The sequence below is a fragment of the Bradyrhizobium sp. 132 genome, from assembly GCF_023074185.1.
GTDB lineage: Bacteria > Pseudomonadota > Alphaproteobacteria > Rhizobiales > Xanthobacteraceae > Bradyrhizobium.
Map to the genome: position 1 here is coordinate 1 of NZ_JADPKY010000041.1, position 55,888 is coordinate 55,888.

General features: G+C 63.1%; 58 protein-coding genes, 1 tRNA gene and 1 pseudogene (1 of these 60 cut by a window edge). 41 read left to right on the plus strand and 19 right to left on the minus strand.

Going from position 1 to position 55,888, the window contains the following annotated elements; translation table 11 throughout:
- Positions 1–165: 165 nt before the first annotated feature.
- Positions 166–951: an SDR family oxidoreductase gene (locus IVA74_RS07110; RefSeq protein WP_247341094.1), complete on the minus strand. Its 786-nt coding sequence runs from the start codon at positions 949–951 to the stop codon at positions 166–168.
- A gap of 134 nt (positions 952–1,085) precedes the next feature.
- On the opposite strand from IVA74_RS07110, the gene IVA74_RS07115 reads away from it, so the two are divergent.
- Both IVA74_RS07115 and IVA74_RS07120 read left to right on the plus strand, forming a co-directional pair.
- Complete coding sequence (locus tag IVA74_RS07115) at positions 1,086–1,784, plus strand: histidine phosphatase family protein (RefSeq protein WP_247341096.1); 699 nt, start codon at positions 1,086–1,088, stop codon at positions 1,782–1,784.
- Positions 1,785–1,854: 70 nt separating this feature from the next.
- Positions 1,855–2,622, plus strand: coding sequence for an SDR family oxidoreductase (locus IVA74_RS07120; protein ID WP_247341098.1), 768 nt, complete (start codon positions 1,855–1,857; stop codon positions 2,620–2,622).
- 165 nt (positions 2,623–2,787) lie between these two features.
- Here IVA74_RS07120 and IVA74_RS07125 read toward each other — a convergent pair whose 3' ends face one another.
- The gene (locus IVA74_RS07125; protein WP_247341100.1) at positions 2,788–4,023 is read right to left on the minus strand and encodes a serine hydrolase domain-containing protein; all 1,236 of its coding nucleotides are present in this window, start codon (positions 4,021–4,023) and stop codon (positions 2,788–2,790) included.
- Positions 4,024–4,186: 163 nt separating this feature from the next.
- Between IVA74_RS07125 and IVA74_RS07130 the strand changes: the two genes are divergently transcribed.
- A tRNA-Trp gene (locus tag IVA74_RS07130) sits at positions 4,187–4,262 on the plus strand.
- A 6-nt stretch (positions 4,263–4,268) separates the two neighbouring features.
- Here the strand turns inward: IVA74_RS07130 and IVA74_RS07135 are convergent.
- The 16 genes from IVA74_RS07135 to IVA74_RS07210 form a co-directional block, all read right to left on the minus strand.
- On the minus strand, positions 4,269–5,327 hold the full coding sequence (locus IVA74_RS07135; protein WP_247341102.1) for a Gfo/Idh/MocA family oxidoreductase: 1,059 nt from the start codon (positions 5,325–5,327) through the stop codon (positions 4,269–4,271).
- A 3-nt stretch (positions 5,328–5,330) separates the two neighbouring features.
- Positions 5,331–6,536, minus strand: a complete 1,206-nt coding sequence (locus IVA74_RS07140; RefSeq protein WP_247341104.1) for a class I SAM-dependent methyltransferase — start codon at positions 6,534–6,536, stop codon at positions 5,331–5,333.
- A complete protein-coding gene (locus tag IVA74_RS07145; RefSeq protein WP_247341106.1) occupies positions 6,529–7,746 on the minus strand; it encodes a class I SAM-dependent methyltransferase in 1,218 nt (405 codons plus the stop codon). Before IVA74_RS07145 ends, IVA74_RS07140 begins: the two co-directional genes overlap by 8 nt.
- Positions 7,747–7,815: 69 nt before the next feature.
- On the minus strand, positions 7,816–8,346 hold the full coding sequence (locus IVA74_RS07150; protein WP_247341108.1) for a WbuC family cupin fold metalloprotein: 531 nt from the start codon (positions 8,344–8,346) through the stop codon (positions 7,816–7,818).
- Between the two features lie 49 nt (positions 8,347–8,395).
- Complete coding sequence (locus IVA74_RS07155; protein WP_247341111.1) at positions 8,396–9,061, minus strand: class I SAM-dependent methyltransferase; 666 nt, start codon at positions 9,059–9,061, stop codon at positions 8,396–8,398.
- A 25-nt stretch (positions 9,062–9,086) separates the two neighbouring features.
- Positions 9,087–9,479, minus strand: coding sequence for an LIC12192 family sporadic carbohydrate cluster protein (locus IVA74_RS07160; RefSeq protein WP_247341113.1), 393 nt, complete (start codon positions 9,477–9,479; stop codon positions 9,087–9,089).
- Positions 9,472–10,278: a sporadic carbohydrate cluster 2OG-Fe(II) oxygenase gene (locus IVA74_RS07165; RefSeq protein WP_247341115.1), complete on the minus strand. Its 807-nt coding sequence runs from the start codon at positions 10,276–10,278 to the stop codon at positions 9,472–9,474. Before IVA74_RS07165 ends, IVA74_RS07160 begins: the two co-directional genes overlap by 8 nt.
- Positions 10,275–11,393: a DegT/DnrJ/EryC1/StrS family aminotransferase gene (locus tag IVA74_RS07170; protein WP_247341118.1), complete on the minus strand. Its 1,119-nt coding sequence runs from the start codon at positions 11,391–11,393 to the stop codon at positions 10,275–10,277. Before IVA74_RS07170 ends, IVA74_RS07165 begins: the two co-directional genes overlap by 4 nt.
- Complete coding sequence (locus IVA74_RS07175; RefSeq protein WP_247341120.1) at positions 11,383–12,489, minus strand: DegT/DnrJ/EryC1/StrS family aminotransferase; 1,107 nt, start codon at positions 12,487–12,489, stop codon at positions 11,383–11,385. Before IVA74_RS07175 ends, IVA74_RS07170 begins: the two co-directional genes overlap by 11 nt.
- An 8-nt stretch (positions 12,490–12,497) precedes the next feature.
- The gene (locus tag IVA74_RS07180; RefSeq protein WP_247341122.1) at positions 12,498–13,457 is read right to left on the minus strand and encodes a transketolase C-terminal domain-containing protein; all 960 of its coding nucleotides are present in this window, start codon (positions 13,455–13,457) and stop codon (positions 12,498–12,500) included.
- A gap of 10 nt (positions 13,458–13,467) precedes the next feature.
- Entirely contained in the window at positions 13,468–14,316 is an 849-nt protein-coding gene (locus IVA74_RS07185; protein ID WP_247341125.1) for a transketolase, read from the minus strand.
- On the minus strand, positions 14,313–15,374 hold the full coding sequence (locus IVA74_RS07190) for an aminoglycoside phosphotransferase family protein (protein WP_249817199.1): 1,062 nt from the start codon (positions 15,372–15,374) through the stop codon (positions 14,313–14,315). Before IVA74_RS07190 ends, IVA74_RS07185 begins: the two co-directional genes overlap by 4 nt.
- Complete coding sequence (locus IVA74_RS07195) at positions 15,338–15,949, minus strand: HAD family hydrolase (RefSeq protein ID WP_247341129.1); 612 nt, start codon at positions 15,947–15,949, stop codon at positions 15,338–15,340. The genes IVA74_RS07190 and IVA74_RS07195 overlap by 37 nt, the downstream gene beginning before the upstream one ends.
- Positions 15,950–15,954: 5 nt before the next feature.
- Complete coding sequence (locus tag IVA74_RS07200; protein ID WP_247341131.1) at positions 15,955–16,956, minus strand: SDR family oxidoreductase; 1,002 nt, start codon at positions 16,954–16,956, stop codon at positions 15,955–15,957.
- A gap of 28 nt (positions 16,957–16,984) precedes the next feature.
- Positions 16,985–18,556 carry a PfkB family carbohydrate kinase gene (locus IVA74_RS07205; protein WP_247341133.1) on the minus strand — a complete coding sequence of 524 codons (1,572 nt, stop codon included), beginning with the start codon at positions 18,554–18,556 and terminating at the stop codon, positions 16,985–16,987.
- A gap of 82 nt (positions 18,557–18,638) precedes the next feature.
- The gene (locus tag IVA74_RS07210; RefSeq protein ID WP_247341135.1) at positions 18,639–19,667 is read right to left on the minus strand and encodes an SDR family oxidoreductase; all 1,029 of its coding nucleotides are present in this window, start codon (positions 19,665–19,667) and stop codon (positions 18,639–18,641) included.
- Positions 19,668–19,828: 161 nt separating this feature from the next.
- Between IVA74_RS07210 and IVA74_RS07215 the strand changes: the two genes are divergently transcribed.
- The 13 genes from IVA74_RS07215 to IVA74_RS07275 all read left to right on the plus strand — a co-directional run bounded on the left by IVA74_RS07215 (position 19,829) and on the right by IVA74_RS07275 (position 40,163).
- Complete coding sequence (locus IVA74_RS07215; RefSeq protein WP_247341137.1) at positions 19,829–20,416, plus strand: SIS domain-containing protein; 588 nt, start codon at positions 19,829–19,831, stop codon at positions 20,414–20,416.
- 187 nt (positions 20,417–20,603) lie between these two features.
- Entirely contained in the window at positions 20,604–21,872 is a 1,269-nt protein-coding gene (locus IVA74_RS07220) for a class I SAM-dependent methyltransferase (RefSeq protein ID WP_256467553.1), read from the plus strand.
- 377 nt (positions 21,873–22,249) lie between these two features.
- The gene (secE, locus tag IVA74_RS07225; protein ID WP_045008229.1) at positions 22,250–22,441 is read left to right on the plus strand and encodes a preprotein translocase subunit SecE; all 192 of its coding nucleotides are present in this window, start codon (positions 22,250–22,252) and stop codon (positions 22,439–22,441) included.
- Positions 22,441–22,995: a transcription termination/antitermination protein NusG gene (gene nusG / locus IVA74_RS07230; RefSeq protein WP_247341142.1), complete on the plus strand. Its 555-nt coding sequence runs from the start codon at positions 22,441–22,443 to the stop codon at positions 22,993–22,995. The genes secE and nusG overlap by 1 nt, the downstream gene beginning before the upstream one ends.
- Positions 22,996–23,125: 130 nt before the next feature.
- Positions 23,126–23,554: a 50S ribosomal protein L11 gene (gene rplK, locus IVA74_RS07235; protein WP_045008228.1), complete on the plus strand. Its 429-nt coding sequence runs from the start codon at positions 23,126–23,128 to the stop codon at positions 23,552–23,554.
- Between the two features lie 6 nt (positions 23,555–23,560).
- Entirely contained in the window at positions 23,561–24,253 is a 693-nt protein-coding gene (rplA, locus tag IVA74_RS07240; RefSeq protein WP_247341144.1) for a 50S ribosomal protein L1, read from the plus strand.
- An 89-nt stretch (positions 24,254–24,342) separates the two neighbouring features.
- Positions 24,343–25,290: a 2-hydroxyacid dehydrogenase gene (locus IVA74_RS07245; protein WP_247341147.1), complete on the plus strand. Its 948-nt coding sequence runs from the start codon at positions 24,343–24,345 to the stop codon at positions 25,288–25,290.
- A 589-nt stretch (positions 25,291–25,879) separates the two neighbouring features.
- Positions 25,880–26,398, plus strand: coding sequence for a 50S ribosomal protein L10 (rplJ, locus tag IVA74_RS07250; RefSeq protein ID WP_247341276.1), 519 nt, complete (start codon positions 25,880–25,882; stop codon positions 26,396–26,398).
- 53 nt (positions 26,399–26,451) lie between these two features.
- Positions 26,452–26,829, plus strand: a complete 378-nt coding sequence (gene rplL, locus IVA74_RS07255; protein WP_007602994.1) for a 50S ribosomal protein L7/L12 — start codon at positions 26,452–26,454, stop codon at positions 26,827–26,829.
- Between the two features lie 484 nt (positions 26,830–27,313).
- Entirely contained in the window at positions 27,314–31,429 is a 4,116-nt protein-coding gene (rpoB, locus tag IVA74_RS07260; RefSeq protein WP_247341149.1) for a DNA-directed RNA polymerase subunit beta, read from the plus strand.
- Positions 31,430–31,557: 128 nt separating this feature from the next.
- A complete protein-coding gene (gene rpoC / locus IVA74_RS07265; RefSeq protein ID WP_247341151.1) occupies positions 31,558–35,754 on the plus strand; it encodes a DNA-directed RNA polymerase subunit beta' in 4,197 nt (1,398 codons plus the stop codon).
- A 194-nt stretch (positions 35,755–35,948) separates the two neighbouring features.
- Positions 35,949–38,009 (plus strand): FAD-dependent oxidoreductase, encoded by a 2,061-nt coding sequence (locus tag IVA74_RS07270; RefSeq protein ID WP_247341153.1) that lies wholly within the window; start codon positions 35,949–35,951, stop codon positions 38,007–38,009.
- A gap of 132 nt (positions 38,010–38,141) precedes the next feature.
- Positions 38,142–40,163, plus strand: a complete 2,022-nt coding sequence (locus IVA74_RS07275; protein ID WP_247341155.1) for an ABC transporter ATP-binding protein — start codon at positions 38,142–38,144, stop codon at positions 40,161–40,163.
- On the opposite strand, the pseudogene IVA74_RS07280 reads toward IVA74_RS07275, so the two are convergent.
- Positions 40,091–41,328 (minus strand): annotated as a pseudogene (locus IVA74_RS07280) (NAD(P)/FAD-dependent oxidoreductase). The gene IVA74_RS07275 and the pseudogene IVA74_RS07280 overlap by 73 nt on opposite strands.
- 664 nt (positions 41,329–41,992) lie before the next feature.
- Here IVA74_RS07280 and rpsL point away from each other — a divergent pair.
- The 25 genes from rpsL to rplO all read left to right on the plus strand — a co-directional run.
- Positions 41,993–42,364, plus strand: coding sequence for a 30S ribosomal protein S12 (gene rpsL / locus IVA74_RS07285; protein ID WP_007603006.1), 372 nt, complete (start codon positions 41,993–41,995; stop codon positions 42,362–42,364).
- 15 nt (positions 42,365–42,379) lie between these two features.
- On the plus strand, positions 42,380–42,850 hold the full coding sequence (gene rpsG, locus IVA74_RS07290; protein WP_247341158.1) for a 30S ribosomal protein S7: 471 nt from the start codon (positions 42,380–42,382) through the stop codon (positions 42,848–42,850).
- A 30-nt stretch (positions 42,851–42,880) separates the two neighbouring features.
- On the plus strand, positions 42,881–44,953 hold the full coding sequence (gene fusA, locus IVA74_RS07295) for an elongation factor G (RefSeq protein WP_247341160.1): 2,073 nt from the start codon (positions 42,881–42,883) through the stop codon (positions 44,951–44,953).
- A gap of 40 nt (positions 44,954–44,993) precedes the next feature.
- Positions 44,994–46,184, plus strand: coding sequence for an elongation factor Tu (gene tuf / locus IVA74_RS07300; RefSeq protein WP_247341162.1), 1,191 nt, complete (start codon positions 44,994–44,996; stop codon positions 46,182–46,184).
- An 82-nt stretch (positions 46,185–46,266) separates the two neighbouring features.
- Complete coding sequence (gene rpsJ, locus IVA74_RS07305) at positions 46,267–46,575, plus strand: 30S ribosomal protein S10 (RefSeq protein ID WP_002712302.1); 309 nt, start codon at positions 46,267–46,269, stop codon at positions 46,573–46,575.
- A 53-nt stretch (positions 46,576–46,628) separates the two neighbouring features.
- Positions 46,629–47,342, plus strand: coding sequence for a 50S ribosomal protein L3 (rplC, locus tag IVA74_RS07310; protein ID WP_247341164.1), 714 nt, complete (start codon positions 46,629–46,631; stop codon positions 47,340–47,342).
- A gap of 1 nt (position 47,343) precedes the next feature.
- Positions 47,344–47,964 (plus strand): 50S ribosomal protein L4, encoded by a 621-nt coding sequence (rplD, locus tag IVA74_RS07315; RefSeq protein WP_247341166.1) that lies wholly within the window; start codon positions 47,344–47,346, stop codon positions 47,962–47,964.
- Entirely contained in the window at positions 47,961–48,263 is a 303-nt protein-coding gene (locus IVA74_RS07320; protein ID WP_007603019.1) for a 50S ribosomal protein L23, read from the plus strand. Before rplD ends, IVA74_RS07320 begins: the two co-directional genes overlap by 4 nt.
- A 12-nt stretch (positions 48,264–48,275) precedes the next feature.
- Positions 48,276–49,109, plus strand: coding sequence for a 50S ribosomal protein L2 (rplB, locus tag IVA74_RS07325; RefSeq protein ID WP_247341168.1), 834 nt, complete (start codon positions 48,276–48,278; stop codon positions 49,107–49,109).
- Positions 49,110–49,121: 12 nt separating this feature from the next.
- A complete protein-coding gene (rpsS, locus tag IVA74_RS07330) occupies positions 49,122–49,400 on the plus strand; it encodes a 30S ribosomal protein S19 (RefSeq protein WP_074116739.1) in 279 nt (92 codons plus the stop codon).
- A 10-nt stretch (positions 49,401–49,410) separates the two neighbouring features.
- Positions 49,411–49,797: a 50S ribosomal protein L22 gene (gene rplV / locus IVA74_RS07335; protein ID WP_092034894.1), complete on the plus strand. Its 387-nt coding sequence runs from the start codon at positions 49,411–49,413 to the stop codon at positions 49,795–49,797.
- An 18-nt stretch (positions 49,798–49,815) separates the two neighbouring features.
- On the plus strand, positions 49,816–50,538 hold the full coding sequence (gene rpsC, locus IVA74_RS07340) for a 30S ribosomal protein S3 (RefSeq protein ID WP_247341170.1): 723 nt from the start codon (positions 49,816–49,818) through the stop codon (positions 50,536–50,538).
- Positions 50,539–50,570: 32 nt separating this feature from the next.
- Entirely contained in the window at positions 50,571–50,984 is a 414-nt protein-coding gene (gene rplP, locus IVA74_RS07345; RefSeq protein WP_063982581.1) for a 50S ribosomal protein L16, read from the plus strand.
- A 5-nt stretch (positions 50,985–50,989) separates the two neighbouring features.
- Positions 50,990–51,196: a 50S ribosomal protein L29 gene (gene rpmC / locus IVA74_RS07350; RefSeq protein ID WP_007603026.1), complete on the plus strand. Its 207-nt coding sequence runs from the start codon at positions 50,990–50,992 to the stop codon at positions 51,194–51,196.
- Between the two features lie 13 nt (positions 51,197–51,209).
- Positions 51,210–51,458, plus strand: coding sequence for a 30S ribosomal protein S17 (gene rpsQ, locus IVA74_RS07355; protein ID WP_247341172.1), 249 nt, complete (start codon positions 51,210–51,212; stop codon positions 51,456–51,458).
- A gap of 83 nt (positions 51,459–51,541) precedes the next feature.
- Positions 51,542–51,910, plus strand: coding sequence for a 50S ribosomal protein L14 (gene rplN, locus IVA74_RS07360; RefSeq protein WP_007603030.1), 369 nt, complete (start codon positions 51,542–51,544; stop codon positions 51,908–51,910).
- On the plus strand, positions 51,910–52,224 hold the full coding sequence (rplX, locus tag IVA74_RS07365) for a 50S ribosomal protein L24 (RefSeq protein ID WP_247341174.1): 315 nt from the start codon (positions 51,910–51,912) through the stop codon (positions 52,222–52,224). The genes rplN and rplX overlap by 1 nt, the downstream gene beginning before the upstream one ends.
- Positions 52,217–52,774 carry a 50S ribosomal protein L5 gene (rplE, locus tag IVA74_RS07370; RefSeq protein ID WP_247341176.1) on the plus strand — a complete coding sequence of 186 codons (558 nt, stop codon included), beginning with the start codon at positions 52,217–52,219 and terminating at the stop codon, positions 52,772–52,774. Before rplX ends, rplE begins: the two co-directional genes overlap by 8 nt.
- 46 nt (positions 52,775–52,820) lie before the next feature.
- Positions 52,821–53,126: a 30S ribosomal protein S14 gene (rpsN, locus tag IVA74_RS07375; protein WP_247341178.1), complete on the plus strand. Its 306-nt coding sequence runs from the start codon at positions 52,821–52,823 to the stop codon at positions 53,124–53,126.
- Positions 53,127–53,140: 14 nt separating this feature from the next.
- A complete protein-coding gene (rpsH, locus tag IVA74_RS07380; protein ID WP_008136338.1) occupies positions 53,141–53,539 on the plus strand; it encodes a 30S ribosomal protein S8 in 399 nt (132 codons plus the stop codon).
- Between the two features lie 16 nt (positions 53,540–53,555).
- On the plus strand, positions 53,556–54,089 hold the full coding sequence (rplF, locus tag IVA74_RS07385; protein WP_247341181.1) for a 50S ribosomal protein L6: 534 nt from the start codon (positions 53,556–53,558) through the stop codon (positions 54,087–54,089).
- 11 nt (positions 54,090–54,100) lie between these two features.
- Positions 54,101–54,463, plus strand: coding sequence for a 50S ribosomal protein L18 (gene rplR / locus IVA74_RS07390; protein ID WP_007603036.1), 363 nt, complete (start codon positions 54,101–54,103; stop codon positions 54,461–54,463).
- A 47-nt stretch (positions 54,464–54,510) separates the two neighbouring features.
- Complete coding sequence (gene rpsE / locus IVA74_RS07395; protein ID WP_007603037.1) at positions 54,511–55,098, plus strand: 30S ribosomal protein S5; 588 nt, start codon at positions 54,511–54,513, stop codon at positions 55,096–55,098.
- 25 nt (positions 55,099–55,123) lie between these two features.
- Entirely contained in the window at positions 55,124–55,330 is a 207-nt protein-coding gene (rpmD, locus tag IVA74_RS07400; protein WP_211399432.1) for a 50S ribosomal protein L30, read from the plus strand.
- 75 nt (positions 55,331–55,405) lie between these two features.
- A protein-coding gene (rplO, locus tag IVA74_RS07405; RefSeq protein ID WP_247341183.1) for a 50S ribosomal protein L15 crosses the window boundary here: on the plus strand, positions 55,406–55,888 show its 5' portion. Its footprint extends 3 nt past the window's final position; 483 of the gene's 486 nt are visible here — the first part of the coding sequence; the start codon lies at positions 55,406–55,408; its stop codon lies off the right edge, out of view.

Consider the following 55,888-nt stretch of genomic DNA (forward strand, 5'->3'; position numbering starts at 1 on the left):
CATTCAACAACGATCTCGTGCCCCGGACGCAGCGCAGCGCCTCTTGGCGGTGCGCTGCAGAGCCGGGGCCCATGCAGCAGCGAGTGCGCGGCCTTCTGGGTCCGGCTCTGCGCAGTAACGCGAAGAGGCGTTGCAGCGCGTCCGGGACACGAGAGTGCGTGCGAGCTAAACCGGCTTCCCCGCATACGGCATCGACGCCGTCAGCCCGCCGTCCACCGGGAACGCCTGGCCGTTGACATACGAGGCCTCGTCGCTGGCCAAAAACAATCCCATCGCGGCGAGCTCGTGCGGCTGGCCGGGGCGCTTGAGCGGATTGAGCTGGCCGATCTTATCGGCGGTGCCGCGCTCCTTGGCGCGGTCGAAGATCGGCTTGGTCATGCCGGTCTCGATCAGGCCCGGGCACACTGCGTTGATGCGCACGCCGGTGCCGGTGAGCGAATAGGCGGTGGTCTGCACCAGGGAGATCACGCCGGCCTTGCTCGCCGCATAGGGATGACCGCTGGCGCCGGCCTTGAGACCGGCGACGGACGCGGTCAGCACGATCGCGCCGGACTGCTGCTTCACCATGTGCGGCATCGCATGCTTCACCGCGAGGAAAGGCCCGATCAGATTGATCCGCAAAACCTCCTGCCATTGCTCGACGGTCTGCTCGCCGAGCGGGACGAGTCCGCCGGAGACGCCGGCATTGGCCCAGATCACGTCGAGCCGGCCGTGCGTCTTCACCGCCTTGTCGATCACGGCCATGACGTCCTTCTCGGAGCCCGCATCCGCCATCATGGCTTCCGCGATGCCGCCGGCCTTCTTCACCTCGTCGACCGTCTCTTTCACCGCTTCGGTGCGATCGACCGCGATCAGCTTGGCGCCTTCCCTGGTGAACAGCAGCGCGGCCGCGCGGCCGATGCCGCTGCCGGCACCGGTGATAATGACGGACTTGCCTTGCAGACGGCCCATGCGGTTTCTCCCTCTGGTTCGCACGCGACGCTTGCCGCGCGACGGAATTTCAAACAAGATTTCAAACGGTAAAGTGTCTTGAGACACGTTCGCTACTGACGTACAGCGACATCAAACGGGATGGAAGGGTTTCGATGGCAGGTGCAGACAAGCCCAATGTGATCACGACACGCTGGTGGTGGGTCCGTCACGCGCCGGTGCGCAATGACGGCGGCAATATCTACGGTCAGTCCGATCTCGCCTGCGACACCAGCGATACCTACGTCTTCAATGCTGTTGCCAAGGTGCTGCCACGCAATGCGGTCTGGTATTCGAGCAATCTGATGCGCACGCATCAAACGGCCGAAGCGATCTGGGCGGCCGGTTTTCCGAGGCCTGCGTCGATGACACGGGAAGCGGACCTCGCCGAGCAAAACCTCGGGCGATGGCAGGGCATGAACCGCGCCCAGTTCATCGCCAGCCGCCCTGTCGGCTCGAGCTGGTTTGCCGATATCAACGAGCCCGCACCCGGCGGCGAGAGTTTTATGGACCTCTACAATCGCGCCCGCCGCACCATCGATCGGATCAATGCCGAGGCTGCGGGGCGTGATGTGATCGCAGTGGCACATGGTGGCACCATCAAAGCGGCACTTGGGCTGGCGCTCGATGGCCAGCTGGAGAAGGCGCTGTCGTTCGACATCGACAATTGCTCGATCACGCGGCTCGACCATTTTGCGAACCCCGAGCGCACGGTGTGGCGGCTGCCGATGGTGAACCAGCAGCCGTGGATCGCGGACGACGCGCATGCGGAGATGCATCAGCCGGCAGGACCGGAAGTCAAGAAACTCGCCTGAGCAATTGTCCGGCCGCGGGACCACGGCGTAAGCTTCAGGCCAATTCAAATCATAACTCTGGGAGAGAAACATGACCTTGTTCGACATGAAGGGAAAAGTCGCCGTCATCACCGGCTCGACGCGCGGTATCGGGCTTGCGATCGCCGAGCGCATGGCTGAGCACGGCGCCAAGGTGGTGATCTCCTCGCGCAAGGCCGACGTTTGCGACCAGGTCGCGAAGTCCATCAACGACAGATTCGGCAAGGGCACAGCAGTCGCGATCGCCGCCAACATCTCCTCGAAGGAAAACCTGCAAAATCTCATCGACGAGAGCAACCGTGCCTTCGGCAAGATCGACGTGCTGGTCTGCAACGCCGCATCGAATCCGTATTACGGTCCGCTCGCCGGCATCTCCGACGATCAGTTCAGGAAGATTCTGGACAACAACATCGTCGCCAACAACTGGCTGATCTCGATGGTGGTGCCGCAGATGATCGAGCGCAAGGACGGCTCGATCATCGTCGTCTCCTCGATCGGCGGGTTGAAAGGCTCGACCATCCTCGGCGCCTACGCGATCTCCAAGGCCGCCGACATGCAGCTCGCGCGCAACCTGGCCTGCGAATACGGCCCGCACAACATCCGCGTGAACTGCATCGCGCCCGGCCTGATCAAGACCGATTTCGCCAAGGCATTGTGGGACAATCCAGAAAATTTGAAGGCTTCGACCGCGCGTTCGCCGCTGCTCCGTATCGGCATCCCCGACGAGATCGCGGGCGCCGCAGTGTTCCTGGGATCGCAGGCCGGCGACTTCATGACCGGCCAGACCATGGTGATCGACGGCGGCGCGACGATCAGTTGAGGGGCTGCTGATTGGCATTGCTCTCGTGTCCCGGACGCGGTGCAGCACGAAGTGCTGCTCCGCAGAGCCGGGACCCAGAATGTCGCGAAGATCGAGATCGCTGAGGCTTGGGCCCCGGCTCTGCGACGCACCGCTACGCGCTGCGTCGCGTCCGGGGCACGAAGTCTAATCCACCGCCGCGTACACCAGATCCCGCACCAGCGTCCGCGTAAAATCGCGCTGTCCCGGGCCCTGGCTCATGAACACGACGAACAGATCCTCCTTCGGATCGATCCAGAAGAACGTCCCCGCAATGCCGCTCCAGAAATACTGGCCGACGCTGCCGGGGAAGGGCGCGATGCCGGCCTCGCGGCGCACGGCGAAGCCGAGGCCGAAGCCGTGGCCGGGCGACAGGAGAGTGCCGTTGGTCACGACGTGAGGTCCGAGATGATCGGACGCCATCAGCTCCAGCGTTTTGCGGCCGATGATCCTGTTGCCGTCGAGGGTGCCGCCGTTGCGCAGCATCAGCGCGAAGCGGGCATAATCCATGGTGGTGGAGACGAGGCCGCCGCCGCCGGACTCCATGATCGGCTGCTCGATCATGTTGAACAGCGCGACCTTGTCGCCGGTCCAGGGATCGGCCGCGAACGGCTCGGCCAGCCGGCCGGCATTGGCTTCGCTGGTTGCAAAGCCGGTCTCGGCCATTTGCAAGGGCGCGAGAATGCGCTCGGCGAGGTATGTGCCGAGCGACTTGCCGCTGACGATTTCGATGATGCGGCCGAGGATGTCGGTGGAGCGGCTGTAGTTGAACTCGTCGCCGGGATGGCAGACCAGCGGCAAGCTCGCCACCAAGGCGGCGTGCTCGGCATTGGTGATCTTGCGGCTGCGCACCCGCGAGTCCTGGTAGAGCTTGTGCACGGGGCCGTCGCCCTGGTGCTCGTAGGTCAGGCCGGAGGTGTGGCGGAGCAGGTCCTGCACCGTCATCGGCCGTTTCGGCGGAACCAGTTCCAGCTTGCCGCCGCTGACCACGCCGACCTTTTGGTCGGCGAACTCAGGGATGAATTTCGCGGCGGGATCGGCAAGCAGCAGATGGCCGTCCTCGACCAGCGCCATAATGCCGACCGACACGATCGGCTTGGTCATCGAGAAGATTCGGAAGATCGAATCATGCGCCATCGGCGCCGCGCCCGTCGGGCTCTGCTTGCCGAGCGCCTCGAACCAGCCGACCTGGCCGTGCCGTGCCACCAGCACGGTGACGCCGGGAATGGTTCCCTTGTCGATCTCGCGCTTGAAAGCGTCCGACATGGCCTGAAGGCGGGGACGTGACAGCCCGAGCGTCTCGGGGCGGGCCTCCGGCAGAGGCGGGGTGTTCGGCGCGGTCGAGGGGCGAGGGGCGGCTGTCGCAGAGGCTGTCGCAGTCATGGGCACTCCCGGTTGCTTATTATTATTCGGGGCCGACTGTGGCCCAGAAGGCGCGGCACAAACAAGCGAAGCCAGCGCGCTTCACCCTTGCAATCCGGCCTTGCAATCCGGCCGCCCCCTGTGCTTCAAAGCGGCCTGATCCGGGCGGCAACGCAGGGTCAGTAGGAGTGTAGCTCAATTGGTAGAGCACCGGTCTCCAAAACCGGGGGTCGCAGGTTCGAGCCCTGCCACTCCTGCCAGCAAAATCAAACACTTAGATCAGATGCTGGCGGGACGGGAACCTGCCGTTTCCAGATGGCCTCCGCGAGGGCGATGTCGACCACGGAATCTTCGCCGGAAGCCAGCGGCGTCCTCTGCTCGACGATATCGGTGACGAATGCATCGGCCTGACGCCGAAACGCCCAACTCTTTTCGCGCGACAATTGCGTGCGTTGTTCTTGCTGATCGAGGATGATCTCCGCCTCCTGCTCGGCAAAGGGCGGGGGCAACTCAATGGTCACTGCGCCCCGCTCGAACGCGATGCTCAGACCCTCACGCCAGCCGCCCTCAGATCCATTTACGAGTTGCAGCGCGCAGGCGACGCCGTCGAAGTCGAGCGTCACGGTCGCCGCGCCCGAGGTCTCGACGGTGCTTTGCGCGACTGCCGGCGACGATCCGAGCACGTAGCGCACGAGATTGATGATATGGCTGAACACGTTCAGAAAATGGTCGTAGCCGGGTCGCATCGCGCCGGGCATCCAGTCCGGGCCATCCTGCCAGAGCTCGAGCCCGTCCGGCCGCGCTTCGCCGGTCATGACGAAGTTGTCCTGCGACCGGCCAGTGTTGCCGCCGAAGCACCAGCCTTTTGCCCCGATAACGCGTCCAAGCGACTGGTCCGCTCGAATGCGCGTCAACTCGGCCAGCGCGCGTGCCACGCCGGCGTCGTGACGCTTCATGTAGCCGATGCTGTAGACGAGGTTTTGCCGCCGCGCCGTCTCGGCCAGTGCAACGGCCTGAGCCGTGGTGTAGGCCATCGGCTTTTCCGACAGCACATGGCGGCCGCTGTTCAACGCATCCAGCACGATCGGACCGGTGGCGCGGCGCTTCGTCACGACGACGACGGCGGACACCTCGCTGTCCGCCAGCAGCTCCCGGTGCGTGCCGTAGACCCGGGCGATGTCGAATTTTTGCGCCGCTGCGGCAGCGAGATCAGGCCGGAGATCGGCGATCGCGACAACGCGGCAGGCGGGATTGGCAGCGAAATTGGCCAGGTGGCACATCTGGCCGACCATGCCCGTTCCGATGATGCCAATGCCCGGCCTCACTTGCTAGGATCCCTCGAAGCGCTTCCGGATGACGAGGAAATGCGCCGGCTGTCCCCAGGTGTTGATGAAGGCCGGGTCTGACTGGGTGAGCGCGGTGACCGCGGACACGTCCCGTCGCCCGATCGCGCCAAAGATACGATGGAAACTGTCGAGCGTCGCGACGACGGCGTCGATGTCGGACGCATCTTCGGCGAGAATTTCTGTCGTCCTTATCGTCTCGCGCAGCGACGCGAGGCTCGCGATCACACGGGGCAGGCTGGCGCCGAAGGGATCCTCGATCATCCCATCGACATCGAGAACCAGTGTCTCGATCGAAGCCGAGATCGCGTCGACCGCTTCGGTCTTGCCGGCCAGATAGAGCTTCCGTCCGCCGAGAAAGCTCAGACGGCTGCGGCCGAGATGGCGCGCCGCGCGCCGCAGCTTCTCGTCATCGGACAGGACCTTCTTGTGCCAGTAGACGTCCAGGCTGTCGCGATAGGCGGGCCACGCCGAATGGATATCGAATCCCTGCTCATGCGCCGCCCTACACAAGACTCCCGCGTCGAGGAAATACCGGCGCCTGACGAAAGGATTTTCGAGCACGTCCATCAGCCAGGATTCGAAGCTGCGTGTGTGCGGAATGCTGTTCCATTTCGCGTCGAACAGCATCTTCGCCGTTTCGAGCACGGGACGGCCCGTCAATACCTTGCCGGCCGCATGAATCGCCTTGAGCGCGAGCTCGAAGAATCCGCCGTAGCGCTCGTAGTAGGAAACGACTGCGTAACCGTCTGGATTGAGCAGCCGGTGAAAGATGCCGAGCCAATTCTCAGTCGGCTGCACCGTGTAGATGAATCCTTCGGCATCGATGATGTCGAAGCGACGATCGCTGCGAAATCCTTCGACATCGGACGATACGAGTTCACGCAGACGTTCCGCTTGGCTGAAATGCGCGAAGTAAGCCTGGATTTTCGCGTGCGCATGCCGGTTCGGCTCGGCGAGCGTCATGTTTGCGCCCCAGCCTGCAAACACCAGCGCGTTCTCGCCGGAATCGGGGCCGAATTCGAGCACGTCGGCGTCTCGGAACAACCGCGGCGGCAGCACCAGCTTGTCCGAAAACAACTCGCGCCGCAGGCCGGCATAGGCTCCGAGTTCGGCGGCGGATTTGAAATTCCCGAACGTCGGCAGGACCTTCTGACGTTCGTAGTAGTTGAAGAGCTTGTCCTCAGCCATGCCGCGACCCTGCGGCCGCCTCGAGGCGATCGAGCTCGTTCCAGATGTCAGAGGGTGCGAAGATCGAAACGATGTGGAGCGGGCGCTTCACGGTTTCGCGCAGCCGGCTGCTGACCCTGTCTTCGTTCTCCTGGTTCACGGCCAGAAGGCAGACGAGCGGATTCGACTTGCCTGCGAGGCCCTCCGGCGACCGGATCGGAATGCCGGTGCCGGGCAGGAACAAGCCCTGGCGTTCCTTCTGGTCGTCGACCGAGAGATCGACGAGATCCGCGAGTTCGTGGGCATTGGTGAATGTACAGGCGCGGCAACCGGCGCCGTAGATGGCGATCTCGGCGCCGTTGGCGCGGGCCTTGGCGAGGATCGGGCGGAACCGCGCGCCATACTCCCTTGCGCGCTGGCCGAACCTCTCGCCGACGCCGGCAGGGGCCGGCGGTGGCGTCACGTCGTGCGCGGCGCGGCGCGCTGCGATCGCGAGGCTGCCGCCGCTGAAATTGTATTTCTTCACCGACACCGCCTCGAAGCCGTGGCGCGCCAGCAGCGCGAGCAGTGTCGGTTCGGTGAAGTAACTGACGTGCTCCTCCCACAGGACCGAGAGGTCGCCCGCCGTCGAGCCGGGTGCGAAATCAGGCACGTCGATGAACAGCAGCCCATCGTCGCTGAGCGCGATCTTCACGCAGTCGAAAAAGTTCTCGAAATCGACGATGTGCTCCAGCACCTGGCGCGAGACGACGAGGTCGAACTTGCCGGCCTCTGTGATCGCGTCGTGACACAACGCCGGGCTGATCATGTCAGCATAGACCTTGATGCCGCGCTCGCGGGCGATCTTGCCTGACACCAGGTTCGGCTCCACGCCCACCAAAACCTTCGCGCCGCGTTCACGCAGCCTGTCCATGAACAGGCCGTCGTTACATCCGATCTCGAACACGGATCGATGGCTCGAGAATTTCGCGATGGTATCGAGCTCGTCGACCTGGTGCGGCTCCGGCTTCCAGCTGCTGAAATTGTAGTTGAACTGCCGGTACAGAATGTCGGGATCAATCGGCTTGACGATCTGGGGCAGGCCGCACTCGCCACACGCCAGCACCTCGAATGGATACCGTTCGTCCTGTTCGTCGCGGCTGTGCCGAAGCCGATGCGCAATCGGCATCTGTCCGAGGTCGATGACCGGGCGCAAATTGGTCGAATGGCAGAGGCGGCAATTATCGGTCACGGGTTTGGCTCTGTGCAGGAAAAGCAAGGAAACATCGGCGCTCCAGGCGATAAGCGACGCAGTTGAAGCCTATATCGCGCTAGAGGTCGTGTCACGATTCTTAAGTTGCCGTGCCGCAGCGAGCGCACCAATCTTCGTGACGTAGTTCTGGACTTCAGCGGCATCGCTGCCATCGGGAGCCCAGTCAGGAAATGCCGTGCGGGAGGGATCGAACGGACCGGCGGTGGTTTCGTGAAACACCAGCCACTCCGAGGTGATCAGGATCGAGTGAAACACCTGCTCGGGCATCCGGTAGTAGCAGCGCTTGCCCTGGCCGTAAGGCGCCATCTTGAGCACGTCGCGAATCCGCCCGTCATCCTCGAAGATCACGACCTGCGCGGTGCCTTCGATGACGTGGAACGACTCCGGTTTGCCAAAATGCTTGTGAGGCCGCACATAGGCCTCGCGATGATGCACGATGAGCATCTCGTGCAGGCCGGACAAGGGATCGGGATGCGTGCACAGTCGGCTGCGCAGACGCGGATTGCCGGCGGCGATGCGCTTCAGCTCGGCGATCGTGGCGTCGTCCGCCGTGACGATGGCGTCGTCCGAATAATACACTTCGGAATTTTGCGCACGCAACGAGGTCGGTGGGCGGAGGCCCGTTGTTTCATTCGAAGAAGATGAACCCATGGTCGCCCCGGTATCCGCATTTGTCGTAGATCCAGGCCCACGTTTCCGGACCGTGGAAACTCAGGCAGGTGAGCTGCCAGTAGAGCAGGTTCGCCTTCTCGCGCTCGTCGCGGAACGATTCCACCATCAGATATTTCGAGGTGCCGCGCCCAACGCGCTCGATCTCGGACACAGCGCGGAAGACGTCCTCGAGCGGAAGATTGTGAAGCACGCCGAGCGACACCACGAGATCGAAGCTGTGGTCGGGATAGGGGAGCGCGACGGCGCTGCCGATCTTCAATTGCGACCGCACCTCCTCCTTGGCGTTGGCGATGCCATAGTCGGAGATGTCGATGCCGGCGATCGTGAGGCCGGGCACGAGCTGGCTGAACTCATGGAGCAAATAGCCCTTGCCGCAGCCGATATCGAGCACGCTCATCCCGGGCTTGATGCCGTAGCGGTCGATCAGGATCTGGGCGAGCGGGCGCCACCGTCCGTCGTAGCGATAACCGCCATAGCCATAGCGGCGGTCGCCGTCCCAATAGTCGTGGCCCCATTGCCGGGCCACGGTGGCGGATTCCGCCTTGTCGTGCTCGACGACCCGCTGAACGTAGTTCCGCTTGGTCGATGCGTGCATCGGCTGGAGTAAGTTGATCTCGGTCATTGTCCCCAACCGGTCCGCGGCATCGTCACAGGATGGTCGCGAATTTGTTGACGAGCAGAATGTCCTCGACGGCCTGGATGGCGTCGCGCGAGGACAGCGTGATCTCCTCGACGGCGGCGTGCAAGTCGCAGCCTTCGCTCAGCACGCGGTCGTAGATCTCCCGCCGCCGCGCCTCGTCGGGCGGCAGCATGAAGATGCTGTAAAGAATCAGGCCACGCAGCCGCGGCAGCTCGTCCAGGATGTCCTCGAGCACCATGTAGCTGCCTTGCATGGTGTGCTCGGCGGCGCTGAGCAGATAATGCAGGTTCTTCCGCCGCGCGTAGTCGCGGATCACGATGTTCTGGACGTGCTGCGGAGTGCGGCTGCCGTTCAGCGGCCGGGCGCCGATATAGCCGCGATGGCCGGCTCGCTCAGCCATGGAAGCCTCCCGGCAGCTTGTACTGCATGCCGACGCGTGTTGCCGGGCGCAGCAGGATCGGTTCGAAGAACTCGCCGAAGCGCTTGTCCGCGTAGGGCGACATGATGCTCTTGAAGCGGCAGTTCATGCTCCAGCGCGTGCCGGGCTCCTCGTTGATGCGATTGCCGTGCATCAGGGTCTGGTTGAACAGCATCACGTGGCCGTAGGGGATCTCGATGAAGGTCGCGTGCGGCTTGATGGTCTTGTACAGCTCCTCGGCGCTGCGCAGGCTGGCCATTCGGTCCTGCATGTCGCCGTTCAGGGACGGCGGCAGCAGATACATCGATTTGGAGCGGTGGACGTCGACCAGCGGCACCCACACCACAACTTCGAACGGCGAGTCGCCCGACCAGACGTCGGAATGGGTGGCGAGCAGCGAGGAATCGTCACCTGGCAGCTGGATGCTGAGATTGACGCGGCGCTGCATGCAGAGCTCGTTGCCGACGATGGTCTCGATCGTCGAGCGCGCCAGGCGGAAATAGGTCGGCCGGAACCAGGGCTCGGCGTTGAGGCCGTTGAAGACGTGCAGCCGCAGGCCGTTGAGATCCTCCACGCTCACCCGGGTGTGGATGGTGTCGAGCATCGCGTAGGGGTCGTTGCCGTGCGGCAGCTTCAGATAGTCCGCCGCAAGCTCGGCGGCGCGCCGCTGGATCCGGTCGAGCCCGGCGCGATCGTCGGCCGGCGTGGTGACGAAGCCATCGTCGATGAAGCGTTGCGCCAGCGCCTGCTCATCGGCCTCGAGGAAAGCCGTGTCCGTCATGCAAAATACTCCCGGGCGGTCGCGCAAACATAGCTGATGTCCGAGGCCGAGAGGAACTGGTTGATGGGAAGCGTGAGGATCTGATCCGCCTGCCGCTCAGTCACCGGGAACGCGCCGCGACCGTGACCCAGATGCGCCGCCGCCTCCTGGAGGTGGATCGGTACCGGATAGTGGATCGCGGTCTCGATACCCTTGTCGGCAAGATATTTCTGGAAATCGTCGCGATGGTCCGTCTGCACGACGAAGGTATGGAAGGTGTTGAACTCGATGTTGCGGCAAACCGGGATGAACAGGGAAAGGCCGGCGAGCTCAGTGCGGTATTGCGCGGCGTTGCGGCGCCGGCGTTCGATCACGGAGGGCAGGTGACGCAGGCGAATGCGAAGCACCTCGGCCTGGACCGTGTCGAGGCGTGACACCATGCCCCACTCCTGGACGTCACTGCGATTGATCAGGCCGTGATTGCGCAGGCGTCGAATTCTCGCGGCCAACTCGGCGTCGGCGGTGACGACGAAGCCGGCGTCGCCCGCGGCATTGAGATTCTTCAGCGGGTGGGCAGAGAAACAGCCGAACGTTCCGATGGTCCCGCTCATCCGCCCGTCATAGGTCGAGCCGATGGCCTGCGCGCTGTCCTCGATCACGGCGAGAGCGTGCTTGGCCGCGATCGTCATCAGCGGGCTCATGTCGGCCATGCGTCCGGTCAGGTGCACCGGCATGATCGCCCTGGTCCGCGGAGTGACGGCGGCCTCGACTGCGGCCGGATCGATGTTCTGGTCCGGCAGTACGTCCGCAAACACCGGCGTGGCGCCGACGGCGACGATCGCGGCAGTCGATGCCACGAACGAATTCGGCGGGGTAATCACCTCGTCGCCGGGACCGATGTCGAGCGCCCTCAAGGACAGGATCAGCGCATCGGTGCCGGAGTTCAGCGTCACCACATGCGGCGAGCCGAGATAGGTGGTGAGCTCCTCTTCGAGCTTCGCAACGGCCGCGCCGCCGATGAAATCGCCACGCTGGAATACGCCCTCGACCGCCTGCATGATCTCGCCGCGCTCTTCCTCGAATTGCGCGGGAAGATTGACGTAACCGATGCGCCGGCGGCCGGTGTCAGCGTCCATGGCAGAATTTCCGGACAATCTCGATGACGCGGTCCTGCTGGGCGTGCGTCAGATGCTGGTCGACGGGGAAGCTGATGACTTCCTGGGCGTGGCGGTCGGTGACCGGGAAGGTGCCCGGCCCGTAGCCGAGATGCTTGAGGCCTTCCTGCTGATACAGCGGGATGGGGTAGTGGATCTTCGCTTCGATGCCGTTGTCCAGGCAGTATTTGTAGAGCTCGTCGCGGCGCTCGGCGAACACCATGTAGAGATGATAGACGTGCTTCACGTTGGGCCGGCGCGGCGGAATGCGCAGGCCGGGCAGGCCGGCGAGGCCCGCGTCATAATAGGCCGCGTTCTCGATCCGGCGGCGTGTGATCTCGCTGGTCTGGCCGATCAGCCAGTTGCCGACCACCGCCTGGAGGGAATCTAGCCGCGAATTGCAGCCGAGGATCGCGATCTCGTCGCGATTCTTCATGCCGTGGTTGCGGATCAGACGAAGCCGCTCGTTCATCCCGTCGTCATTGGTGACGACGACGCCAGCATCGCCCCAGACGTTGAGGTTCTTGAGCGGATGCAGGGAGAAGCCGGCTGCGATACCGTGGGTGCCGGAGCGCTTTCCCGCGAACTCCGACAGAATGCCCTGGCAGGAATCCTCGACGACGGGAATGTTGTGACGTTGGGCGATCGCCATCAGCTTGCCCATGTCGGTGACCTCACCGGTCAACTGAACCGGCATGATCGCCTTGGTCTTCTCCGTGATCGCGGCTTCGACGTAGTCGACGTTCATGCAAAAGGAATCGTCGCAGTCGACCAGCACGGGCGTCGCGCCGGTCTCCGCGATGGCGCCGACGGTGGCGATGAAGGTGTTAGCGGCGGTGATGACCTCGTCGCCATGACCGATGCCGAGCGCCTTGAGCGGCAGCTTGAGCGCGTCGGTGCCCGATCCGACGCCGATGGCGTGACGCACGCCGATCAGCTCGGCAAAGCGCCGCTCGAATTCGGCGACCGGCTTGCCCAGGGTGAAATCACCGGTCGCCACCAATCGGCCGATCTCGGCCAGGATCGGGGCAGGATCGGAGAATTGCTCGAGCAGATAGGAATATCGAACGTCGTGCATGGGGCCCGTCAGGTGGAATGAAGTTGAGGAGAGGAGGTGTGCGAGGCGGCGAGCGCGCGCTCGATCGAGGTCGCAATGGCGCCGGCGGAAAGTCCGTGCTTCTTCAGCAGCGAGTCCTGCGATCCGTAATTGTGCATGAAACGATCCGGCAGCGACAGCCGAAGCATCGCGGGCAGGCCGAAGCCGAGCTTGTCGATCAGCGCCTCCGCGACCGCGCTGCCGAGGCCGCCGGAGGGCACGTGCTCCTCCAGCGTCGCCACCAGCTTGGTGCCCCGGATTGATTGCAGCAGCGCCTCGGTGTCGAGCGGCTTGACCGTGTGCATGTGCAGGATGCCGGCGCGAATGCCCTGGGCGGCCAGCAGGTCGGCCGCGGCGAGTGCGCGCTGGAGCATGATGCCCGTCGTGACCATGACGACGTCGCCCGGTGGCCGCATCAGGATGGCCTTGCCGATCTCAAAGCCGTGCTCGGCCTTCGAGACGACGGCGTCGCCACCCTTGCCGAGCCGGATGTAGATCGGCCCGGTCCAGTCGAGCGTCTGCTCCATCAGCCGCGCCGCCTCGTCGGCGTCGCACGGGCAGACCACTGTCATGTTCGGCAGCGCCCGCATGATGGCGATGTCCTCGATCGCCTGGTGGGTGGGGCCGAGCGGCGCATAGACCAGCCCGCCGCCATTGGCGATCAGCCGCACCGGCAGATTGTGCAGGCAGAGATCGACGGCGACCTGCTCGTAGCAGCGGCGGGTGAGGAATGTCGCGATGGTGTTGACGTAGGGCACGAAGCCTTCCATCGCGAGACCGGCCGACATGCCGATGATGTGCGCTTCCGAAATGCCTTCGATCAGGTGGCGCTTGGGAAACTCCTTGCTCATCGCGCGCAAGGTGCCCGCGCCGGGATCGGAGCCGATGTAGAGCACACGCTCGTCGCGCGTGGCGAGCTTGTGGACCATGTTCATCGCGGTATTGCGCATGGGAAGCCGATCAAAAATCGCCGACAGCGACGCGGATGGCGCCGAGCTCGCTGTCGGTCAGCTTGTTCTTGTGATGCCAATCGGCGTTGGATTCCGCGGCCGGCAGACCCTTGCCCTTGACCGTATGACAGATGACCGCGGTGGGTTTTCCCGGAACGGCCGGTACCTGCTTCAGGACAGCGCGCAGGGCACCGACGTCGTGGCCGTTGAGCTCCTGCACCGCAAAGCCGAAGCTGCGCCATTTGTCCGCGAGTGGCTCCAGCGGCAGGACATAGTCGGTGGGGCCGTAGCTCTGCAGCTTGTTGTAGTCGATCAGCGCGACCAGATTGTCGAGCCCGTGCTTGGCCGCGCCCATTGCAGCCTCCCACACCGAGCCCTCGTTGATCTCGCCGTCGCCGAGCAGAACGAAGGTGCGGTAGCTGCGCTCGCGCATGCGTGCGGCAAGCGCAAGGCCGACACCGATCGACAGGCCGTGTCCAAGTGCGCCGGTCGACGCCTCGACGCCCGGCACCATTCCGTATTCGGGATGTCCGCCCAAAATGCTGTCGGGGCCGCAGAAGCCGTCGAGCTCCGACAGGGGAAAGAAGCCGCGATCGGCCAGCAGCGCATAGAGCGCCAGACACCCGTGCCCCTTGCTGAGGATCGCGCGGTCGCGGGCCGGATCGCGCGGGTTGTTCGGATCGATCCGCAGCACGTCGTCGTAGAGTACGCGGACCATTTCGATCAGCGACAATGCCGGACCGACATGTCCGCGTCCCGCGGAGCGGACAGAACCGAGGACCAGTCGGCGCAGATAAAGGCTACGCTCGTCCAGCGTGCAGGTGAGGGCGGCTTCAGCGTGGGGCGAGATCTGGGTCACTTCGGTAAATCTGTTGGGCTAATCGTCTGGTGAAGCCGGCGGGCTTTGTCGAGCTGACCGGCGAGGCGGATCGTAACATCGCCACCTTGTGCAGCCATTGCGCGCCGGGAGCGGCTGTCCGGCAAATAGGCGTTCAGGACAATCAGGCACCAGATTCCCTTGAACACAGGATACAGTACGTCACGGCGGATCGCAAACGCGTCATCGCCCGCCTCGAAGGCGCGCGACAGCCGTTTGACCAAGCGATTCGCGCTCGCCTCCGGCAGGTCGCTGCCGGGGTGAATGGCGGTGTCGGACACGAGCTTGACCGGATCGTCCCAGCCGAAATATTCGAAGTCGATGAATCGCAAGCACCCGCCTTCGGCGCGCAACGCGTTGTGCAGTCCGAAATCGGACGGACTTAGCGCGCGATGGTTGGGCGCAAGGTCCGCTGCGGGATCCCGGCCCAGTTCGGCGTAGCGCCGGCGGAGCTGCCGAATCGCGACGTCAGTGCTGGGAACCAGGCTGCCTTCGATGAACGCGCGCAGGTCGGGATGATCATCCGAGACCCGCCGCAGTCCGTCCAGGCGCTGCTCGTACTGGGCGATGGCTGCCTCGGGCGAAAAGATGCTGGCTGAGGCGTTGCGCAAATTTTGCGCGCCTTCGGCGGCGCGCAGTTTCTGCAACGCTATCAGGAAATCGGCGAGTTGGTCGGCGTCGTCGCCCTGCGGGCGCAGCACCGCCGCCTCGCCGTCGAACCATTGGTACAGCGCGCAGAGCGCATCCGCGTCCTTTGCGACCGGCCGCGGTGTCGACATGATGCCGTGGCGCGACAGAAACGAGAGCGCGGCATATTCCTGTCCCAGGCGATCGCGTCCGTCGGACGGATAATGCTTAAGGGCAAGGGGCGGTCCCTCCGCCATCTCCAGCCGAAACACCCTGTTGTTGCCGCCGGACCGTGCCGGCTGGGCGGCCGCGACTCGCGCACCGGCCAGGCGGCTGCCGATCGCGATCGCAACCGGCGCGGTTATGTCGGTCTCGCTCATGCCGCAAGCACCTCGCGGCGAATATCGGCCCATGTCGCGATCGGCTTGCACTGTTCGGGGTGGGGGGGCTGCGACCGCGTGAACAGAATCGATCGCGTGGCCTTGGGAAAATGCGGTTGCTCGAAGACGTCGACGAGATCGTCGATGAAGACGTCGAGCCCCAGGCCCGCGATTCTCTCAACCTTGGCGGCCAGTGTATCCTCGAAATAGACGTCGCCGACGGCCAGCGCCGAATCCGCAGCGTCGATCAGGCCGGCTCGTCGTAGCCAGCTGCGCGCGGCGTCACGCAGGTCGGTGCGGTCGGGGTCCTGATGACCGAATCGAGTCTTGTGGCTGACGATGGAGACCTTGGAACCGGCCTGCTTGCACGCTGACAAAAATTCCCGCACCCCCGGATAGATTTCGGCGCTGCCAATGCCCTTGCCGTAGACGAAGCCTTGCAGCCCTTGCCAGGCCAACTCGCCGCCCGCGCGGGAGCGGAGATGGTCCCGCACGTCGGTCTTCAGCCCCTCCCACCCCTCCGGCACCAGCCCACGCTGACTTGCGACGGCGGCAAAGACCTTGTCGTAGCAGATGATCGTGTTGTCGAAATCGATGCCGATCCGCACGCCGCTCACTTCAGGCTGATGTTCTGCATCATCTTGATGTTGAAGTACCGGGGGTCGTTGAGCGAGTTCGGCAGGCGGCCGCCCTTGAAGGCGTTGACAAGGCCGGACACGGCCTGCTCGATCGTGTGGGTCGGCGCAAAGCCGAGCTCGCGGCGGATCTTCTCCGAAGAGACGTGGTAGGAGCGGAGATCGTCGGTCGGCTCAACGGCGACGTCGACATTGCTGCCGACCACCGACTTGACGATGTCGGCGATCTTCATCAGCGAGTGGTTCTCGTAGCCGATATTGTAGGTCTTGCCGTCGATCTTCGCGTCGTCCTGCTGGAGCAGGAACAGATAGGCCGCGGACATGTCCTCGATGTGCAGATTGGGCCGGCGCTGCGTTCCCCCGAACACGCGGATGCGGCCGGTGTTGACCGCGAGATTGGTCAGGATGTTGACGACGACGTCGAGCCGCTGCCGCGGTGCGTAGCCGCAGACGGTGGCGGGACGAACCGTGCAGGCGACGAACCCGGACGCCGCCTCGTCGGCGAGGTCGGTCTCGCACATCGCCTTGAACTTCGAATAGTCCGTGAGCGGCTCGCAGGACAGGTCCTCGGTCACCTCGGCCTCGTCCTTGATGCCGTAGACGCTGGACGAGGAGGCGTAGATGAAGCGCTTGATGCCCGCCTTCTTGGCGGCGCGCACCATCGGCCGGAAGCAGTCGTAATTGATGGATTTTCCGAGCCCCGGATCCAGCTCGAACGACGGATCGTTGGAGATGCAGGCGAGGTGGATCACGGCGTCGTTGCCGCGCAGGGCCTCGTTGATCGCGGCTTCATCGCGGATGTCGCCCTTGATCAGGCGCAGATTTGGATTGTTGCGGACGGCATCGAAGACATCGTCGCCATACATGAACAGGTCGAGCACGGTGACCTTGTGGCCCGCGGCGAGCAAGTGGGGAACCAGCACGCTGCCGACATAGCCGGCGCCACCGGTGACCATCACATTCCATTCTTGACCAATCACTGTCGTTCTCCAGTATTTGCCGTTCGCGCTACTTCAACAACGCAGTGACGAACTTGACCAGCGGCACCTTTTCGACCGAGCTGCGGTGGCCGACGATCCCGACCTTGATCGCGCCGGCCGCGTTGCCGATGAAGGCGACGTCCTCGATATTGCCGCCGGCGGCGACCAGCGGCGCGGTGATCGTCAGGAAGGCGTCCCCCGCGCCGACGGTGTCGACGACGGTCTTGGTGAAGGCAGGAACGCGCGCGACGCCGGTTTTCGAAGAGAACGGGTAGCAACCGAAGGAGCCGTGCGTGATAATCATGTTGTCGCAGTCGATCTTGCCGTGCAGGCCGGCCGCGATCACGGATGCGATGTCGCTGAACTTGTCGGTTGCCGCCAGACGCGCCTCCGGCGCGTCGATGCAGATGTAATCAGCACGCGGATATCTCGTGATCAGGTTGTAGCCGTGATTGCCGCTGTTGCTCTGGGCATTGACCGCCAGGAACTTGGAGTTCGCAATCAGGGCGTCGATCGTGCTCGAGGCGATCATGCCGTGACCGAAATCGGTGACGATCACCACGTCGGCGCCGCGCACGCGCTCCGTCGTGATACGGTCGATCTCCTTCCGATCGGCCTCGTCGAGCGGCGTGTCGTCCATGGTGTAGACTTCGAACAGCTTGTGCAGATATCCCAGCTCGACGAACCGCGATTTGCGGGTCGTCGGACGGCCCTGAATGCGAATCGGCGTCAGCGTGACGTTCGGGCGGACATGTGCGCGGATGAACTCTTCAGGGTAGTCGTTGCCGCCCAGCGTCGTGACGATCTCCACCGATTTGCAGAAGCTCGCGACATGGTTCGCCGCGGCGATGACGCCGCCGGCAAATTGCTCGCCGTTCTTGAACAGCGTGGCGACGATGTTTTCCTTCGAAGCCTTTCCGAGCGCCGTGACGTACTGGTATTCGTCGATGATGGTGTCGCCGACCAGCACGACGTGCATGTCCTGCACCTTGTCGATCAGCTTCAGCAGACGGTCGGCGCCGCCACCTTCACGGACCTTTTGCAGGTAGTCGCGGAGTGGAGGATCGTAGATGTCGAAATACCGGTTCACCAGCGACGAGGAGCTGAAGGTCACGTCGCGCGTGAACACGATGCGTCCGCCGTGACGCTCGACGGCGTCGCGCTCGGTCCGGATCTTGCCGGTCACGTCGTCTTCGGGGTTCTCGTAGTCGGACCCCTTCACATAGATGTCCGGCCGCACCGTGTCGAGAATCGGCTCGGCGCTGGAGGTGTGATTGATGCCGACCCAATCGACGTTCGCGAGCGAGGCCAGCATCTCGGCCCGCATGTTTTCGGGGAAGATCGGCCGCCCCGGCCCCTTGTTGACGTGACGGTCGGCGGTGATCGTCACCATGACGACGTCGCCTTCGTTGTGCGCGGCCTGGATATGCCTGATGTGGCCGAGATGCACGAGGTCGAAGACGCCGTGGCAGAGTGCGACCTTCCGGCCCTGCGCTTGCGCAGATCGCGCGATCTCGCCGAGTTCCTCGATTGTCTTGATCTTTTCGTGCGCCGCCAGTTGGGCGGTTGACGCGGGATTGTCGGTCGGAAGATTGCCCATGTGATAACCCAAAGCGCCGGCCGACCTCAGTCGGCCGGCCCGGAATTGATCGATTCGCGGCAACGATATCCGGCGAACCTGTTCACTGGCTTGCCTTCTGCGGCGTGCCGGACGCGGCGTCGCTGTCGTCACCGAGATACTTGAACCAGTCCTTGGTCGCGTCCGCGATCTTGTCCACCGTCCACAGCGGCGCGTCCTTGTACTGATCCATCGACTTCAGCATCGTCGCGACGCCGTCCTCGAATTTCACCTTCGGCGTCCATTTCAGGATCCGCTTGATCTTGGTGATGTCGGCATGGGTGCACTCGGGTTCGCCGGGACGCTTGGGAATGTGGACCTTGTCGCCGCCGAGAAGTTCGACCAGCCGGTTGACGCTGTAGGTGTTGTCGGAGCCGACGTTGAAAACTTCGTTCGAGACCTCGGAGCGCGCGGCGGTCACGAAGGCGTCGGCGACATCGCTGACGAAGGTGAAGTCGCGGGTCTGCTCGCCATCGCCGACCACCGTGAAGGGCTTGCCGGCGAGTTTCTGCGCCATGAACACGCCGAACACGGCGCCGTAGGTGCCCGTGGTGCGATGGCGCGGCCCGTAGACGTTGAACAGGCGCAGCGCGACCGCGGGCAATTTGTAGACCTGGCACCAGTGCATGACGCACTGCTCGCCGAGATTCTTGGTGAGCGCATAGGGATACATCGGCCGGATCTCGGCGCTCTCCGGCGTCGGATAGGCGTCGGGAATTCCGTAGCAAGACGACGACGCGGCATAAACGAAGCGGCTGACGCCCGCCTGCCGTGCAGCCTCGAGAACGTTGACCGTGCCGTCGACATTGGCGCGATGATACGGGATCGGGGACTCGATCGAGGGAACGATGTCGGCCAGCGCGGCGAGATGGAAGACCCAGTCGATGCCGTCGAAATGCGGCTTGATCGATTCGAGTTCGGTGACGTCGGCCCGCACAATCTTCAGTCGACTCGAATCGGCGCGCGAGGCGAGATTTTCGGGGCGTCCGATCACGAAATTATCGAGCGCGATGACCTTGTGCCCGTCGTCGAGGAGACGATCGACGAGGTGACTGCCGATGAAGCCCGCGCCACCGGTAACGATGCATTTCATGGGAACATCCGTGATGCGAATGCCCAGCGAAACAGGCTCGCCAATGTTAAGTGGAGTCGGAAACCGAATCGGCTGCTAGTACACTCGGCAGGTATTATACCTTTGCAATCGCTGGTGATAGCCGGTATCAGGGCGTCATGTCGCCGTCGAGCCGCGAGCCCATGCCTGCCGAGTCCGTCGATCCCGATCACAAGGCTTTCCTCGACGATTATGTGGCGCGCCTCCATCGCGCGACTGCGGTTGACGACGGGGTTTTCGCCAGGATTTCCGCTACCCGCGCCACCTGGTTGCGCGCGCGAGAGCAGGGCAGTCGCATCATCTTCATCGGCAATGGCGGCTCGGCCGGCATCGCTTCGCATCTCGCTATCGATCTGGCGAAGAACGCATCAGTGCCCGCACTCTGCTTCAGCGATGCCAGCATGATGTCGTGCCTTGCCAATGATTACGGTTTCGAGGATTGGCTCGCGCATGCGGTGCGGCTGAGCGCTCGCGCCGGCGATTGCCTCGTCGCGATCAGCTCGTCGGGGCGCTCGAAGAACATCCTCAATGCGGTCGCGCAGGCGCGGACGATGAAGCTCGACGTGATCACGCTGTCGGGCATGAATGCGGACAATCCGCTGCGCAATCTCGGCGACGTCGATTTTTACGTCGATAGCCGCAGCTACAACATCGTCGAGACCACGCACCAGTTCTGGATGATGGCCGCGATCGACCTCGTCATCGGTCGCGCGGAATATCCGGCATCCTGAGGCGGGAATTCGATGCAGGCGCGATTGAAGCAGGCGGCCTATTTTCGGTGAAGCTGCTGCTGTTGATCGCCGTGCCGGTGTACATTGGGCGCGCCACCCTTGACTCTCTTGACCAATGCCGTCGATCTGATCTTCACAGGGTGAGATTGCCTCACCCGCCCGCACGTCTCCGTTTTCCGGTCCTACGATGAAAAACCTGTTCTACGTCCGTCATACCTGCCGCCTCTGTCATTCGGACAAGCAAGAGCTGGTCGTCCCGATGGCAGGCATGCCCATCGGCACGCCGAACTTCCAGGTGCCGAACGCCAGCGTCGACGATCCCGTCTTTCGCGCCGCTGTGCCGATGGCGCTGCACCTGTGCGCAGACTGCGGCCATCTCCAAATTCTCCATGTCGGCAATCCCGAGATCCAGTACCGCAACTACGTTTACACCACCTCGCTCTCGCTCGGCCTGCGGGAGCATTTCGCGGGCTATGCCAACGACGTCGTCAGCCGTTTCGCCATCGCGCCGGGCTCGCTGGTCGTCGAACTCGGCAGCAATGACGGATCGCTGCTCGGCTTCTTTAGGGAGCGCGGCATGCGGGTGCTGGGTGTCGATCCCGCCGTCGACATCGCACGGCGGGCGACGGAAGCGGGGATCGAGACCATCGGCGATTTCTTCACCGATGCCATCGGTCATCGCATTCTACAAAGCCACGGTGTGGCGAGCGTCGTGATCGCCAACAACATGATCGCCAATGTCGACAATCTTGATCCGCTGGTGATCGGGGTCCGCGACGTGCTGGCGCCGGACGGGCTGTTCGTTTTCGAAACGCAGTACGGCGTCGACGTCACTGAGAAGAACCTCCTCGACACCGTCTATCACGAGCATCTGTCGTATTTTAACATCAAGCCGCTGACGCGCTTCTTCGCGCGGCTCGGCATGGAAGTGATCGACGTCCAGCACATCGAGACCAAGGGCGGCTCTATCCGCGTGACGGTGCAGCGTGCCGGCGGCCCGAAGAAGCCTTCCGCGGAGGTCGCGCGCTTCATCGGCGAGGAAGACCGGCTCGGCGTCGACCAGCCCACCTACTATGTGCCCTATGCGCGGAGGATCGCCGCCATCCGCGACGAGTTGGTCGCGATGGCCGATGCCGCCCATGCGCGCGGTCAACTCGTGGCCGGCTACGGCGTGTCTGTCGGTACCACGACCCTGCTGCCGCAGTTCGGCCTGGAGACGAAGATTGACTTCCTGGTGGACGACGACCCCAAGAAGGGGAACGTGATGGCCGGCCCGGGCTACGACATCCCGATCCTGTCGCCCGCCGCCCTTTACGAGCGCAAGCCGGCATTCGTCGTCGTTTTCGCCTGGCGCTACGTGGATCCGATCCGGGCCAAGCATGCCCGCTATTTCGCCGATGGCGGAAAGTTCGTTGTGCCGTTGCCGGGCATCTCGACGATCGATCGGGCCGATTGACCGCCCCAGGTCGCTAGAAGGGGTCCCAGGAGAGGGGGACCCAGGGTGTCGTTCTGCAAAGAACCGGCGGAGGGCATGGGACCGCGCTTTGCAGGCGGCCGATAAGCCCTTGATCGGCATGGTCTCTGCTCGGTCGCCCGCGGAGGCCGGTTTACCCGCTGGCACCCTCTCGATCTTGACCTTTGCTCCCATCCGCAGTAGATACCGCCCACTCGCAGCCGGCCCGTTAGACGCGGATCTCCGGCGCGGCTTTGAAATCCCCGAACAATCGAGCCCGGATTCCGGCTCATCCTTCGAGACAGAGGGCTGGGCCAACGGCGGCTGTTCGGATCCCTGAAATTCATTCGCGTCTGTCGACGGACGTTGGACATCAAACGATGGCAGTCAGCCCGTTCAAGTTCTTGCAGGAAGTGCGCTCGGAGACCGCCAAGGTCACCTGGCCGACCCGCCGTGAGACGACCATCACCACCATCATGGTGTTCGTCATGGTCGCCGTGGCCTCGATCTTCTTCTTCGCCGCCGACCAGGTCATCCGTTACCTCATCACCTTCCTTCTGGGCATCCACTGATGGCAACAGCAACGGCTCAATTGTCTGACAAGCGCTGGTACATCGTCCACGCCTATTCGAACTTCGAGAAGAAGGTCGCCGAATCGATCCGCGAGCAGGCCAAGCAGCGTGGGCTCGAGGAGCTGTTCGAGCTGGTGCTGGTTCCGACCGAGAAGGTCACGGAAGTGCGCCGCGGCCGCAAGATCGACGCCGAGCGCAAGTTCTTTCCGGGCTACGTGCTGGTGAAGATGAAGCTGACCGACGAGGCGTTTCATCTGATCAAGAACACGCCGAAGGTGACCGGCTTCCTCGGCGCGGAAAACAAGCCGATGCCGATCTCGGAAGCCGAGGCCATGCGCATCCTGCACCAGGTGCAGGAGGGCGTGGAACGGCCGAAGGCGTCGGTGTCGTTCGAGATCGGCGAGAACGTGCGCGTGGCCGACGGCCCGTTCGCCTCGTTCTCGGGTGTCGTCGAGGAAATCGACGAGGCGCGCTCGCGCGTGAAGGTCGCGGTGTCGATCTTCGGCCGCGCCACGCCGGTCGAACTGGAATTCGGTCAGGTCGAGAAGATCTGATCGGGTAGGCGTGAGACTTCGGTCTCACGCAACAAGAGGCCGTGGGAGGGAGAGGGCGGTTGCCAGCCGCATCCGACCCAGACCACGAACCTGAAACCGCCGGTCCAGGCCGGCCCAACAGGAGTGATACATGGCAAAGAAAGTGACCGGATACCTGAAGCTTCAGGTCCCGGCCGGTGCGGCGAATCCTTCGCCCCCGATCGGTCCCGCGCTCGGTCAGCGCGGTCTCAACATTATGGAGTTCTGCAAGGCGTTCAACGCCCAGACCCAGAAGGAAGAGAAGAACACCCCCATCCCGGTGGTCATCACCATCTATGCGGACCGTTCCTTCACCTTCGAGATGAAGACGCCGCCGATGTCCTTCTTCCTCAAACAGGCTGCCAAGATCCAGTCCGGCTCGAAGGCGCCGGGCCGCGACAAGGCCGGCGCGGTGACCAAGGCGCAAGTGCGCGAGATCGCCGAGAAGAAGATGAAGGATCTCAATTGCGATACCATCGAATCGGCCATGAAGATGGTCGAGGGCTCTGCCCGCTCGATGGGTCTGGAAGTGGCAGGGTAAGCGGTCATGGCAATCGGAAAGCGTTTGAACAAAGCCCGCGAAGGTGTTGATCGCGAAAAGCTTTACCCGCTCGCGGACGCCATCAAGATGGTCAAGGAACGCGCGAAAGCGAAGTTCGACGAGACCATCGAGGTCGCGATCAATCTCGGCGTCGATCCGCGTCACGCCGACCAGATGGTCCGCGGCGTCGTGACCCTGCCGAACGGCACCGGCCGTACGCTCCGCGTCGGCGTGTTCGCCCGCGGCGCCAAGGCTGATGAAGCCAAGGCTGCGGGTGCCGACGTCGTCGGCGCCGAAGACCTGGTCGAAAAGGTGCAGAACGGCACGATCGATTTCGATCGTTGTATCGCGACCCCCGACATGATGCCGCTGGTCGGCCGTCTCGGTAAGGTGCTGGGCCCGCGCGGCCTGATGCCGAACCCGAAGATCGGCACCGTGACCATGGACGTCACTGGCGCGGTGAAGGGTGCCAAGGGCGGCTCGGTCGAGTTCCGTGTCGAGAAGGCCGGCATCCTGCAGGCCGGCGTCGGCAAGGCCTCGTTCTCCGAGGAGAAACTGGTCGAGAACATCAAGGCCCTGGCTGACGCTGTCTCCAAGGCCAAGCCGGCTGGTTCCAAGGGCACCTACATCCAGCGCGTTGCGGTGTCCTCGTCGATGGGCCCGGGCGTGAAGGTCGAGCCGGCCACCATTCTCGGCTAGGGTTTGTAAATGCATGAGGCGAGGGGCGGAATCGGGCAACCGATTCCGCCCCTCGTTGTTTGTGACGGTGTTCACTGGAAACAAGAACAATGACTGACAAGGTCCTGATCTATTCGCGTTTTCCCAAAACGATGATGGCGCGCTTCGCCGAGCGGTTCGAGCTGCTCGACACCGGCGGCAAGCCCGCGCGCGAGGTGTTTTCGGCCGACGAGCTCGGTGGCATCCGCGCGGTGCTCACCGCGGGCGGCACGCCGCTCGGCGCGGAGGCGATGGACCTGTTTCCAAAGCTCGGCACCATCGTCTGCTACGGCACCGGCTATGACGGCGTCGATCTGAAGGCCGCCGCCGCGCGCAACATTGCGGTCGGCCACAGCCCCGGCGCCAATGCGGCCTCGGTCGCCGATATCGCGATGACCTTGATGCTGGCGACGACGCGACGGATCCTGGTTGCCGACCAATATGTCCGCAGCGGCGATTGGGCTGCCTCAAAGCAGTCGCCGATGATGCGCCCGCAGGCCGGCATGCCCGGCCGCCGCATCGGCGTCTACGGCATGGGCGAGATCGGCCGCAAGATCGCGGCGCGCTGCGCCGCCTTCGAGAGCGAAATCGGCTATTTCAGCCGCAGCAAACACGATCTGCCCTATCAATATTTCCCGACGCTGGAGGCGCTCGCCGACTGGAGCAGCGTGCTGATGATCGCCGTCCGGGCAGGGGCCGAGACCCAGCACGCCGTCAGCGCCGATATCCTCAAGCGGCTCGGGGCGGACGGCTACGTCGTCAACATCTCCCGCGGCTCGGTGATCGACGAGACTGCCCTGGTGACGGCTCTCACCGAGACGACCATCGCCGGCGCGGGTCTCGACGTCTACGACAAGGAACCGCACGCGCCCGACGCGCTGACGGCGCTGCCCAATGTGGTGTTCGCCCCCCATATCGGCGGCCATACCCTCGAATCGCATGTTGCCATGCAGAGCTGCGTGCTGGCGAACCTGACCGCGTTTTTCGAGGGCAAGCCGCTGCCTTATGGGGTCAAATGAGCCTGAATCGGCCCTTGTCGGCCCGGGTCAAGCGCCAGCGGCAACGGATTGGAACTGGTGTGAATTTTGCTCTTGGCAAGCCGGCCCTGAGCGGTTAAAGAACCGCTTCCGGACGTACCGGCCTTGGCTGGCGCGTTCGTGCACGCATTCCGAAAAACCCGATACGACAGGAGATCATTCCTTTTCAGGACGTCCGCAAGGATTTGCCGGAAAAGGAAGGAAAACCCGTCGGGTGGTGGAGTGCGGGCAGGGGTCGGGCGGTTCGCCGGCTGACCTTGTCCTGTCCAAGACTGCAGGCGCCCGCGGGGAATCTCGATTTCTCAACGGCTTAATCGCATGGCCTGCATAGACGGGTGAAGACCGGATTTCACTTCGTGTCCACCTTAGGGTTGGCTGCGGAATGGGTTTGGTTCGGACCTCGACACGCCGTGGGCTCCAATGGGCTCCCGGAGGGCAGGCTTTGAATTGTCGTCTCGCCCGGCGCGTGTCCGAAGGGTTTTGGCCCAGAGGTTCAGGTTTTGGGTGGGACGATGGGTGCAACCCGGTGGTCCCGTTTCTCGCGATGACCGCCAACCGGAAAGAGCTTGCTGTGGAACGAGCGGCAAAAAAGGAAGCGGTCGAACAGCTCAATGGCATCTTCAAGGCCACGAGCGTCGCGGTCGTTGCCCAATATTCCGGCCTGACCGTTGTCCAGATGCAGAAGCTGCGCATGCAGATGAAGCAGGCTGGCGCCTCGGTGAAGGTCTCGAAGAACCGTCTCGCCAAAATTGCTCTTGAAGGCACTGACGTCGTTGCCATCGGTTCCATGTTGAAGGGACCGACTGTGATCGCCACTTCGGACGATCCGGTAGCGGCGCCAAAGGTCGCCGTCGAATTCGCCAAGGCGAACGAAAAGTTCGTCATCATTGGCGGCTCGATGGGAACGACCGTCCTGAATGTCGACGGCGTGAAGGCACTTGCCTCGCTGCCGTCGCTTGACGAACTGCGCGCCAAGATCGTCGGCCTTCTTGTGGCCCCGGCGACCAAGATCGCTCAGCTCGCCAATGCGCCCGCGGGCAAGCTCGCGCGCGTCATCCAGGCTTATGCCTCAAAGAGCGAAGCGGCCTGACGCCCTTCGCAAAACTCAAACCCGAACCAGATTACATTCAAGGAAACTGAACAATGGCTGACTTGCAGAAGATCGTTGACGACCTCTCGAGCCTCACCGTGCTCGAAGCTGCCGAACTCGCGAAGCTCCTCGAAGAGAAGTGGGGCGTTTCGGCTGCCGCGGCTGTCGCCGTGGCCGGCCCGGCTGGTGGTGGCGCTGCCGCCGCTCCGGCCGAAGAGAAGACCGAGTTCACGGTCGTTCTTGCCGCCGCCGGCGACAAGAAGATCGAGGTCATCAAGGAAGTCCGCGCCATCACCGGCCTGGGCCTGAAGGAAGCAAAGGACCTTGTCGAGGGCGCGCCGAAGCCTGTCAAGGAAGGCGTGAACAAGGACGAAGCCGAGAAGCTCAAGGCCCAGCTCGAGAAGGCTGGCGCGAAGGTCGAGCTCAAGTAAGCAACGCTTACTGATACGAGATCCCGGTGAGCATCAGCGAAACCGGGATCTCGGTCCACTCCCCGAAAGGGTGGGCCAGATGCAAAAGGCGTGCGACGGAACGGCCCGACGCAGGTCGAACACGAAAAAGTGTGGGGATTTGAGGCTTTACCCCTCGAATCTGCACTACTGTCGTCCCATATCGGGTCGACAGCACGAAAGCGCGGTGGGCAGGGATGCCGGGTTTCCCTGTAAGCCGTTGGGAGAGCAAGCTATTTCGGGCTTTTGCAGTCCGTGAAGAGAATGGTTGTGACGGGCGGGCGCGCTACTGCGCCCCGCGCGTCGTTTTGCGTTTTGAAGGTCTGAAGAACAGATTCAGGACATTCCTGCCTGAAACTGAGTCTCCGGTCCTCCAAAGCGGGTTCGAAAAATTCAACCCGGGGAGCGGCGGTAGCCGCGTTCCGGACGGCGCGCCCAGATCGGGCGCCGAAAATGAGAGGCCACGATGGCGCAGCAGACATTCACCGGTCGCAAACGCGTTCGCAAGTTCTTCGGACACATCAAGGAAGTTGCCGAGATGCCGAACCTCATCGAGGTTCAGAAGGCATCCTATGACCAGTTCCTGATGGTCGACGAGCCCCAGGGCGGGCGGTCCGATGAGGGCTTGCAGGCAGTGTTCCGCTCGGTGTTCCCGATCTCTGACTTCTCGGGCACCTCGATGCTGGAATTCGTCCGCTACGAGTTCGAGCCGCCGAAATACGACGTCGACGAGTGCCGCCAGCGCGGCATGACCTTCGCCGCACCCCTCAAGGTGACGCTGCGCCTCATCGTGTTCGATATCGACGAGGAAACCGGCGCGAAGTCGGTCAAGGACATCAAGGAGCAGGACGTCTACATGGGCGACATCCCGCTCATGACGATGAATGGCACCTTCATCGTCAACGGCACCGAGCGCGTCATCGTCTCGCAGATGCACCGTTCGCCCGGCGTGTTCTTCGACCACGACAAGGGCAAGACCCATTCCTCGGGCAAGCTGCTGTTCGCCGCCCGCGTGATCCCGTATCGCGGCTCCTGGCTCGACATCGAGTTCGATGCCAAGGACATCGTCTATGCGCGTATCGACCGTCGCCGCAAGCTTCCGGTGACGTCGCTGATGTTCGCTCTCGGCCTCGATGGCGAGGCGATCCTCAGCACCTTCTACAAGAAGATCCAGTACAAGCGGATCAAGGAAGGCTGGCGTGTTCCGTTCGACGCCAATCGTTTCCGCGGCTACTCGACCATCAACGACCTGATCGACGCCGATACCGGCAAGGTCGTGCTCGAAGCCGGCAAGAAGCTCACCGTGCGCGGTGCGCGCCAGATGCAGGAGAAGGGCCTCAAGGCGCTGCGCCTGTCGGATGCGGAGCTCGTCGGCAACTACATCGCCGAGGACCTCGTCAATCCGAAGACCGGCGAGATCCACGCGGAAGCCGGTGAAGAGATCACCGACAAGTCGATGAAGGCTCTCAACGAGCACGGCTACAAGGAACTGCCGCTGCTCGACATCGACCACGTCAATGTCGGCGCCTACATCCGCAACACGCTCTCGGCCGACAAGAACATGACGCGCGAGGACGCGCTGTTCGACATCTACCGCGTGATGCGTCCGGGCGAGCCGCCGACGCTGGATTCGGCGCAGGCGATGTTCCAGTCGCTGTTCTTCGACGCCGAGCGTTACGACCTCTCAGCGGTCGGCCGCGTCAAGATGAACATGCGCCTCGACCTCGATGCGCCCGACACCCAGCGCACGCTGCGCAAGGAAGACATCCTCTCCGTCATCAAGACGCTGGTGGATTTGCGCGACGGCAAGGGCGAGATCGACGATATCGACCATCTCGGCAACCGCCGTGTGCGTTCGGTCGGCGAACTCATGGAGAACCAGTACCGCATCGGCTTGCTCCGCATGGAGCGCGCGATCAAGGAGCGCATGTCCTCGGTCGACATCGACACGGTCATGCCGCAGGACCTGATCAACGCGAAGCCGGCGGCCGCCGCCGTGCGCGAGTTCTTCGGCTCCTCGCAGCTCTCGCAGTTCATGGACCAGACCAACCCGCTGTCGGAGATCACCCACAAGCGCCGTCTCTCGGCGCTTGGACCGGGCGGTCTGACCCGCGAGCGCGCCGGCTTCGAGGTGCGCGACGTGCATCCGACGCATTACGGCCGCATCTGCCCGATCGAGACGCCGGAGGGTCCGAACATCGGCCTGATCAACTCGCTCGCGACTTTCGCGCGCGTGAACAAGTACGGCTTCGTCGAGACGCCTTACCGCAAGGTCAAGGACGGGCGCGTCACCGACGAGGTCGTGTACCTCTCGGCGATGGAAGAGGGCCGCTACACGGTCGCGCAGGCCAACGTGCCGCTCGATCCGAAGGGCCGCTTCACCGAAGATCTCGTGGTCTGCCGTCACGCCGGCGAAGTCTTGCCGGTGACCCCGGACAAGGTCGACTACATGGACGTGTCGCCGAAGCAGCTCGTTTCGGTCGCAGCCGCGCTGATCCCGTTCCTCGAGAACGACGACGCCAACCGCGCGCTGATGGGCTCGAACATGCAGCGCCAGGCGGTGCCGCTGGTTCGCGCCGAGGCGCCGTTCGTCGGCACCGGCATGGAAGGCGTGGTTGCGCGTGACTCGGGTGCTGCGATCGCGGCGCGCCGTTCGGGCGTGATCGACCAGATCGACGCAACCCGCGTCGTCATCCGCGCCACGGAAGATCTCGATCCGACCAAGTCGGGCGTCGATATCTACCGGCTGATGAAGTACCAGCGCTCGAACCAGTCGACCTGCATCAACCAGCGTCCGCTGGTGAAGGTCGGCGACATCGTCAAGAAGGGCGACATCATCGCCGACGGCCCGTCGACCGATCTCGGCGAGCTCGCGCTCGGCCGCAACGTGCTGGTCGCGTTCATGCCGTGGAACGGCTACAACTTCGAAGATTCGATCCTGCTCTCCGAGCGGATCGTGAAGGAAGACGTCTTCACCTCGATTCACATCGAGGAGTTCGAGGTGATGGCCCGCGACACCAAGCTCGGACCCGAGGAAATCACCCGCGACATTCCGAACGTGTCGGAAGAAGCGCTGAAGAACCTCGACGAAGCCGGTATCGTGTACATCGGCGCGGAAGTGCGCGCCGGCGACATCCTGGTCGGCAAGATCACTCCGAAGGGCGAAAGCCCGATGACGCCGGAAGAAAAGCTCCTGCGCGCCATCTTCGGTGAAAAGGCTTCCGACGTTCGCGACACCTCGCTGCGCGTTCCTCCGGGCGTGCAGGGCACCATCGTCGAAGTGCGCGTGTTCAACCGTCACGGCGTCGACAAGGACGAGCGTGCGCTGGCGATCGAGCGGGAAGAGATCGAACGTCTGGCCAAGGACCGCGACGACGAGCAGGCGATTCTGGACCGCAACGTCTACAACCGTCTTGCCGAGTTGCTCGAGGGACGGCAGGGCATTGCCGGTCCGAAGGGCTTCAAGAAGGACACCAAGATCACCCGTGCGGTGCTCGAGGAGTACCCGAAGTCGCAGTGGTGGCTGTTCGCTTCGCCGAACGACAAGCTGATGGCCGAGATCGAGGCCATGCGGAAGCAGTACGACGAGTCGAAGAAGGGGCTGGAACAGCGCTTCCTCGACAAGGTCGAAAAGCTTCAGCGCGGTGACGAATTGCCGCCCGGCGTGATGAAGATGGTCAAGGTCTTCGTCGCGGTGAAGCGCAAGATCCAGCCCGGCGACAAGATGGCCGGCCGCCACGGCAACAAGGGCGTGGTGTCGAAGATCGTGCCGATCGAGGACATGCCGTTCCTCGAAGACGGTACGCATGCCGACATCGTGCTCAATCCGCTCGGCGTGCCCTCGCGCATGAACGTTGGACAGATCCTCGAGACCCATCTCGGCTGGGCCTGCGCCGGCCTCGGCAAGCGTATCGGCCAGACGGTCGATGCCTATCTGTCGAGGCAGGACATCAAGCCGCTGAAGGAAACCTTGAAGAAGGTCTACGGCGAGGACGAGACGATCAAGTCGCTCAACGACAACGAGTTGATCGAGCTCGGCCACAATCTGAGCCGCGGCGTGCCGATCGCGACGCCGGTGTTCGACGGCGCCAAGGAAGCGGACATCGAGGAGATGCTGAAGCTTGCCGGTCTCGACGCTTCGGGTCAGTCGACCGTCTATGACGGCCGCACCGGCGATGCCTTCGATCGCAAGGTGACGGTGGGCTACATCTACATGCTCAAGCTGCACCATCTCGTCGACGACAAGATCCACGCGCGTTCGATCGGTCCGTACTCGCTCGTCACCCAGCAGCCGCTGGGCGGCAAGGCGCAGTTCGGCGGCCAGCGCTTCGGCGAAATGGAAGTGTGGGCGCTCGAGGCTTACGGCGCGGCGTACACGCTCCAGGAAATGCTGACCGTGAAGTCGGACGACGTCGCCGGCCGTACCAAGGTGTACGAGGCGATTGTGCGTGGCGACGACACCTTCGAGGCCGGTATTCCGGAATCGTTCAACGTGCTGGTCAAGGAAATGCGCTCGCTCGGCCTCAACGTCGACCTGCACAATTCCAAGGTCGGACCGGGGACGGCGGAAGCAGCCGAGTAAGACGACCCTCATGCCCGGCCTGAACGGCCGGGCATCGGCGCCTAGTCCCCGAGTCGCGAGGGCAGGGCGCCCCGCATAGTGATTTTCGAATTTGCTGCCGGAGGCGACCGGCACGCGAGGAGAAGACGATGAACCAAGAAATTATGAATCTCTTTAATCCGACGACGCCGGCTCAGGTCTTCGACCAGATCCGGATCTCGATCGCGAGCCCTGAGAAGATTCTGTCCTGGTCGTACGGCGAGATCAAGAAGCCGGAAACCATCAACTACCGTACCTTCAAGCCCGAGCGCGACGGCCTGTTCTGCGCCCGCATCTTCGGGCCGATCAAGGACTACGAGTGCTTGTGCGGCAAGTACAAGCGCATGAAGTACAAGGGCATCATCTGCGAGAAGTGCTCGGTCGAGGTCACGCTGTCGCGCGTCCGGCGCGAGCGCATGGGCCATATCGAGCTCGCAGCCCCCGTCGCCCACATCTGGTTCCTGAAGTCGCTGCCCTCGCGCATCGGCCTCCTGCTCGACATGACGCTCAAGGATCTCGAGCGGATTCTCTACTTCGAATACTACGTCGTGCTCGAGCCGGGCCTCACTGCGCTGAAGGACCGTCAGCTGCTATCGGAAGACGAGTATCTGAAGGCGCAGGACGAGTACGGCCAGGATTCCTTCACCGCCATGATCGGCGCGGAAGCGATCCGCGAGTTGCTCAAGGGCATGGATCTCGAGAAGCTCGAACTGACCTTGCGCGCGGAGATGCAGGAGACCGACTCCGACATCAAGCACAAGAAGCTCGCCAAGCGCCTGAAGATCGTGGAAGCGTTCCGCCACTCCGGCAACAAGCCGGAATGGATGATCATGACCGTGGTCCCGGTGATCCCGCCGGACCTGCGTCCGCTGGTGCCGCTGGACGGCGGCCGCTTCGCGACCTCGGACCTCAACGATCTCTACCGCCGCGTCATCAACCGCAACAACCGCTTGAAGCGGCTGATGGAGCTGCGCGCGCCTGACATCATCATCCGCAACGAGAAGCGCATGCTTCAGGAGGCCGTCGACGCGCTGTTCGACAACGGCCGCCGCGGCCGCGTCATCACCGGTGCCAACAAGCGTCCGCTGAAGTCGCTCGCCGACATGCTCAAGGGCAAGCAGGGCCGCTTCCGTCAGAATCTGCTCGGCAAGCGCGTCGACTATTCGGGCCGTTCGGTGATCGTGGTCGGTCCCGAGCTGCGCCTGCATCAGTGCGGCCTGCCGAAGAAGATGGCGCTCGAGCTGTTCAAGCCGTTCATCTACTCGCGGCTTGACGCCAAGGGCCTGTCCACCACCGTGAAGCAGGCGAAGAAGCTGGTCGAGAAGGAACGGCCCGAGGTCTGGGACATCCTGGACGAGGTCATCCGCGAGCACCCGGTGCTGCTGAACCGCGCGCCGACGCTGCATCGCCTCGGCATTCAGGCGTTCGAGCCCGTGCTGATCGAGGGCAAGGCGATCCAGCTTCATCCGCTGGTCTGCGCCGCGTTCAACGCCGACTTCGACGGCGACCAGATGGCCGTGCACGTTCCGCTGTCGCTTGAGGCGCAGCTCGAAGCGCGCGTCCTGATGATGTCGACCAACAACATCCTGCATCCGGCGAACGGCCAGCCGATCATCGTGCCGTCGCAGGACATCGTGCTCGGTCTCTACTACGTCTCCATCATGCGCGAAGGCCTGCCCGGCGAGGGCAAGATCTTCGGCGAGATGGCTGAGCTCGAGCACGCGCTGCACGCGAAGGTCATCCACCTCCACACCAAGATCAGGTACCGTTGGGAAGGCATTGACGAGACCGGCAAGATTTCCAAGCGCTGGATCGAAACCACCGCCGGCCGAGTCATGCTGGGCAACCTGCTGCCGCGGAATCCGCGGGTTCCGTTCGAGATCATCAACAAGCTGATGACCAAGCGCGAAATCTCCGGCGTCATCGACCAAGTCTACCGCCACTGCGGCCAGAAGGAGACGGTGATCTTCTGCGACCGCATCATGGCGCTCGGCTTCTACAACGCGTTCAAGGCCGGCATCTCGTTCGGCAAGGACGACATGGTCGTGCCGCACTCCAAGTGGAAGATCGTCGACACCACCCGTACGCTGGCGAAGGATTTCGAGCAGCAGTACAACGACGGCCTGATCACCCATGGCGAGAAGTACAACAAGGTCGTCGACGCCTGGTCGAAGGCCACGGAAGAAATCGCCAAGGCGATGATGAAGGAGATCTCCTCGACCAAGAAGACGGCGAGCGGGGCGGATGCCGACATCAACTCGATCTACATGATGGCTCACTCCGGTGCCCGCGGTTCGCCGGCCCAGATGCGCCAGCTCGCCGGCATGCGCGGCCTGATGGCCAAGCCGTCGGGTGAGATCATCGAGACGCCGATCATCTCGAACTTCAAGGAAGGCCTCTCGGTGCTCGAGTACTTCAACTCGACCCACGGCGCCCGTAAGGGTCTCGCGGACACCGCGTTGAAGACCGCGAACTCCGGCTATCTGACCCGTCGTCTGGTCGACGTCGCGCAGGACTGCATCATCACGCAGAACGACTGCGGCACCAAGCTCGGCATCAAGATGCGCGCCATCGTCGATGCCGGCACCGTGGTTGCTTCGCTCGGCTCGCGCATCCTGGGCCGCACGGCCTGCGAAGACGTGCGTGACAGCTCGGGCAAGGTGATCTTCAAGCGCGGTACGCTGATGGAAGAGAGCCATCTGGATGCCATCCACCAGGGTGGCGTGCAGGAGGTGAAGATCCGTTCGGCTCTGACCTGCGAGCTCGTCAATGGCATCTGCGGCATGTGCTACGGGCGCGACCTTGCCCGCGGCACGCCGGTCAACCACGGCGAAGCCGTCGGCGTCATCGCGGCGCAGTCGATCGGCGAGCCCGGCACCCAGCTGACCATGCGCACCTTCCACATCGGTGGTGCGGCGCAGCTCAACGAGCAGTCGTTCGTCGAATCCAACTTCGACGGCAAGATCGTGATCAGGAACAAGGCCATCGCCCGCAACAGCGACGGCCACCTGGTCGCAATGGTCCGCAACATGGTGATCGCGATCGTCGATGCCGACGGCACCGAGCGTGCGACGCACCGTATTCAGTACGGTTCGCGCCTGCACATCGACGAGGGCGACATGGTCAAGCGCGGCCAGCGTATCGTCGAGTGGGATCCCTACACCCGTCCGCTCCTCACCGAGGTCGAAGGCACCATCGGCTTCGAGGATCTGGTCGAGGGACAGTCGATCTCGGAAACGCTCGACGAGGCCACCGGTATCGCCAAGCGCGTGGTCATCGACTGGCGCTCGATGCGCGGCGGCGCGGACCTGCGTCCGGCCATCGTGATCAAGGGCAAGGACGGCAAGGTGCTCAAGCTCGCCCGTGGCGGCGATGCTCGCTACATGCTGTCGGTCGACGCCATTCTGTCGGTCGACATCGGAGCCAAGGTCCAGGCGGGCGACATCCTCGCCCGTGTCTCGACCGAAAGCGCCAAGACGCGTGACATCACCGGCGGTCTTCCGCGGGTGGCGGAATTGTTCGAGGCACGGCGTCCGAAGGATGCGGCGATCATCGCCGAAATCGCGGGCACCATCCGGTTTGGGCGCGACTACAAGAACAAGCGTCGCATCTCGATCGAGCCGATGGACAAGACCGAAGAGGCACGCGAGTACCTGATCCCGAAGGGCAAGCACATCCACCTTCAGGACGGCGACGTCGTCGAAAAGGGCGACTTCATCGTGGAAGGCAATCCGGCGCCGCACGACATTCTGGCGGTCAAGGGCATCGAGGAACTCGCGGCCTATCTGGTCAACGAGATCCAGGAAGTCTACCGGCTCCAGGGCGTGCTCATCAACGACAAGCACATCGAGGTGATCGTCCGCCAGATGCTCCAGAAGGTGGAAGTCACCGACCAGGGCGACACGGACATGATTTCGGGCGAGCAGATCGACAAGATCGAGTTCGACCAGATCAACGCGAGAGCCAAGGAAGAGGGCAAGAAGATCGCCACGGCGACGCCGGTTCTGCTCGGCATCACCAAGGCGAGCCTTCAGACCCGCTCCTTCTTCTCGGCGGCCTCGTTCCAGGAGACCACCCGCGTCCTCACGGAAGCGGCGGTCAACGGCAAGGTCGATCCGCTCGAAGGCCTCAAGGAGAACGTCATCGTCGGCCGGCTGATCCCGGCAGGCACCGGCGCCTCCATGGCCAAGATCCGCGAAGTCGCCGTGAAGCGCGACAAGATGATCCTCGACGAGCGCGAGAAGCAGGCGGCCGTCGTGTCGCCCGCGCCGGAAGTCGAGCCGATGGCGCTGCCGCCCGCGGAATGATCGTTCATCCGTAGGACTACCGAGAACAATGAAAAGGCCGGCGCAAGCCGGCCTTTTTGCTGCTTTGTTTGCCTGCTGCGGTGCAGGATCAACATTTGTTCATCTTTCCTTCAGCCGCAAAAGCGCTTCTGCTAGGGGAGTTTAGACCGGTGGGGTCCCGTGACGGGGGCGGGGCCGGAGACCACGGATCTGACATGCTTGATCTCGCAATCGTAGGCGGCGGCCCCGGTGGGCTGATGAGCGCCTGGTACCTGAAACGCAAGCTCGGGGACCTCTGCCGCGTCACCATCTACGAGGCATCCGACCGGCTCGGCGGCAAGATCGTCACGCGCAAATTCGATTCCGCGCCCGCGATGTACGAGGCCGGCGTCGCCGAGATCTACGACTACTCGATGACCGGGCCGGATCCGCTGCGCGAGCTGATCCAACATTTCGGACTACAGACCATTCCCATGGATGCCGAGCAGGTGCAGTTCGGCGGCGAACTCCTCGACGACGTGCCGGGCATGCGCCGCAAATACGGCGCCAAGACCGCGGACGCCATCGAATCGTTCCGCAAGCGCTGCGCCGAGACGATGACGCCGATCGAATATTACGAGGGCGTCGGCGCGCACGACAACGAGAACCCCTGGGCCTACAAGACCGCCGAGCAGGTGCTCGACGAGGAGGTCGAGGACGAAACAGCAAAGCGCTTCTTCAAGGTGATGGCGCGCTCGGACCTCGCCACCGAGAGTCACAACACCAACGGCCTCAACGCGCTCAAGAACTATCTGATGGATGTCGACGGCTATATCGGCCTTTATTCCATCCAGAACGGCAACGAGCAGCTGATCGAATGCCTGCAGTCGGAGGTCAACGCCGATATCCAGCTCAATCACCGCGTGCTCACCGTCGGCAAGGCGCCGACCGGCCGCTACCAGCTCAAGATGATGAACGGCAAGGGACCGGAGACGCGGGACTTCGATCTCGTGCTGATGTGCCTGCCGCATTCCTGGCTTTCCACCGTCGGCTGGGAAGGCGAGCAGCTCCGCAAGTCGATGGTCAAGCACGTCTCCTACTTCGACCGTCCCGCGCACTACCTCCGCGTCTCGATCCTGTTCGACACGCCGTTCTGGGGCGACAAGATCGTCGGCGCGTGGTTCATGTCGGAGGCCTTCGGTGGCTGCTGCGTCTACAACGAGGGCGCGCGCCACGACGTCGGCAAGCACGGCGTCTTGAACTGGCTGATTCCCGGCTCCGATGCGCTGGCCTTCGCCAATTTGTCGGACCAGGAGCTGATCGATGCCGCGCTGAAATCGCTGCCGGCCTCGCTCGGCGACGCGCGCGCGCATTGCATGGAAGGCAAGATCCACCGCTGGCTGTCGTCGGTGAACGCGATTCCGGGCGGTCTGCCCGTGCGCGACGTCATGACCAATCACCGGCCCGAGCCGAAGGAGCACCCCGGCATCGTGGTGGTCGGCGACTATCTGTTCGACTCGACGCTGAATGGCCTGCTCGATTCCTCCGACGCGGCGACCGACATCATCCTGACCGAGATGATGCGCCTGCGCCGCGAGCGCGCGCAGGACGACAAGCCGCTCTCCGACAAGGTCGATCGCGAGTATTTCGAGAACTATCGCGGCCTCGGCCCCTACGGCGAGGCGTGGCGTCACTTCACCGATCCCGATTACCTGGCCAAGCTGATCGGCATCGTCTGGGGCAAGACCGAGGGCGCCAAGCTATTGGTCGCGGGCTCGGCCAGCGGTGAGCTGGTCGGTGCGCTGCGCGATCGCGGCATCGACGCCTTCGGCATCGAGAACAACCGCGCCATCCACGCCAAAACGCCGAAGGCGCTGAAGAAATACAACAAGCTCGGCTCGATCACCGACATGCCGTTCAAGGACGGCGCGTTCGATTTCGTGTTCGAGACCAGCCTCTGCCACGTTTCCCCGAAGCAGGTGGTCCGCGCGATCCGGGAGCTGAACCGCGTGGTCAAGACCGGCCTCGTGTTCGGCTCGATCACCTCGGACATGGCTTCAGTGGTGATCGACCGCTATGACCTGTTGCGCGGTGTCAAGAAGCTCGGCACCTGGTGGGAATGGTCCGAGCTGTTCTTCGGCAACGGCTTCGACCTGTCGATGCACCGCAAGGACTGCAGCGACGCGCTCTGGGAGGCGACGCTCGCCGCCAACAAGGGCCCGGGTCAGTGGTATGCCGACGCCGACTCCTTGCGCTATTCCTTTTTCGACAAGGTCGAGGACGAGGAAGACGACTAGCCGCTTCGAGCGGGCGCCTTCGCCAATTGTTTTGCCGAATTCATCTTGATCGCATAGAATCGGTGCAATGGCGGTTGCCGCTATTTTCTGCTTTCTCTGCGGTCATGCCGGCCGTCAGCATCGGTTGGTTTCATGGCATCCAAGCCTCTCTCGCCCGACAACCAGAAGCTTGCCGCGGAAGACGCGGCCGAGCTCGACGACAAGCTCGCCTCCACTGCCAAGCCGGATCTTGAAGGAGACGAGGACGATGAAGAAGAGGAGGATGACGAGCTGGAGCTCGATGACGACGATGAGGACGAGGATCTCGTCGTCTTTACCGCGCGCGAAGCCGCCGGCGCGCTCGCGACCATCCTGGGTTTCGTCAAACCTTATCTGACGAACTACAAGCGGATGCTGTCATTCGTGGCGTTCGGCGTCTTCGTCGAGACCCTGTTCAATGTCATCATGCCACTCAGCCTGAAGTTCCTGATCGACGATGCACTCGGCGAGGAGGATTTCCAGGCGCTGTACAAGATCCTCGGCGTGCTCGCGGTCGCCGGCATCTTCACCTCGATCGTCGCGATCTGGTACGAGCGCTGGGATGCGCGGCTCGCGGCCTGCATCATCTCCGACGTCCGCAAACGGCTGTTCGCGCATGTCCAGGACCTGCCGGCGGCCTATTTCGGCCGCACCAAGCGCGGCGAAATCCTGTCGCGCTTCTCCGTCGACCTCGCGGCCTTCGAGGGCTCGGTCAAGACCTTTGCCAACAGCGCGGCACTGCCGTTCCTGGAGCTAATCGCGGGGATCATCCTGATGGTGTTCCTGAACTGGCAGCTCGCGGTGGTTGCGCTGCTGGTGTTTCCGATCACGCTGATCGGTCCGCGCATGCTCACGCCGAAGGCTGTTCAGGCGAACTACGAGCAGAAGCTCAACGAGTCCGCGCTGCTCGGCATGGTGCAGGAGAACGTGGCGGCGCAGGCCGTGATCAAGGCTTTCAGCCTGCAACGCCGGATGTTCGGCTTCTTCAAGTTCCGCAACGACGAGACACGAAACAGGATGGCCTCGGCGGCGTTCCTGTCGACCATGGTGGAGCGGACGGTCACCATCTCGGTGCTGCTCTTGCATATCGTCGTGCTCGCGATCGGCGCGTATCTGGCGACCAAGGGCCAGATCACCATCGGCACCTTCGTCACCTTCGAGAGCGCGTTCTGGGAGGTGTCCTACAACATCGCCCATGTGATGCATTTCATTCCCGTGTCGATCTCCTCGGCAGCCGCGATCCGTCACATGCAGGAGCTGCTCGACGAGCCCACGCGCAGCGCCGATCGAGCCGGCGCGCCCGACCTGCCGCGCATCACCAACGACATCACCTTCGACCACGTGTCGTTCCAGTACCAAGGCAGCCAGACGCCGGTGCTGGACAATCTCAGCCTCAAGCTCAATGTCGGCAAGCGCATCGCCATCGTCGGCCCCTCGGGCTCCGGCAAGAGCACGCTGCTGAACCTGATCCTGCGGCTTTACGTGCCGGACGAGGGCCGCGTCACCATCGACGGCGTCGATGTCCGCAAGGTGACGCTGGATTCGCTGCGCCGGAGCATGGCGGTGGTGTTCCAGGAGAACATGCTGTTCAACATGTCGATCCGCGAGAACATCCGGCTCGGCAAGGAGGGCGCGACCGACGAGGAGGTGGAGGAGGCGGCCAGGAAGGCCGAGATCCACCGCTACATCATGAGCCTGCCGCAGCGATACGACACGCCGGTGGGCGAGCGCGGCGATACCTTGTCGGGCGGCCAGCGCCAGCGTATCGCGATCGCGCGCGCGGTCATCCGTAATCCCTCCGTGCTGCTGCTGGACGAAGCCACCTCGGCACTCGACCAGACCACGGAAGCCGCGATCAACCGCACGCTGCTGAAGGTCGCCAAGGGCCGCACCATGATCTGGTCGACCCACCGCCTGTCCTCGGTGGTCGAGATGGACGAGATCATCGTGATTTCAGGGGGCAGGGCGATCGAGCGCGGCTCGCATGCCGAGCTGCTGGCCACGAACGGCACCTATCGCAAGCTGTGGAACGACCAGACCCACCAGCCGCATGGCGCGGCGGCTCACGTCGATGAGGACAGCGACGAGGATGAAGACGACCTCGACGAGGATGATGAGGACGACGAGGAGGAGTGACCGAGGAAGTTCGGCTCCAGATGAACTGCGCCTCCAAGCGGCCGCAATAGCCCCTGAACCGACCAGGCAATGAAGCGTGCCCAGCGCTGCGCCGTCCAGTAAGGGCTCGTCGCAATCGAGACCGAGCGGAAGTCGAACGCCTTCGCCGCCGACCATTCATCGCACTCCCGCTTGACCGGATCGGCGTAGAAGGCCGCGATCTTGCTTGTATCCATCCCGTCGGAGGCCAGCCACTGCGGGATGTAGACGTTGCAGAGCCGCTCGACGTCGGTGAAGACCTTGTCGCAGCCGGTGCCGGCGGCGGGGCAGGAGGTCGAGAAGGCATCGCCCACCAGCACCAGGCCGGGCTGGCCGCTTGCATCGTTCACATAGAGATCGACCGGGCGGATTTTCAGCTCACCGGGAATTTCGAATGGGCCGGTGATGCGCTTGAGCCGTGGCAGCGCGACGTTCAGCGTCTCGGCTGGCGCGCGGCGCAGCTCACGTAGCCAGGGATCGTCGAAGCCACGATAAACGAACAGATTGGCGCGCATCCGCGTGCCGATCGGAAACAGCGAGAGGTAGGGGATGCGGTCGCTCGGCCGTTCGAGAAATAGGTCAGCGCCGGGAAGTCGAACGAATCCCGTCCCGCGGGCACCACGTCGAACCCGATCGAAATCGAATGGCAGGCACTAACGATTTTCCGCGCGATTCCCAGCTGATGGCGCAGGCCAACGTTGAGGCCGTTGGCGAGCACGACCAGCCGGGCGGAGATCACCTTGTCGTTGGAGAGAGTGATCTTCTGCCGCTCCGTGCTCGTCTCGACCAAAACGGCCTTGGCGCAGATGCGCTCGACGCCGGCAGGAATTTCGTCGCGGACGGCGTTGACAAGCGAATCGTAGAGCATGCTGAACTGCCGGCTTGGCGCCTTGTCGAGGAGGCGGCCGAATCGCGCGATCCAGTTCTCGCCCACGAAGGTCGCGCGGCGCAGCACCGATTCGGCGATTCCAGTCCGCAAGAATCGCTCGAGTTGCGTGTGACCGCTGATTTTTTCGACTCGAAAGTCCGCCGAATAGCTCTCATGCGGATCAATCAAGACGGTCGACATGCCGCTACGGCCGAGCATCGCGGCTGCGGTCGAGCCGGACAATCCCCCGCCGATAATGGCAATGTCCGTGTACCGCATGGCGCAAATCTCTGCCGAAGGCGGCACATTGACGCTCCAACAGGAAAAAAAGCCTTAGCGAGGGTCATAAAAGTATATTTGACCCGGATGTAAATAGGTTCCAGTAGCGGAACATGCTCTTCGTTCCCATATCGGGAGGACGCAGCGAGGCGGCCAGAAAGCAAATTCGACAGGCGCGGGAAGCGCTTCTGACTGTCGTTTCGCCTTGACTTGACCGACACCCACTTATAGAAAGCGGCCACTTAACGACAGGCGGTGAGCATCGCCAGCGTCGGAACGGGCCACCCGTTTGATCCCTCTGGGGTCACCAAGACGGGCACCAACCTCGACGAATGCCGCTCAAACGCTGTCGATCATAGCTAGGCAATGCCAGTGCGATTTTAGGTCTCTTGAGCATGTTCTCTCGAGATCGAATTCGGATGCATGACCTCGATGCGCGGGCCGCAGCTTTAAGCTGACGGGTCCAGATATCGCGGTCCTCTGTGGCGTCGAAGCGCTTTCCGCTCAGTGATGAGTGGTTGGCGCGATTTCGCTTTGTGCGGTTTGTCCGCGGAAGGCGGCCCCTCGGGCGGGTAGTCCGGAGAATTTGCGGACCCGGTGACGGGCTGCGGCAAGACAGCGGACCCGAAAGGGGCCGCGGCGAACACAAAAGGGTAAGGCCAGGATGCCGACGATCAACCAGCTGATCGCTCAACCGCGGGAAGTGCAGAAGTCGCGTAAGAAGGTGCCGGCGCTGCAGCAGTCCCCGCAGAAGCGCGGCGTTTGCACGCGCGTCTACACCACGACCCCGAAGAAGCCGAACTCGGCGCTTCGTAAGGTCGCCAAGGTGCGCCTGACCAACGGCTTCGAGGTGATCGGCTACATCCCCGGTGAAGGTCATAACCTCCAGGAGCATTCGGTGGTCATGATCCGCGGCGGTCGCGTCAAGGACTTGCCCGGCGTGCGCTACCACATCCTCCGCGGCGTTCTGGATACCCAGGGCGTCAAGAACCGTAAGCAGCGTCGTTCGAAGTACGGCGCCAAGCGTCCGAAGTAAGCGGGAACCAGGTCCATGTCTCGTCGCCATTCTGCTGAAAAGCGTGAAGTCCTTCCCGATCCGAAGTTCGGGAACATCATCGTCACGAAATTCATGAACTCGGTGATGTACGCCGGCAAGAAGTCGGTCGCTGAGGGCATCGTGTACGGTGCGTTCGGCCTCATCGAAAGCAAGACCAAGCTGAGCCCGCTCGGCGTGTTCGAGCAGGCGCTCGAGAACGTCATGCCGACGATCGAAGTGCGCTCCCGCCGCGTCGGTGGCGCGACCTACCAGGTTCCGGTCGAAGTTCGCACGGTGCGCCGTCAGGCGCTGGGCATTCGTTGGCTGATCTCGGCTGCGCGCGATCGCAACGAGAAGACGATGACCGAGCGGCTCTCTGCGGAGCTCCTGGACGCGTCGAACAACCGGGGTAACGCCGTCAAGAAGCGCGAAGACGTGCACCGGATGGCGGAAGCCAACCGCGCCTTCTCGCACTATCGCTGGTAACGGCGACACACGGAATCTAAGGAACACTCCATGCCCCGCGTTCATGCCATAGAGAATTACCGCAACTTCGGTATCATGGCGCATATCGATGCCGGCAAGACCACGACCACCGAGCGCATCCTCTACTACACCGGCAAGAGCCACAAGATCGGCGAAGTGCACGAAGGTGCGGCGACGATGGATTGGATGGAGCAGGAGCAGGAGCGCGGCATCACGATTACGTCGGCCGCGACCACTGCGTTCTGGGAAGGCAAGCGTCTCAACATCATCGACACTCCCGGCCACGTCGACTTCACCATTGAAGTCGAGCGTAGCTTGCGCGTGCTCGACGGCGCCGTGTGCGTGCTCGACTCCAACCAGGGCGTCGAGCCCCAGACCGAGACCGTCTGGCGTCAGGGCGACAAGTACAAGGTTCCGCGCATCGTCTTCGCCAACAAGATGGATAAGACCGGCGCCGACTTCTACAAGTGCATGCAGGACATTATCGATCGTCTCGGCGCAAGGCCGATCGCGATCCAGCTTCCGATCGGCTCCGAGAACAACTTCAAGGGCCTGGTCGATCTCGTTCGTATGAAGGGCGTGGTCTGGGAAGAAGAGAAGCTCGACGCCAAGTTCGTCGACATCGATATTCCCGAGGACATGGTCGAGAAGGCCAAGGAATATCGCGAGAAGCTGTTGGAAGCCGCCGTCGAACTCGACGACGAAGTTCTTGCCGCTTACCTCGATGGCAAGGAGCCTGAAGAGGCGACGTTGAAGCGCTTGATCCGCAAGGCTGTGCTGACTGGCGCGTTCTTCCCGGTATTGTGCGGCTCGGCGTTCAAGAACAAGGGCGTGCAGCCCTTGCTCGACGCGGTCGTGGATTACCTGCCGTCGCCGGTCGACGTGCCCGCCATCAAGGGCGTCGACGAAGACGGCAACGAGATCGTTCGTCTGCCGGACGACAAGGAGCCGCTGGCTCTGTTGGCGTTCAAGATCATGGACGACCCGTTCGTCGGCACCATCACCTTCTGCCGCATCTATTCCGGCACGCTGCTGTCGGGTACCGGCGTCATCAACTCGACGCGCGACCGCAAGGAGCGCATCGGCCGCATGTTGCTGATGCATGCGAACAACCGCGAAGACATCAAGGAAGCCTATGCCGGCGACATCGTCGCGCTGGCTGGCCTGAAGGAAGCGCGCACCGGTGACACGCTGTGCGATCCCGACAAGTCGGTGATCCTCGAAAAGATGGAATTCCCCGAGCCGGTCATCGAGATCGCGATCGAGCCGAAGTCGAAGGCCGACCAGGAAAAGCTGGGCGTGGCGCTGGCGAAGCTCGCCGCGGAGGATCCGTCGTTCCGCGTGTCGACCGACCAGGAGTCCGGCCAGACCATCCTCAAGGGCATGGGCGAACTGCATCTCGACATCAAGGTCGACATCCTCCGTCGTACCTACAAGGTCGACGCGAACATCGGTGCGCCGCAGGTGGCGTTCCGTGAGCGCGTCACCAAGAAGGCCGAAGTCAAGTACACCCACAAGAAGCAGACCGGCGGTACCGGCCAGTTCGCCGAAGTGTCGATCGTGGTCGAGCCGAACGAGCCCGGCAAGGGCTACGAGTTCGAATCCAAGGTCGTTGGCGGTTCGGTGCCGAAGGAATACATCCCCGGCGTCGAAAAGGGCCTCAACAGCGTGATGGGTTCGGGCGTGGTCGCCGGCTTCCCGGTCGTGGACGTCAAGGTGACGCTGGTCGACGGCAAGTATCACGACGTCGACTCGTCGGCGCTCGCCTTCGAAATCGCTTCGCGTGCTGCATTTCGCGAGGCCTTGCAGAAGGGCAAGTCCGTCCTGCTCGAGCCGATCATGAAGGTCGAAGTGGTGACCCCGGAAGACTACACCGGCTCGGTCATCGGCGACCTGAATTCCCGGCGCGGTCAGATCCAGGGTCAGGACATGCGCGGCAACGCCAACGTCATCAACGCGATGGTGCCGCTCATGAACATGTTCGGTTACGTGAATAACCTGCGCTCGATGAGCCAGGGTCGCGCGACCTTCACCATGCAGTTCGACCACTACGCAGAAGCGCCGGCCAACGTGTCGGCAGAAGTCCAGAAGAAGTTTGCCTGATTGTCGTCGGTCTCGAACTGACGATTGAACGGAGAGTCAAATGGCCAAAGCAAAGTTTGAACGTAACAAGCCGCACTGTAACATCGGCACCATCGGTCACGTCGACCATGGCAAGACGTCGCTGACCGCGGCGATCACCAAGGTCCTCGCCGAAGCCGGCGGTGCGACGTTCACGGCGTACGACCAGATCGACAAGGCGCCGGAAGAGAAGGCGCGCGGCATCACGATTTCGACGGCGCACGTCGAGTACGAGACCAAGAACCGCCATTACGCGCACGTCGACTGCCCCGGCCACGCCGACTACGTGAAGAACATGATCACCGGCGCCGCCCAGATGGATGGCGGAATCCTGGTTGTGTCGGCTGCTGACGGCCCGATGCCGCAGACCCGCGAGCACATCCTGCTCGCCCGCCAGGTCGGCGTGCCCGCGCTCGTCGTGTTCCTCAACAAGTGCGACATGGTCGACGATCCGGAACTGCTCGAGCTCGTCGAGCTCGAAGTCCGCGAGTTGCTCTCGAAGTACGACTTCCCGGGCGACAAGATTCCGATCATCAAGGGCTCGGCGCTCGCCGCTCTCGAAGATTCCGACAAGAAGCTCGGCCACGAGGCCATCCTCGAGCTGATGAAGGCCGTCGACGAGTACATTCCGCAGCCGGAGCGTCCGGTCGACCTGCCGTTCCTGATGCCGGTTGAAGACGTGTTCTCGATCTCGGGCCGCGGCACCGTCGTGACCGGCCGTGTCGAGCGCGGCATCGTCAAGGTCGGCGAGGAAATCGAGATCGTCGGTCTGCGCGCCACGCAGAAGACGACCGTCACCGGCGTCGAAATGTTCCGCAAGCTGCTCGATCAGGGCCAGGCCGGCGACAACATCGGTGCGCTGCTTCGCGGTACCAAGCGCGAGGACGTCGAGCGCGGCCAGGTGCTGTGCAAGCCGGGTTCGGTCAAGCCGCACACCAAGTTCAAGGCTGAGGCCTACATCCTCACCAAGGAAGAGGGCGGTCGCCACACTCCGTTCTTCACCAACTACCGTCCGCAGTTCTACTTCCGCACCACCGACGTGACCGGTGTCGTGCATCTGCCGGAAGGTACCGAGATGGTGATGCCGGGCGACAACATCGCGATGGAAGTGCACCTGATCGTGCCGATCGCGATGGAAGAGAAGCTTCGCTTCGCGATCCGCGAAGGCGGCCGCACCGTCGGCGCCGGCGTCGTCGCCTCGATCATCGAGTAATTACGAGAATAGGGATCGGCGAATAGCGAATGTGACCTTCGCTATTCGCTATTCGCCACCCCACTGAAGAGAGACCACGGCAATGAACGGCCAAAACATTCGTATCCGTCTCAAGGCGTTCGACCATCGTATCCTCGATACGTCGACCCGCGAGATCGTGAACACGGCGAAGCGCACCGGCGCGCAGGTCCGCGGACCCATTCCGCTGCCTACCCGCATCGAGAAGTTCACCGTCAACCGTTCGCCGCACGTCGACAAGAAGAGCCGCGAGCAGTTCGAGATGCGCACCCACAAGCGCCTGCTCGACATCGTCGATCCGACCCCGCAGACCGTCGATGCTTTGATGAAGCTCGACCTGGCCGCCGGTGTCGACGTCGAGATCAAGCTCTAAGATTTTTGGATCACGTTCGCACCTAGCGGACAGAAAGAACAGGAAGCACGCCGATGCGCTCCGGAGTGATCGCACAAAAGGTCGGGATGACGCGGGTCTTTACAGAGGCCGGCGAACATATCCCCGTGACCGTGCTGAAGCTCGGCAATTGCCAGGTCTTAGGCCACCGCACTGAAGAGAAGAACGGTTATGTCGCTCTCCAGCTTGGTTCTGGCAGCCGCAAGACCGTTTACATGCCCAAGGCGGAGCGCGGCCAGTTCGCGGTCGCCAAGGTCGAGCCGAAGCGGCAGGTCGAGGAATTCCGCGTCTCCGCGGATCAGATGATCCCCGTCGGTGCCGAGATCCTGGCCGACCACTTTGTCGTCGGTCAGTTCGTCGACGTCACCGGTACTTCGGTCGGTAAGGGTTTTGCCGGCGGTATGAAGCGCTGGAACTTCGGCGGTCTGCGCGCCACCCACGGCGTGTCGGTCTCGCACCGTTCGATCGGTTCGACCGGTGGCCGTCAGGACCCCGGCAAGACCTGGAAGAACAAGAAGATGGCCGGCCACATGGGTGTCGACCGCATCACCACGCTCAACCTTCGAGTTGTCCAACTCGATGTCGAGCGCGGTCTGATCCTCGTCGAAGGCGCCGTTCCCGGTTCCAAGGGCGGTTGGATCCGCGTTCGCGACGCTGTCAAGAAGCCGCTGCCGAAGGAAGCTCCGAAGCCCGGCAAGTTCAAGGTTGCTGGCGAAGCGGACGCTGCTCCGGCTGCGCAGGAGGCGTGAGATGGAATTGAAGGTCACGACCCTCGAAGGTAAGGAAGCCGGCTCGGTCCAGCTTTCCGACACCATTTTCGGCCTCGAGCCGCGCCAGGACATCATTGCACGTTGCGTGCAGTGGCAGCTCAACAAGCGCCAGGCCGGTACGCACAAGACCAAGGGCCGTGCCGAGATCTGGCGCACCGGCAAGAAGATGTACAAGCAGAAGGGCACCGGCGGTGCTCGTCACGGTTCGGCCCGCGTGCCGCAGTTCCGCGGCGGCGGTCGTGCCTTCGGTCCGGTGGTGCGTTCGCACGCCACCGACCTGCCGAAGAAGGTCCGTGCGCTCGCTCTCAAGCATGCGCTCTCGGCCAAGGCCAAGGACGGCGATCTCGTCGTGATCGACAAGGCCGCGCTTGAAGCTGCCAAGACCAAGGCGCTGCTCGGCCACTTCTCCGGCTTGGGCTTGACCAACGCGCTGATCATCGATGGTGCCGAGCTCAACAACGGCTTTGCCGCTGCTGCCCGCAACATCCCGAACATGGACGTGCTGCCGATCCAGGGCATCAACGTCTATGACATCCTGCGCCGTCGGAAGCTTGTTCTGACCAAGGCCGCCATCGATGCGCTGGAGGCGCGCTTCAAATGACGAAGAACATCGAGCCTCGCCATTACGACGTGATCCTGTCGCCGGTCGTGACCGAAAAGGCGACGATCGCCTCGGAGCACAACAAGGTGCTGTTCAAGGTGGCCGCGAAGGCGACCAAGCCGCAGATCAAGGAAGCGATCGAGAAGCTGTTCGACGTCAAGGTCAAGAGCGTCAACACGCTGGTCCGCAAGGGCAAGACCAAGATCTTCCGCGGCAATCTCGGTTCGCAGTCGAACTCCAAGCGCGCGATCGTGACTCTCGAAGAGGGTCACCGGATCGACGTGACCACCGGTCTGTAAGGTCGCACGACGATGGCACTGAAGACATTCAATCCCACGACGCCGGGCCAGCGCCAGCTGGTCATGGTCGATCGTTCGGCTCTCTACAAGGGCAAGCCGGTCAAGGCGCTCACCGAAGGCAAGCATTCCTCTGGCGGCCGCAACAACACCGGTCGCATTACCGTGCGTTTCCGTGGCGGTGGTCACAAGCGGACGCTGCGCACCGTCGATTTCAAGCGTGAGAAGATCGACGTTCCCGCGACCGTCGAGCGGCTGGAATACGATCCGAACCGCAGCGGCTTCATCGCGCTGATCAAATATCAGGACGGCGAGCAGGCCTACATCCTGGCGCCGCAGCGCCTGGCCGTGGGCGACACCATCATCGCCGGCAACTACGTCGACGTGAAGCCGGGCAACGTCATGCCGCTCGGCAACATGCCGGTCGGCACGATCATCCACAATATCGAGCTCAAGATCGGGAAGGGCGGCCAGCTCGCCCGTTCCGCGGGTACCTATGCCCAGCTCGTCGGTCGCGACCAGGACTACGTGATCATCCGCCTGAATTCGGGCGAGCAGCGCCTGGTGCACGGCCGTTGCCGCGGCACGATCGGCGCGGTGTCGAACCCGGATCACATGAACACCTCGATCGGCAAGGCCGGCCGCAACCGCTGGCTGGGCCGCAAGCCGCACAACCGCGGTGTTTCGATGAACCCGATCGACCATCCGCACGGCGGTGGTGAAGGTCGGACCTCGGGCGGTCGCCACCCGGTCACTCCGTGGGGCAAGCCGACCAAGGGCAAGAAGACCCGCTCCAACAAGTCGACCAACAAATTCATTCTCCTAAGCCGCCACAAGCGGAAGAAGTAAGGATCGCCGGACATGGTTCGTTCAGTCTGGAAAGGCCCGTTCGTCGAGGGTTCTCTGCTCAAGAAGGCAGATGCCGCGCGCGCGTCCGGCCGTCACGACGTCATCAAGATCTGGAGCCGTCGCTCGACGATCCTGCCGCAATTTGTCGGCCTGACTTTCGGCGTTTACAACGGTCAGAAGCACGTGCCGGTGGCCGTCAACGAGGAAATGGTCGGTCACAAGTTCGGCGAGTTCTCGCCGACCCGGACCTTCCATGGCCACTCCGGCGACAAGAAAGCCAAGAGGGCTTGAGGATTAAACGATGAGCAAACCTAAGCGCGAACGGAGCCTCGCCGAGAACGAGGCCAAGGCGGTCGCCCGGATGCTTCGGGTGAGCCCGCAGAAGCTCAACTTGGTCGCCCAGCTCATTCGCGGCCGGAAGGCGGCTTCTGCTCTTGCCGACCTGCAGTTTTCGCGCAAGCGGATCGCGGTTGACGTGAAGAAGTGCCTGGAATCGGCTATCGCGAATGCCGAGAACAACCACGACCTCGACGTCGACGATCTCGTCGTGGCGCAGGCCTTCGTCGGCAACGGCCTGGTGATGAAGCGCTTTGCCGCCCGCGGCCGTGGCCGCTCGGGCCGTGTCTACAAACCATTTTCGCAGCTGACGATCATCGTTCGTCAGGTCGAAGCCGAAGCAGCGGCTTAAGGGACGCAGGAGCACACGATGGGTCAAAAGATCAATCCGATCGGTCTGCGTCTTGGCATCAACCGGACCTGGGATTCCCGCTGGTTCGCCGGCAAGCAGGAATATGGCAAGCTGTTGCACGAGGACGTCAAGATCCGCGAGATCCTGCACAAGGAGCTCAAGCAGGCGGCTGTCGCCCGCATCGTGATCGAACGTCCGCACAAGAAGTGCCGCGTCACCATCCACTCGGCTCGTCCAGGCGTGGTGATCGGCAAGAAGGGCGCCGACATCGACAAGCTGCGCAAGAAGGTCGCGGACATCACTTCGTCCGACGTCGTCATCAACATCGTCGAAATCCGCAAGCCGGAGCTCGATGCGACGCTGGTGGCGGAATCGATCGCGCAGCAGCTGGAGCGCCGCGTGGCGTTCCGCCGGGCCATGAAGCGCGCCGTTCAGTCGGCGATGCGTCTCGGTGCGGAAGGCATCCGGATCAACTGCTCGGGGCGTCTCGGCGGCGCGGAAATCGCGCGCATGGAGTGGTATCGCGAAGGTCGCGTGCCGCTGCACACGCTGCGGGCCGACATCGACTACGGCGTTGCGACCGCGTTCACGACCTTCGGCACCTGCGGCGTCAAGGTCTGGATCTTCAAGGGCGAGATCCTCGAGCACGATCCGATGGCCCAGGACAAGAGAATGGCCGAAGGCGAGACTGGTGGCGGCGGCGATCGCGGCGGCCGGCAGCGCCGAGACAACGCGGCCTGAGGCCAGCACAGAGAATTTGAGGGCTTGAAGCCATGATGCAACCTAAGAAGACGAAGTTCCGGAAGGCGCATAAAGGCCGCATCCACGGCGTTGCGTCTTCGGGCGCGACGTTGGCCTTCGGCCAGTTCGGCCTGAAGGCGACCGAGCCTGAGCGCGTCACCGCGCGCCAGATCGAAGCCGCTCGCCGCGCGCTGACCCGCCACATGAAGCGCGCCGGCCGCGTCTGGATCCGCGTGTTCCCCGACGTTCCCGTGTCGAAGAAGCCCGCCGAAGTCCGCATGGGCTCCGGCAAGGGTGCGCCGGAACTGTGGGTCGCGCGCGTCAAGCCGGGCCGGGTGCTGTTCGAGATCGACGGCGTCAACACCCAGACCGCGCGTGAAGCGCTGACCCTGGCGGCAGCGAAGCTGCCGATCAAGACGCGCTTCGTCGAGCGCATTGCGGAGTAATGGCCATGGCCCAGATGAAGATCGAAGACATCCGCGCGTTGAGCCCCGATCAGCAGGATGACGCCATCCTGAACCTGAAGAAGGAGCGTTTCAACCTGCGCTTCCAGCGCGCCACCGGGCAGCTCGAGAACACCTCGCGCCTGCGCGAGGCCCGCCGTGACATCGCCCGGATCAAGACCGTCGCCGCGCAGACGCGCGCGAAGAAGAAGTAAGAGGCTAACGAAGATGCCGAAACGTACTTTGCAGGGCGTGGTCGTCAGCGACAAGCAAGCCAAGACCATCGTGGTGCGCGTCGATCGCCGCTTCACACACCCGATCTACAAGAAGACGATCCGCCGTTCGAAGAACTACCACGCGCACGACGAGAGCAACGAGTTCAAGCCGGGCGACATGGTGTGGATCGAGGAATCGAAGCCGGTTTCGAAGTTGAAGCGCTGGGTCGTGATCCGGGGCGAACACAAGAAAAGCGCCTGATCTGTTGGCTTTAGCCGACTGACTTCAGGGAAATGTTGAGCGCCGGCTGGGCTGGCGCAAAGAGAAGAGGACGAGGTGCATCAATGATTCAGATGCAGACCAACCTCGACGTGGCCGACAATTCTGGCGCACGCCGTGTCATGTGTATCAAGGTGCTCGGAGGCTCCAAGCGCCGCTACGCCACGATCGGCGACATCATCGTCGTCTCGATCAAGGAAGCAATTCCGCGTGGCAAGGTGAAGAAGGGCGACGTGATGAAGGCCGTCGTGGTGCGCGTCCGCAAGGACATCCGCCGCGCTGACGGTTCGGTCATCCGCTTCGACCGGAATGCTGCCGTTCTGATCAACAATCAGTCCGAGCCGGTCGGCACCCGTATCTTCGGGCCCGTGCCGCGCGAGCTGCGCGCCAAGAACCACATGAAGATCATCTCGCTCGCGCCGGAGGTGCTGTGATGGCCGCGAAAATCCGCAAAGGCGACAAGGTCATCGTGCTGACCGGCCGCGATAAGGGTCGCACCGGCGAGGTGTTCGAAGTGCGTCCCGATGCCGGCACCGCGCTCGTGCGTGGCGTCAACATGGTCAAGCGTCACCAGAAGCAGACGCAGGCCCAGGAGGGCGGCATCATCTCGAAAGAGTCGCCGATCCAACTGTCCAACATCGCGTATGTCGGCAAGGACGGAAAGCCGACCCGCGTCGGATTCAAGATTCTGGCGGACGGCAAGAAGGTCCGCATCGCCAAGAGCTCGGGAGCTGAGATCGATGGCTGAGGCCGCTTACACGCCGCGCCTGCGCGCGGAATTCGACGCGAAGATCCGGACGGAAATGACCGAGAAGTTCGGTTATGATAACGTCATGCAGGTTCCGCGTCTCGACAAGGTCGTGCTGAACATGGGCGTTGGCGATTCCGTCAACGACCGGAAGAAGGCCGAGAACGCCGCTGCCGAATTGACCCAGATCGCCGGCCAGAAGGCGATCGTGACCTATTCGCGCGTCGCGATCGCGACCTTCAAGTTGCGTGAGAACCAGCCGATTGGCTGCAAGGTCACGCTGCGCAAGGCCCGCATGTACGAGTTCATCGATCGCCTGGTGACGGTCGCGCTGCCGCGCGTCCGAGATTTCCGTGGCCTGAATCCGAAGAGTTTCGACGGTCGCGGCAACTATTCGCTCGGCCTCAAGGAACACATCATTTTCCCCGAGATCGACTTCGACAAGGTCACGGAATCGCGCGGTATGGACATCACCGTCTGCACCACGGCCAAGACCGACGACGAGGCGAGGGCCTTGTTGACCGCTTTCAATTTCCCGTTCCGGCAGTGAGACGCTGACGTAAAGCCTCTCAAACGCGGATACCCAGGAGCCAAGCATGGCAAAGAAGAGTTCAGTCGAGAAGAACAACCGGCGCAAGCGGATGACGAAGAACGCCGCCCCGAAGCGCGCGCGGTTGAAGGCGATCATCGCCGACAAGACGCTGCCGATGGAGGAGCGGTTCGCCGCGACCCTGAAGCTTGCGGAAATGCCGCGTAATTCGTCGGCCACCCGCATCCGTCTGCGTTGCGAGCTGTCGGGCCGTTCGCGCTCGAATTATCGCTTGACCAAACTGTCCCGCATCGCAATGCGGGACCTTGGCTCCAGGGGCATGGTCCCGGGCCTCGTGAAGTCCAGCTGGTAAGGAGGGTCGTTTAGATGTCTACGCACGATCCAATCAGCGATCTGATCACTCGTATCCGCAACGCTCAGATGCGTTCCAAGAGCAAGGTCTCCACGCCTGGTTCGAAGATGCGCGAGAACGTGCTCGAGGTTCTCAAGACCGAGGGCTACATCCGCGGTTACGCCACGCTCGAGCACTCCTCGGGCCGCAGCGAGATCGAGATCGAGCTGAAGTATTTCGACGGCGAGCCCGTCATCCGCGAGATCGAACGAGTCTCCAAGCCCGGGCGTCGTGTCTACGCCTCGGTGAAGGCTCTGCCGCGGGTCAACAACGGGCTCGGCATTTCGGTGTTGTCGACGCCGAAGGGGATCATGGCCGACCACAGCGCGCGCGAAGCGAATGTGGGCGGCGAAGTTCTCTTCACGGTGTTCTGAGAAGGATTTTTGATCCATGTCACGAGTTGGCAAAAGGCCGGTAGCGGTGCCGTCGGGTGTGACCGCGGCCGTCGACGGGCAGACCGTCAAGATGAAGGGGCCGAAGGGCCAGCTTCAATTCGTCGTCCATAGCGACGTCGAGGTGAAGCTCGAGGACGGCCAGGTCAAGGTGAACCCGCGGGTCGAGACCAACCGCGCACGGGCCCTGTACGGGACCGCTCGCGCTCAGGTCGCGAATCTGGTCGAAGGCGTTACCAAGGGCTTCGAGAAGAAGCTCGAAATCACCGGCGTCGGTTACCGCGCCGCGCTGCAGGGCAAGAACCTGCAGCTCGCGCTCGGCTACAGCCACGACGTGGTCTACGCGATCCCGGAAGGGATCACGATCACCGTGCCGAAGCCGACCGAGATCACGGTGACGGGCAGCGATATCCAGCGCGTCGGCCAGGTCGCCGCCGAGATTCGCTCCTATCGTCCGCCGGAGCCCTACAAGGGCAAGGGCGTGAAGTATGTTGGCGAATTCATCTTCCGCAAGGAAGGCAAGAAGAAGTAACGGAGCCGGTCATGTCGAAAGCCAAGGTTACGAATGCCCGGCGCAAGCGCAGTGTACGGCTGAAGCTTCGCCGCTCCGGTGGCGGCCGTCCGCGCCTGTCGGTGTTCCGCTCGTCCAAGCACATCTACGCCCAGGTCATCGACGACCTGAAGGGCGAGACGCTGGCCTCTGCCTCCTCGCTCGAGAAGTCGATGCGCGATGGCGGCAAGACCGGCGCCGATATCGATGCGGCGAAGGCGGTCGGCAAGCTGCTGGCCGAGCGCGCCGCCGAGAAGGGTGTCAAGGAAGTCGTGTTCGATCGCGGCAGCTATCTCTATCACGGGCGCGTCAAGGCTCTTGCCGACGCGGCGCGTGAGAGCGGGCTGAGCTTCTAACAGAATTTGAGGATTGAGGCGTAAGCCTCTGAAGGACTGGAAAAACCATGGCAGAACGCGAACAACGTGGTGGACGCGATCAACGCGGCGGCGGACGTGAACGCAGGGAAGAGCGCGACAGCGAGTTCGTCGACAAGCTCGTCCACATCAACCGCGTCGCCAAGGTCGTCAAGGGCGGCAAGCGCTTCGGTTTCGCAGCGCTGGTCGTGATCGGCGATCAGAAGGGCCGCGCCGGCTTCGGTCACGGCAAGGCGCGCGAAGTGCCTGAGGCGATCCGCAAGGCAACTGAATCCGCCAAGCGCAACCTGACCCGCGTCTCGCTGCGCGAGGGCCGTACGCTGCATCACGACATCGCCGGCCGTCATGGCGCTGGCCGTGTTTACCTGCGCGCAGCCCCGGCCGGTACCGGCATCATCGCCGGCGGTCCGATGCGCGCCGTGTTCGAGACGCTCGGCGTCCAGGACGTGGTCGCGAAGTCGATCGGCTCGTCGAACCCGTACAACATGGTTCGCGCAACCTTCGACGCGCTGAAGCATCAGGATTCGCCGCGCTCGGTCGCTGCCCGCCGCAACATCAAGGTGTCCACCCTCCAGTCCCGCCGTATCGGTGGCGACGCCGAGGCGGTTGCCGAATAACGGAAGCTTTTCGGAGTAGACTCCCATGGCCAAGAGTGCCGTTACGACCGCAAAGACGATCAAGCTCGAGCAGACTGGCAGCGCAATCCGCCGCCATCACTCGCAGCGTTCGACGCTGATCGGGCTCAAGCTCAACAAGATCGGCCGCACCAGCGAACTGCCGGACACCCCGGCGGTCCGCGGCATGATCTTGAAAGTTCACCATCTCGTTCGCATCGTCGACGAGAAGTAAGCAAAGGCGCACGATCCCGAAAAGCGGGGACCCGTTTTCGGTGAAGGTCATGCGCAAGAAACAAGGAGCAGGGCGATGAAGCTCAGCGATATCGCCGACAATGCCGGCTCGCGCAAGAAGCGTATGCGCGTCGGCCGCGGCATTGGTTCGGGCAAGGGCAAGCAGGCTGGCCGCGGTGGCAAGGGTCAGACCGCGCGTTCGGGCGTGCGCATCAAGGGTTTCGAAGGCGGCCAGATGCCGTTGCATCGCCGTCTGCCGAAGCGCGGTTTCACGAATATCTTCCGGGTCGAGTTCGTCGAGATCAATCTCGACCGGCTCCAGGACGCGGTCGATGCCAAGAAGGTCGACTCCGGCAGCGTCGTGAACGTCGAATCGCTGGTCAAGGCTGGCGTGCTCCGCCGCCCCAAGGGCGGCCTGCGGCTGCTCGGCCGCGGCGAGCTCAAGGCCAAGCTCAACATCGAAGTCCATGGTGCCACGAAGACCGCGATTGAAGCGGTCGAGAAGGCCGGCGGCTCGGTGAAGATCCTCGCGCCTGCCAAGGAAGAAGGCGAGGCGGCG

What these genes read in the sequence shown, in the direction of transcription:
- IVA74_RS07110 (WP_247341094.1), bottom strand. Translation starts at nt 951, where the DNA reads ATGGGCCGTCTGCAAGGCAAGTCCGTCATTATCACCGGTGCCGGCAGC.
- IVA74_RS07115 (WP_247341096.1), top strand. Translation starts at nt 1,086, where the DNA reads ATGGCAGGTGCAGACAAGCCCAATGTGATCACGACACGCTGGTGGTGG.
- IVA74_RS07120 (WP_247341098.1), top strand. Translation starts at nt 1,855, where the DNA reads ATGACCTTGTTCGACATGAAGGGAAAAGTCGCCGTCATCACCGGCTCG.
- IVA74_RS07125 (WP_247341100.1), bottom strand. Translation starts at nt 4,023, where the DNA reads ATGACTGCGACAGCCTCTGCGACAGCCGCCCCTCGCCCCTCGACCGCG.
- IVA74_RS07140 (WP_247341104.1), bottom strand. Translation starts at nt 6,536, where the DNA reads ATGGCTGAGGACAAGCTCTTCAACTACTACGAACGTCAGAAGGTCCTG.
- IVA74_RS07155 (WP_247341111.1), bottom strand. Translation starts at nt 9,061, where the DNA reads ATGACCGAGATCAACTTACTCCAGCCGATGCACGCATCGACCAAGCGG.
- IVA74_RS07160 (WP_247341113.1), bottom strand. Translation starts at nt 9,479, where the DNA reads ATGGCTGAGCGAGCCGGCCATCGCGGCTATATCGGCGCCCGGCCGCTG.
- IVA74_RS07165 (WP_247341115.1), bottom strand. Translation starts at nt 10,278, where the DNA reads ATGACGGACACGGCTTTCCTCGAGGCCGATGAGCAGGCGCTGGCGCAA.
- IVA74_RS07170 (WP_247341118.1), bottom strand. Translation starts at nt 11,393, where the DNA reads ATGGACGCTGACACCGGCCGCCGGCGCATCGGTTACGTCAATCTTCCC.
- IVA74_RS07175 (WP_247341120.1), bottom strand. Translation starts at nt 12,489, where the DNA reads ATGCACGACGTTCGATATTCCTATCTGCTCGAGCAATTCTCCGATCCT.
- IVA74_RS07180 (WP_247341122.1), bottom strand. Translation starts at nt 13,457, where the DNA reads ATGCGCAATACCGCGATGAACATGGTCCACAAGCTCGCCACGCGCGAC.
- IVA74_RS07190 (WP_249817199.1), bottom strand. Translation starts at nt 15,374, where the DNA reads ATGGGCCGATATTCGCCGCGAGGTGCTTGCGGCATGAGCGAGACCGAC.
- IVA74_RS07205 (WP_247341133.1), bottom strand. Translation starts at nt 18,556, where the DNA reads ATGGGCAATCTTCCGACCGACAATCCCGCGTCAACCGCCCAACTGGCG.
- IVA74_RS07210 (WP_247341135.1), bottom strand. Translation starts at nt 19,667, where the DNA reads ATGAAATGCATCGTTACCGGTGGCGCGGGCTTCATCGGCAGTCACCTC.
- IVA74_RS07215 (WP_247341137.1), top strand. Translation starts at nt 19,829, where the DNA reads ATGCCTGCCGAGTCCGTCGATCCCGATCACAAGGCTTTCCTCGACGAT.
- IVA74_RS07220 (WP_256467553.1), top strand. Translation starts at nt 20,604, where the DNA reads ATGAAAAACCTGTTCTACGTCCGTCATACCTGCCGCCTCTGTCATTCG.
- secE (WP_045008229.1), top strand. Translation starts at nt 22,250, where the DNA reads ATGGCAGTCAGCCCGTTCAAGTTCTTGCAGGAAGTGCGCTCGGAGACC.
- nusG (WP_247341142.1), top strand. Translation starts at nt 22,441, where the DNA reads ATGGCAACAGCAACGGCTCAATTGTCTGACAAGCGCTGGTACATCGTC.
- rplK (WP_045008228.1), top strand. Translation starts at nt 23,126, where the DNA reads ATGGCAAAGAAAGTGACCGGATACCTGAAGCTTCAGGTCCCGGCCGGT.
- rplA (WP_247341144.1), top strand. Translation starts at nt 23,561, where the DNA reads ATGGCAATCGGAAAGCGTTTGAACAAAGCCCGCGAAGGTGTTGATCGC.
- IVA74_RS07245 (WP_247341147.1), top strand. Translation starts at nt 24,343, where the DNA reads ATGACTGACAAGGTCCTGATCTATTCGCGTTTTCCCAAAACGATGATG.
- rplL (WP_007602994.1), top strand. Translation starts at nt 26,452, where the DNA reads ATGGCTGACTTGCAGAAGATCGTTGACGACCTCTCGAGCCTCACCGTG.
- rpoB (WP_247341149.1), top strand. Translation starts at nt 27,314, where the DNA reads ATGGCGCAGCAGACATTCACCGGTCGCAAACGCGTTCGCAAGTTCTTC.
- rpoC (WP_247341151.1), top strand. Translation starts at nt 31,558, where the DNA reads ATGAACCAAGAAATTATGAATCTCTTTAATCCGACGACGCCGGCTCAG.
- IVA74_RS07270 (WP_247341153.1), top strand. Translation starts at nt 35,949, where the DNA reads ATGCTTGATCTCGCAATCGTAGGCGGCGGCCCCGGTGGGCTGATGAGC.
- IVA74_RS07275 (WP_247341155.1), top strand. Translation starts at nt 38,142, where the DNA reads ATGGCATCCAAGCCTCTCTCGCCCGACAACCAGAAGCTTGCCGCGGAA.
- rpsL (WP_007603006.1), top strand. Translation starts at nt 41,993, where the DNA reads ATGCCGACGATCAACCAGCTGATCGCTCAACCGCGGGAAGTGCAGAAG.
- rpsG (WP_247341158.1), top strand. Translation starts at nt 42,380, where the DNA reads ATGTCTCGTCGCCATTCTGCTGAAAAGCGTGAAGTCCTTCCCGATCCG.
- fusA (WP_247341160.1), top strand. Translation starts at nt 42,881, where the DNA reads ATGCCCCGCGTTCATGCCATAGAGAATTACCGCAACTTCGGTATCATG.
- tuf (WP_247341162.1), top strand. Translation starts at nt 44,994, where the DNA reads ATGGCCAAAGCAAAGTTTGAACGTAACAAGCCGCACTGTAACATCGGC.
- rpsJ (WP_002712302.1), top strand. Translation starts at nt 46,267, where the DNA reads ATGAACGGCCAAAACATTCGTATCCGTCTCAAGGCGTTCGACCATCGT.
- rplC (WP_247341164.1), top strand. Translation starts at nt 46,629, where the DNA reads ATGCGCTCCGGAGTGATCGCACAAAAGGTCGGGATGACGCGGGTCTTT.
- rplD (WP_247341166.1), top strand. Translation starts at nt 47,344, where the DNA reads ATGGAATTGAAGGTCACGACCCTCGAAGGTAAGGAAGCCGGCTCGGTC.
- IVA74_RS07320 (WP_007603019.1), top strand. Translation starts at nt 47,961, where the DNA reads ATGACGAAGAACATCGAGCCTCGCCATTACGACGTGATCCTGTCGCCG.
- rplB (WP_247341168.1), top strand. Translation starts at nt 48,276, where the DNA reads ATGGCACTGAAGACATTCAATCCCACGACGCCGGGCCAGCGCCAGCTG.
- rpsS (WP_074116739.1), top strand. Translation starts at nt 49,122, where the DNA reads ATGGTTCGTTCAGTCTGGAAAGGCCCGTTCGTCGAGGGTTCTCTGCTC.
- rplV (WP_092034894.1), top strand. Translation starts at nt 49,411, where the DNA reads ATGAGCAAACCTAAGCGCGAACGGAGCCTCGCCGAGAACGAGGCCAAG.
- rpsC (WP_247341170.1), top strand. Translation starts at nt 49,816, where the DNA reads ATGGGTCAAAAGATCAATCCGATCGGTCTGCGTCTTGGCATCAACCGG.
- rplP (WP_063982581.1), top strand. Translation starts at nt 50,571, where the DNA reads ATGATGCAACCTAAGAAGACGAAGTTCCGGAAGGCGCATAAAGGCCGC.
- rpmC (WP_007603026.1), top strand. Translation starts at nt 50,990, where the DNA reads ATGGCCCAGATGAAGATCGAAGACATCCGCGCGTTGAGCCCCGATCAG.
- rpsQ (WP_247341172.1), top strand. Translation starts at nt 51,210, where the DNA reads ATGCCGAAACGTACTTTGCAGGGCGTGGTCGTCAGCGACAAGCAAGCC.
- rplN (WP_007603030.1), top strand. Translation starts at nt 51,542, where the DNA reads ATGATTCAGATGCAGACCAACCTCGACGTGGCCGACAATTCTGGCGCA.
- rplX (WP_247341174.1), top strand. Translation starts at nt 51,910, where the DNA reads ATGGCCGCGAAAATCCGCAAAGGCGACAAGGTCATCGTGCTGACCGGC.
- rplE (WP_247341176.1), top strand. Translation starts at nt 52,217, where the DNA reads ATGGCTGAGGCCGCTTACACGCCGCGCCTGCGCGCGGAATTCGACGCG.
- rpsN (WP_247341178.1), top strand. Translation starts at nt 52,821, where the DNA reads ATGGCAAAGAAGAGTTCAGTCGAGAAGAACAACCGGCGCAAGCGGATG.
- rpsH (WP_008136338.1), top strand. Translation starts at nt 53,141, where the DNA reads ATGTCTACGCACGATCCAATCAGCGATCTGATCACTCGTATCCGCAAC.
- rplF (WP_247341181.1), top strand. Translation starts at nt 53,556, where the DNA reads ATGTCACGAGTTGGCAAAAGGCCGGTAGCGGTGCCGTCGGGTGTGACC.
- rplR (WP_007603036.1), top strand. Translation starts at nt 54,101, where the DNA reads ATGTCGAAAGCCAAGGTTACGAATGCCCGGCGCAAGCGCAGTGTACGG.
- rpsE (WP_007603037.1), top strand. Translation starts at nt 54,511, where the DNA reads ATGGCAGAACGCGAACAACGTGGTGGACGCGATCAACGCGGCGGCGGA.
- rpmD (WP_211399432.1), top strand. Translation starts at nt 55,124, where the DNA reads ATGGCCAAGAGTGCCGTTACGACCGCAAAGACGATCAAGCTCGAGCAG.